We start from the raw sequence: 57,671 nt of genomic DNA on the forward strand, positions 1-57,671 counted from the left end.
GAGGCCCCCAGGGTAATTGGCAAAGAGTTTTCTGATTTCGGGTTGAGAGGTTGGAGAAAAGTTTCGTGTGGGTTCATCCAGAAGGAGAAAGTTTGGTTTTCGCAGCACTAAATTCAAAAGAAGGAGTTTACCTTGTTGACCACCAGATAAAGAGTGAATCTTGTGGTGCATCTCTGGATAACTGAAATTGAGACTGGCTAGGAAGGATTGAATTTTCTGTATTTCCTCTTTATTTCCAGTTTGGCTGAGAAATTCTACTGGGGATAGATCCAATTGCAGTGTTTCTTGGTAATTTTGTGGCATAAATCCAAGTGAAATCTCACTTTTGCCACTTAGTAGTTGCTGCAACTTGGCTAACAGAGTCGATTTGCCAACACCATTTGGTCCGATGATACCGATTTTATCTTGACCCCAAACAGTTAGTTGTAACTCCTGAGCCAAAACATGCTCGCCAATGGACAAACTTTCCTTTTCCAGTCGAAGTAAGACTTTAGAAGCTGCTAATGGCTCTATATCTGAAAAGAAAAGTTGGATTTGTTCCTCTTCAAGTGGCTTTTGGGTCATGGACTGAGCTGCTTTTTCGTAGCGTTTTTCTTGAGAAAGAACATTTTTCATCTTTTTAGCCAGTAGTCGTCCGGCAGTACTGTCTTTGGTAGCTCGAAGTGCAGTTTCTACCTTTTGCTTGACTCGGCGATGCTTTTCCATGGTTTTATCATAGGATCGTTGGTCGTTGTCAGCTTGCTGGCTTTGTCTGGCAAAGTTAGCCTTTCTCTGTTCACTATAGCGATTATAGTCTAAGTGCTCGACTAGGGTTTCAGCTTCCTTTCGATGCTTGACCAGTCGCAAGTGGATAATGGTGTCTGCAGTTTGAGAGAGGAAGTCTTCATCATGAGAAATGAAAATAACGGTCTGCCTGATCTTCTGAATCTGAATTTTTAGCCAATCAACTGTCTCAAGATCTAGATCATTTGAAGGTTCATCTAAAAATAGAATCTCAAAGGGTTTGGATAATTCATGGATGAGCTGAATTTTCAAAGCTTCGCCACCCGATAGGCTACCAATCTCTTGATCACTAGCAAAACGACTGCTATCAAATTGCAATTCCTCAGCCAAACGATAGAGAATACTGAAGTCCAAATCAGCAGACTCTAAAAAGAAGTAGTCCTGTAGAGATTTTTTCTTCAGTTTTTCAGGGAGATGTTGGGGAATGTAAGACAGGAACTGAAGGTCAGACTGAATGTCGCCCCTGATAGTGAAATCCTCTAATCTTTCTCCCATTAAAGTTTTAAGTAAAGTTGATTTGCCATTTCCTTCTTCCCCAATAATAGCAACCTTTTCCCCATCTTGGATAGTAATGTTTAAATCGGAAATAAGGTCTCGTAGGTCTTTATTTTGTGTTATAGTTAGATGATTAATTTTTATCATATCATTGCCCTTTCTAAATTTGGATAATACATAACAAAAGCTCTACTTTACCTAGTAGAGCCAATTGTCTATGTCAAAAAATCCTCTTTTAAAAGGGCTGCAAAAAGCAGCAGAAAAAAGAGCACACAAAAAGAGACAGAAACAAGATCTACTAAATAAAGGTTCTTTATTTGATAGACTTAATTGTTCATGTCTCCCTTACCTCCGAAAATTATTATGTTTATTTTATACCTTTTGGAACACTTTGTCAAAAGAAATGAGAAATTCAAATCTTTCTAGAAACCAAAAACGGGTCCATAGAGAGTCAAAACGTGTTTGACTTGATCGTAGTGGAATTTGTCATAGTTTCGCCAAGCTGTGCGAGCTTCTTCATTGAGTTTAAGGGTGCCAAGTCCAATCAAAAGACTAGTCCGTTGGTAAAAAGTTTCCAGTTCAATTAAGATAGCGTTGTCTACTTTCTCAGCTTTTTTAAGCGCTCTGAGAATTTCGTCTATATTTTGCTGTAAGCGTAGATCATCAGGTAATCCTTGTTTACAGTTTTGTATAGTTTGATTTAATTCTGAAACGAGTTGATAGGCTTCAGCTAAAAGAACTTTGTCTTCCATATGAGCGTCCTCCTTTGCTCATGTATTGATGTCTATAGTATAGCACTAAAAGCAAAATATGTCCTAATAAATATATCAAAAATCAATCATATAAAACAAAAAGGATTTAGCTCTATCAATAACAGAACTAAACCCTTAGAAGCAATAGATTTTTAAGGTTTTGAACTTCGATTGTTAATCAGCAATCAGTTTTTCTAATTTCCAGATGCTGAACCAAAATGAAATGGTAAGGAGTATTAGGAAAATAAGGAAAGTGCCATCGACCAAACTTTTATTCATGCCACACAATCCTTTCGCTAGATAGGGAGCTAAGGGGTATAAGATACACTGTATATGTGACTGTTTCCTTTTTAATGACGGTTAACCATACTGCAGAGCTGGCTGCAGTAAACTCCTTTCTACTTTATCATTCCTGTCTTTTTTATAGTCTTTTGAATATAGGAATTCAATTATTTATAGCTAAAAGTAGAGTTAGGAAGTTCATATTCCAACTAGTTCTCCGAATCATTTTTAAATTTTCTATCTGCCAATTTTGTTTCCATTATAGAAGAACATCGACATTTGGAATGGAAAACTCTGACTTTTAAATTCAAAGTTTGGAAGGCTTACTTCTAGCATTTTCATGGTATAATCAAGATAGTAAATCTTTATGGAGGAAGTATGAAATTAAATATTCAAGAAATTCGTAAGCAGCCTGAAGGTTTGCACTTTGAGCAAACTTTAGACTTAGCAGCTGACTTGCGTGCCCGTAATCAAGAAATTTTAGATGTAAAAGATATTGTCGCTATTGGAAAAGTTCAGTACGAAGACCTTATGTTTTTCCTAGATTATCAGTTGTCTTATACAATCGTTCTAGCCTCTAGCCGTAGCATGGAACCGGTAGAATTGAAAGAGTCTTATCTAGTGACAGAAGTCTTTATGGAAGGTGCTACTAATCAACTGGATCAAGAAGTGCTAGATGATGACTTGGTTTTACCGATTGAAAATGGGGAAATCGACCTGGCTGAAAGTGTTTCAGATAATATCTTGCTCAACATTCCAATCAAGGTCTTAACAGCTGAAGAAGAAGCTGGCCAGGGCTTTGTTTCTGGAAATGACTGGCAAATCATGTCCGAGGAAGAGTACCAAGCCCAACAAGCAGTCAAGAAAGAAGAAAATAGTCCTTTTGCAGGTTTGCAAGGACTGTTTGACGGAGACGAATAGATGGTTTTATCCAAGAAACGTGCCCGTCATGTCATTGAGGAAATCATTGCTCTTTTTCCAGATGCAAAACCAAGTCTAGATTTTCGTAATCATTTTGAACTTCTGGTTGCTGTTATGCTGTCAGCTCAGACGACAGATGCGGCAGTCAACAAGGCTACACCAGGACTTTTTGCGGCCTTTCAAACCCCACAAGCCATGGCAGAAGCAAGTGAGAGTGAGATTGCTAAACATATTTCTCGTCTAGGTCTCTATCGCAATAAGGCTAAGTTTCTTAAGAAATGTGCCCAGCAGTTATTAGACGATTTTGACGGCCAAGTCCCTCAGACTAGGGAAGAATTAGAGAGTTTGGCAGGAGTTGGCCGAAAAACCGCTAACGTAGTTTTGAGCGTAGGATTCGGTATTCCAGCCTTTGCAGTAGATACTCACGTAGAGCGAATCTGTAAACACCACGATATTGTAAAAAAATCAGCTACACCACTTGAGGTCGAAAAACGTGTCATGGATGTTTTGCCACCAGAAGAATGGCTAGCAGCTCATCAGGCTATGATTTACTTTGGTCGTGCTATCTGTCATCCGAAAAATCCAGAATGCGATCACTATCCACAGTTATACGATTTTAGTTCGTTATAAAATTGATTTCTTGTGTTTTTTCTTGCATCGATTACTACTTTGTGATATAGTAGTAGCAATCAAATATTCCTTTAATCCTGTCCCGTGAGGCAGGCAAGGAGCTCGATTAAGTAGAAGGGTAAGTCTATACTGTTTACAGTAAGGCTCGCTTAGTTATACATTCTCAAGTCTCCTTGAAAAAGGAGACTTTTCTTTTTGGAGGTTTGTCATGAAGACAAAAGAAGTTGTAGACGAATTAACCGTCAAGCGAGCGATTACTCGGATTACCTACGAGATTATCGAGCGAAATAAAGATTTAAACAAGATTGTATTGGCTGGGATAAAAACACGAGGTGTCTTCATTGCTCACCGTATCCAAGAGCGTTTGGAACAATTAGAAAATATCTCTGTCCCTGTTGTAGAATTAGATACCAAACCTTTCCGCGACGATGTCAAAAGCGGTGAAGATACTTCTATAATCTCTGTTGATGTGACAGAACGTGAGGTCATCTTGGTGGACGATGTGCTTTACACAGGTCGGACCATCCGAGCAGCTATTGATAACATCGTTACCCATGGCCGTCCTTCTCGTGTGAGTTTAGCTGTTTTAGTTGACCGTGGACATAGAGAATTGCCAATTCGTCCAGACTATGTTGGTAAAAACATCCCAACCAGTCGTTCAGAAGAAATCATCGTAGAGATGACTGAACTTGATGGACAAGATCGTGTTCTTATTACTGAAGAAGCCTAGATAGCAAAAAGGAGTTAGCTATGTCAGAAAATCAACAAGCCATTCAACACGTAGTTTCTATGGAAGACCTTACTGTAGATCAAGTCATGAAATTGATTAAACGAGGAATTGAGTTTAAAAATGGAGCAAAAGCGTCTTACGTGGACCAACACATTGTCTCTAATCTCTTCTTTGAGAGTTCGACTCGTACCCACAAATCTTTTGAAGTAGCAGAGATTAAACTGGGACTTCACCTACTGGACTTCGATGTGAAGACAAGTTCAGTCAACAAGGGTGAAACACTCTACGATACAATTTTAACCTTGTCAGCCTTGGGAGTAGATGCCTGTGTCATCCGACACCCAGAGGTGGATTACTACAGAGAGTTGATCGATAGTCCGACGATTACGACTTCGATTATCAATGGTGGGGATGGTTCGGGCCAACACCCAAGCCAAAGCTTGCTTGATTTGATGACCATTTATGAAGAATTTGGACACTTCGAAGGACTCAAGGTTGCCATTGCTGGTGACCTTGACCATTCGCGTGTGGCTAAATCCAATATGCAAATCTTAAAACGCTTAGGAGCAGAACTATACTTTGCTGGGCCTGAGGAATGGAGAAGTCAAGAGTTTGCAGACTATGGACAGTTTGTAAGCATTGATGAAATCATTGACCAAGTTGATGTGATGATGTTTCTCCGTGTTCAGCATGAGCGTCATGAAAGTGGAACAGTCTTTTCAAAAGAGGGTTATCATGCTCAGCATGGTTTGACTCAAGAACGTTATGATCGCTTGAAAGATAAAGCTATTCTGATGCATCCTGCTCCTGTAAATCGCGATGTTGAAATTGCTGATCACTTGGTCGAAGCACCAAAATCACGTATTGTTCAACAAATGACCAATGGTGTCTTTGTCAGAATGGCAATTTTAGAATCTGTATTGACTTACAGAAACGCAAAATAAGACACAAAACGTTAAAAGATGCCTGAGAGCATCCACGAGAGGTGAATTTATGACTAAACGACTTCTAGTTTTAGAAGATGGAACAATTTTTGAAGGAAAAGCCTTTGGGGCTGACATCGATGTAACTGGTGAAATTGTCTTTAATACCGGGATGACTGGTTATCAAGAATCCATTACGGATCAGTCTTACAATGGGCAAATCCTAACCTTTACCTATCCCTTGGTTGGAAATTATGGGATTAACCGTGATGACTACGAGTCTATCAGTCCAACCTGTAAAGGTGTAGTGGTATTTGAAGAAGCTCGTAGAGCCAGCAACTGGCGCAACCAGATGACACTGGATGAATTTTTGAAGTCTAAGAAAATCCCTGGTATTTCAGGTATTGATACACGTGCTTTGACAAAAATCATTCGCAAACATGGGACTATGAGAGCGACTCTAACACATGTGGGAGATAGTATCGATCACATCACAGATCAGCTTCAAGCAACTGTTCTACCAATTGATAATATCAAACAGGTTTCTACAAAAACTGCATATCCAGCTCCAGGAGTAGGTTTAAGTGTAGTACTCGTTGACTTTGGTCTTAAGCATTCAATCTTAAGAGAGTTGTCTAAGAGAGATTGTAATGTAACGGTCGTTCCTTATACTACAACAGCAGAGGAAATCCTTCACTTAAATCCAGACGGAGTTATGTTGTCAAATGGTCCGGGAAATCCAGAAGATGTACCAGAAGCACTCGATATGATTCGTGGTATTCTCGGGAAAATTCCAATCTTTGGTATTTGTATGGGGCACCAGCTCTTTGCGATGGCAAATGGTGCCAAGACCTATAAGATGAAATTTGGTCACCGTGGGTTTAACCACGCTGTACGCGAAATTGCAACAGGGCGCGTGGACTTCACGAGTCAAAACCATGGATATGCAGTGAGTCGTGAAGATTTTCCAGACCATTTGATGATTACTCATGAAGAAATCAATGACAAGTCAGTTGAAGGTGTACGTCACAGATACCAACCAGGTTTCTCTGTGCAATTCCACCCAGATGCTGCACCAGGTCCGCACGATGCAAGTTATCTATTTGACGAGTTCATCGAGATGATGGAAGCCTTTAAACAAACAAATTAAAGACGAGTGAGAAATCGTCGGAGAATTTATTTAATGTCGCCCTGTGAGGCGACGAATAGAAAGGCAGGTCGTTTCTTTTAGTCGCTATTAGGCGAACTAAAAACTCCCTGCACTAGATTTTTTATCGAAAAAAATCGTTTCGCTAAAAAATCGTCGGAGAATTTATTTAATGTCGCCCTGTGAGGCGACGAATAGAAAGGCAGGTCGTTTCTTTTAGTCGCAATCAGGCGAACTAAAAACTCCCTGCACTAGTTTTTTTACCGAAAAAAATCGTTTCGCTAAAAAATCGTCGGAGAATTTATTTAATGTCGCTCAGTGAGGCGACGAATAGAAAGGAGAAGGGTGGTCCGTATTTGCTGAACTGAATACGGGCTACGGACGGTACTAAAAAGATAGTTATTCCTAGAACTGACAGTTCTTCGTCATAACTCCTATTTTAGCTTTGTCCGCTTGACGCCCTTAATATCTTATAAATGCCTAAACGTACTGATATTCAAAAAATTATGGTGATTGGTTCTGGTCCGATTATTATTGGTCAGGCTGCTGAGTTTGACTATGCTGGGACTCAGGCTTGCTTGTCTTTGAAAGAGGAAGGTTATGAGGTTGTCTTGGTGAACTCAAACCCTGCGACTATCATGACTGATAAGGAAATTGCAGACAAGGTTTACATTGAGCCAATCACACTTGAGTTTGTAACTCGTATTCTCCGTAAAGAACGTCCAGATGCCTTGCTTCCAACTCTTGGTGGGCAAACAGGGCTTAACATGGCCATGGAATTGTCTAAAAATGGAATTCTTGATGAATTGGGAGTAGAACTTCTCGGCACTAAATTGTCTGCCATCGACCAAGCGGAGGACCGCGATCTTTTTAAACAATTGATGGAAGAGCTGAACCAACCAATTCCAGAATCTGAAATTGTTAATACAGTGGAAGAAGCCGTAGCTTTCGCAGCAACAATTGGTTACCCAGTGATCGTCCGTCCAGCCTTCACACTTGGTGGTACAGGTGGTGGTATGTGTGCCAACGAGGAGGAATTACGTGAAATTGCCGAAAATGGTTTGAAGTTGTCACCTGTTACTCAATGTTTGATTGAGCGTTCCATTGCAGGTTTCAAGGAAATCGAGTACGAAGTGATGCGTGACTCAGCTGACAATGCTCTTGTTGTATGTAACATGGAAAACTTTGACCCAGTCGGGATTCATACAGGGGATTCCATCGTATTTGCCCCAGCGCAAACTATGTCAGATTATGAAAACCAAATGCTTCGTGACGCCAGCTTGAGCATTATCCGCGCTCTCAAGATTGAAGGAGGATGTAACGTTCAGTTGGCTCTCGATCCTCACAGCTTTAAGTACTATGTTATCGAAGTAAATCCTCGTGTATCGCGTTCGTCAGCCCTTGCTTCTAAGGCGACAGGTTACCCAATCGCTAAATTGGCTGCTAAGATTGCAGTCGGTTTGACCTTGGATGAGGTCATTAACCCAGTTACAGGTTCAACTTATGCCATGTTTGAACCAGCCCTAGACTATGTGGTCGCCAAAATTCCACGTTTCCCATTTGATAAGTTTGAAAAGGGTGAGCGCCGTCTTGGTACTCAGATGAAGGCGACTGGAGAAGTAATGGCTATTGGTCGTAACATTGAGGAATCTCTCCTTAAAGCTTGTCGCTCTCTAGAAATTGGTGTCCACCACAATGAAATGCCTGAACTTGCAGAAGTCTCAGATGATGCCTTGATTGAAAAAGTTGTCAAGGCCCAAGATGACCGTCTCTTCTATGTATCAGAAGCTATTCGTCGTGGTTATACACCAGAAGAGATTGCAGATTTGACTAAGATTGATATTTTCTATCTTGATAAACTTTTGCATATCTTTGAAATTGAGCAAGAATTGGGCGCACATCCACAAGATGTAGCAGTCCTAAAAACAGCAAAACTTAATGGTTTCTCAGATCGTAAAATTGCTGAACTCTGGAACACTACAGCTGACCAAGTTCGCCAACTTCGTTTAGAAAACAAGATTGTTCCAGTTTATAAGATGGTTGATACTTGTGCGGCAGAGTTTGAATCAGAAACTCCATATTTCTATTCAACTTATGGTTGGGAAAACGAATCCATCAAGTCTGAAAAGGAATCTGTACTGGTCCTAGGTTCTGGTCCAATCCGTATTGGTCAAGGGGTTGAGTTTGACTACGCAACAGTTCACTCTGTTAAGGCGATTCAAGCTGCTGGCTACGAAGCCATCATCATGAACTCAAACCCAGAGACCGTTTCAACCGACTTCTCTGTATCGGATAAACTTTACTTTGAGCCATTGACATTTGAAGATGTCATGAATGTTATCGACTTAGAGCAACCAAAAGGTGTTATCGTTCAATTTGGTGGACAAACAGCTATTAACCTTGCAGAGCCATTGGCTAAGGCAGGTGTGACTATCCTTGGTACGCAGGTTGCTGACCTAGACCGTGCCGAAGACCGTGACCTCTTCGAACAAGCCCTCAAAGACTTGGATATTCCACAGCCTCCTGGACAGACTGCAACAAACGAAGAAGAAGCAGTACTTGCAGCTCGTAAGATTGGTTTCCCAGTCCTTGTTCGTCCTTCATATGTCTTGGGTGGACGTGCTATGGAGATCGTTGAGAATGAAGATGATCTTCGTTCTTACATGCGTACTGCGGTTAAGGCAAGTCCAGACCATCCAGTTCTTGTCGACTCTTATATCGTTGGACAAGAATGTGAAGTAGATGCTATCTCAGATGGACAAAATGTCCTCATCCCTGGTATCATGGAGCATATCGAACGTGCTGGTGTCCACTCAGGTGACTCCATGGCTGTTTATCCTCCACAAACCTTGTCTCAAAAGGTTCAAGAAACCATCGCAGACTATACTAAACGTCTTGCAATTGGCCTCAACTGTCTTGGTATGATGAACATTCAGTTTGTCATCAAGGATGAGAAAGTCTACGTTATTGAGGTCAATCCACGTGCCAGCCGTACTGTTCCATTCCTATCAAAAGTAACCAATATCCCGATGGCTCAGGTTGCAACTAAGTTGATTCTTGGTCAAAGTCTTGAAGACCTTGGTTACCAAGATGGACTTTACCCAGAAAGCAGTCGTGTTCATATTAAAGCGCCAGTCTTCTCCTTTACCAAGCTCGCGAAAGTAGACAGCTTGCTCGGTCCTGAAATGAAGTCAACAGGGGAAGTTATGGGTTCTGATACGACTTTAGAAAAAGCTCTCTACAAGGCCTTTGAAGCTTCTTATCTTCACTTGCCAACCTTTGGGAATGTTGTCTTTACTATCGCTGACGATGCCAAGGAAGAAGCTTTGGATTTGGCTCGTCGTTTCCAAAATATTGGCTACGGAATCCTTGCGACTCAAGGAACAGCAGCTTTCTTTGCAAGTCATGGCTTGAAGGCTCAACTCGTTGGTAAGATCGGTGATGATGAACACGATATCCCAAGCTATGTTCGTAAAGGGAAAATACAAGCCATTATCAACACAGTTGGTACTAAGCGAACTGCTGATGAAGATGGTGAACAAATCCGCCGTTCAGCTATCGAACATGGTGTACCACTCTTTACAGCCCTTGATACAGCGGATGCTATGCTTAAGGTACTTGAAAGCCGTAGCTTCGTTACAGAAGCGATTTAGTTTCTTGGTAAATGCTCTAATACTCTTCGAAAATCAAATTCAAACTGCGTCAACGTCGCCTTGCCGTACTCAAGTACAGCCTGCGGCTAGTTTCCTAGTTTGCTCTTTGATTTTCATTGAGTATAAGTAGCTTTTTATCCAGCGTCAAAAGACGCTGGTTTTTACTCTTTTATAGAGAGAGCGAGTTAGAAAAAATAGATACAGTTCATCATTAAATGTCAAAGTTTGCCAATAGATTTATCATTAACGTTAAGTGAGTAGACTTATTCTGACTTTCCCTAAAATTTTGTTGAATTTTATGATATAATAGGGGAAAATTGAGAAAATGAGCAAGTATTTTCATAAGTCCTTTCAAAAAGTCTCTTAACTTTTGGATATAAATTTGTAATCTCGGATTCTCAATATTAGAATAGTAGGAAAAGACAAGATTAGAAAGAGGTAAGTATCTATGTCTTCTCATAAAAAAGTTTCACTCTCTGAGATTAATCAGTCTATTGATACTCCAAATAATAATCATTTCTGGCAAAATTTAAAGGCCTTCTTGGGTCCGGGTGCCCTCGTGGCAGTTGGTTATATGGATCCGGGGAACTGGATTACAAGTGTTGTCGGTGGGGCTTCCTATAAATATAGTCTTTTGTTTGTTATCTTGATTTCATCGCTTATTGCTATGCAACTTCAGCAGATGGCTGGAAAACTTGGAATTGTAACCCAGATGGACCTAGCTCAGGCAACGGCCCATCATTCACCTAAATGGCTTCGTTATAGTCTATGGGTGATTTTGGAGTTGGCCTTGATGGCGACAGATTTGGCAGAAGTTCTAGGTTCAGCTATTGCCCTAAATCTTCTCTTTAAGATTCCGATTATGATAGCCATCCTCTTGACGGTTCTGGATGTCTTTCTCTTGCTGCTCCTGATGAAGTTTGGCTTTAAGAAGATAGAAGCTATCGTTACCACGCTCATTTTAACCATTCTAGCAATCTTTACTTACTTAGTAGCTTTGTCACATCCAAGCTTCCAAGGAATCGTTGAAGGTTATCTGCCAAATGCAACCTTATTTGAAAGTCCTATGCCTGGGCATGAAAGTCAATTAACCTTGGCGTTGGGTATCGTGGGTGCGACTGTTATGCCCCATAACCTCTATTTGCATTCTTCCTTGTCTCAGACTCGGAAAATCAATCATAAGGACAAGAATGATGTTCGAAAAGCCGTGCGCTTTATGACCTGGGATTCTAATCTCCAGTTATCCTTGGCCTTTGTGGTTAACTCCCTTCTTTTGATCTTAGGGGCGGCTCTCTTTTTCGGACATGCATCTGAAATTTCTGCCTTCTCTCAAATGTATAATGCCTTGCAGGATTCAACCATTGCGGGAGCTATAGCTAGCTCAACCTTATCAACCTTGTTTGCCTTGGCCCTATTAGCCAGTGGTCAGAATTCAACTATTACAGGTACCTTGACAGGACAAATCGTTATGGAAGGTTTCTTACATATGCGATTGCCCCAGTGGTTCATTCGTTTGGCGACTCGTCTCTTTGCCTTACTACCTGTCATGATAGTAGCAGTTTTGTTTGGTCATCAGGAAAAAACCTTGGATCAGTTATTGGTCTATTCACAGGTCTTTCTTTCTATCGCTCTTCCATTTTCAATCTTCCCCTTGATTTATCTTACTTCAAAAAAATCACTGATGGGAGAATTTACCAATGCCAAATGGAATACCATCCTTGGTTATATCGTTTCCATTATCTTGACCATCCTCAATGTGAAATTGCTATTTGATATTTTTTAAGAGCATCTGAGATTAAGTGCTAGAAAACTATCGTTTCAATCATCAAAATTGACGAAATGAAGAAGTTCCAATTATCTATTTATTAACTGTAGCTGGCGATGTTTATTCGATGATGAGGGAGAATCAGATTGATTCTCTCTTTTGTTATATTCAAATCTATGAATATGCTAGTCTTAAAATTCTAAAGTATCTAAAAATAGAGATTTAATTTTTAATGCTAGAGATTTCCCAAATAGATACTTTCCAAAAATATGTATTTAAATTAAATTATTGTAAAAATATTTTGAAGTCATATTTAATTAATATATGTATCGAAATGAGAAATTTAGAAGTTTGATAATTTAGTTTAACTATTAAACCAAATGAATAGGATATACTATGATGAATAAAATTTTATTTTTTATTCTATTAAATCCGTACTATCATTGGTAATCCGCTTAAATAACTCACTATTATATTTTGTATTAATTTCGTAAGGGTTCATATGAGATTTTTGTTCGTTTACTTAACTTAATAAAGATACTATATATTACACTTAGATGTTCTTTTCTATAAACAATCTATAATTTGATGGGGAGAAATTAAGTGACGCAAGAATGATTATAAACATTTATAAATTGACCAATTTCATCAGTATACTTTTCTATATTATACTATTTATTTTTGATAAAAAATATTTTCTGTAGTAAAATAAGGATAATCATTGAAGGGAGATATTTATGGTTAATGAGAATAAAATTAGATTAGTTGCTATGTTAGAAGAGAGATTCAACATTTTTTCCGATGAAGTTTTGAATAATGTTTCATTCGATTGCGACTTTAAAATTATTAATTTTTTACCAGATATTAAGGTAAAAAAAGTTATAGAAGATAGTGTCCACAAGCAAGACGAAAATGGGAAATATTGTTTTGAAATAGAGAAAAAAGATGTTTTTCAAATTCCATATACAAAAAATATAAAGGATTTATCTGTAATAGTTGGTGAAAATGGGTCAGGGAAAACGACACTAATGAATCGAATATTTAATCAAAGATTTAATAGGAGCATAGAGAATAGTCGAGTTCACCTTATTTTTGAGCAAAAAGATAATTTTTGGCTATATCCTAAATCCCTTCCTGAAACATTATCAATTCAAGCAGATAACAAATATCCTTTAATTATTAAATTTTCAAATGCAACTGAATTTCTAACTAGTTTTTCTTCAGGTGTTTTAAATAAGGTTGATGCATCTTCTTTCAGAAATATTTTTACATATGGAAAGTTGACCGAAGAAGTTAAAAATGAAAAAATAGCTGATTTGCAAGAAATGTTAAATCAGTTAAAATTTATTAATGAATTCAAGGAAAAAATTAAAAGATTTGTAGATTATACTCAAAAAGGAGTTGAAGCAGATATTGAAGGAAGTTATTTACCTTGTGATAGTAAACAATTAGTTTATATGGACGAGGTTGAACTTCTCAAGCGGAGCGATAGAGAAAAAGTATCTATAAATAAAAAAGTAATAGATTATTTTTCAGTATTGATAAATTGTATGCTTGATATTGATTATAATGGACGATTTTAAAAAAATTATGAAAGACTTTTAGATTTCCATTTATCATTTTGGGAAAGAACTTCTGACTACGAAATGAATTATCAATCGGTTCAAGTTAAATTTAGCAACTTTAATCTAAATTCATCTATAACTGATATAAGATTACGAAATATTATATTTGGAAAAGAGAATAGTAACGAATTCATTATATGTTGGTTAAAAATCTGGCATACTATGTTTATTTTTCATCTATACATCACTTATTTAAAAACTTTGGGAGAAGAAGAGGAGATTAATAATAGATATTTTGATAAGATTCATACAGTTCTTGAATATTTTAGAGAACTAAAAAATACTATTTCGCCGATAATTAAACAGTATGGATTGTTTCGAGAATATATGAATATCGACGATGTCATTTTTTACTCCTATTCATATTTTACTAATAAAGTAAACATTAATAATGTGAAAAAATGGGAGAGTATTTGGAGGAGAAATAGTAAAATTTGTATTAATGTAGCTAGAGAAATAAGGTATACATTTTATTTTGATTTGCTTGATTCTTCAGATTTAATGAAATATAAATTAGTACAGAATAGGGTATGGCGAGATTTAACTAATTTTGGAAGACTGGATAAGTATACAAAAAATTTACAGGAAATTGTAACTATCTTATATAACTTGCCAGAGATTACAACAAATTTTGATTATTTGTCTTCATTTGTCAATTGTGTTTCCGAAATTAAAATTTCTGAAGTTCTTCAATGTGTCAAATTGAGATGGATAGGGTTGAGTTCAGGTGAGTTAGGGTTACTAAAATCTTTTACCAATCTGTATTCAGCAAAGATAGCTCTGCAAAAAAAGATGTTGCCAGATGTGGATAAAGATAACTATTTACTTCTTTTAGATGAAGTTGATCTTGGGCTACATCCAGAATGGCAACGTAAATGGATTAGTAGAGCTTTGCCAATAATCGACAAAATATTCGATGATAAGCACGTGCAAATAATTATTACTTCTCATTCGCCAATCTTTTTGTCAGATATTTATAGAGAAAATATACTATTTCTTTCAAAGGACAATGAAGAGTTCAAAGAAAAGTCATTTGAAAAAACTTTTGGTCAAAATATATATACTCTTTTTAAGAATTCATTTTTTCTACAAGATGTAATGGGAGAATATGCCTATAATACAATTAAAGATACGATAGAATTTTTAACTTTTAAAATTAATCAAACCGATGGGAATCGCAATCTTAACAGTTTATTTAATAGCCTGGATGAAACTAAGAGAGAGAAGATGGCTAAGAAGATTATAGATTCTGTAGGTGAACCAATCATTGCAAACCAACTTAAAGAATTATTTTATAGAGCATTCCCAAATAAAAATGATGAGAGCATTGAAATCCGAAATCGAATTGCTCAACTTCAAAAAAAACTCGAACAACTTGAGGGGGAACGTTCTCAATGATGCATTTGAAATTACCAAATTATCCACAAGAATTTGTTGATGCCTATGTCAAATTTATGATCAGTAAATACATAGATAGTGTTGTATCGAGGTATTTTGTAAGAATCATAAAAAATAATTTTAGAGAAGATTTAGAGGCTACTTTTGGTTATTGCGGTCCCACTTTGATAAAAAGTTTAATTAGAGAATATTGTTCTCAAGAAGATTATTTCAATGATATTAATAGCTTTCCTAATCAGCAAGGTACTGAGTTTAAGAAGTTTGTATCTGGGAAAATTGGAACTAAAAATAAATTTATTATGCAAAAAATACGAGATTCTCATTTTAATGATTACAAGAGAGAGCCATGGTATAATAATTTAATTACAAAGTTTGAACAATTAATGAATAGAAGAAGTCAGAAGATTAAAAATTTGGTTGAGGAAATAGAAAGTAGACAATTTTTCTCGTTTGCTGAGTATTTTAAAACATTAATTTTATTAGAACCTCAACGTATGGAAACATATGTTACCAATGCCTCTAGAATTGGTAGTAAAAATGATTTTAAAAAGATAAAAGATCTGTATAATTTATCTGAGGAAATCACTATAATGGGGAACTTTGAAAAAATAAACAGTTTTATGATTCAAAATTTTATCGATTCGGATAGTAGAGGATTACTAGTTTGTCCCTATTGCAATCGTAATTATATCAATACTCGGGATAGATTGCTTGGCGCAGAGATGGATCATTTCTATAACAAAGATAATTACCCGATGTTTTCGATTTCATTATATAATTTCATACCAAGTTGTAGTATCTGTAATCGTATTAAGAGTACTCAAAAATTAAAAATCAATCCTTATCTTAGAGATAATACAAATAAAGTAAAATTTGATTTAACAAGAATAGAAAATCCAAACAATCCAAACGATTATATAGATTATCAGATTGAAATCAAACGAGACCTTGATGGTAACCTACATACTTTAGAAGAAACCGAAGATTTGAAAAATGATTTAATTAATATTTTAAAGCTAGATGAAGCTTATAAAGTCCATAATATTGAAGTCAGAGAGATGATAAATAGAGAAAGAGAATACAATGAAAAATATCGAGAAGATTTAAAAAATATGTTTTCAGGAGAAGGAATTGAGATTGATAAAAAAATTGATGCTCTTATTTATGGAGATATAATATTCACATCTGAAGATGATCTTATTAATAAATCATTAGGAAAATTTAAAAAGGACGCTTATGAAAAAATAAAAGGATGGAGAGGAACAAACTAAGTTACAAAAATTAGATTATTTTAATAACTAATTTGAACTAAGATAAACTATTACTCAGTTACTTGTTAATTACAACTGTTAACATGAGATTAATAATTTGATTTCTGAAATCAGGAAAAAGCTTAATTTGAAGAGAAAATCTAATAATTTTTCATAATAAAACGCATAGTATCAAGTGTTCACAAACATTGATACTATGCGTTTTTTAATGCAGAGATTTACTGGATTATTTCCTTGTGGTGAGTTTTAGTCAAGTATCTTTTTCAATCCTAATCTTAAATAAAAAATCTATTATAAAAAGCTGCATGAAGATGCAGCTACACTATAGCAACGGAAGACATGGGATTCGAACCCACGCACGCTTTCACACGCCTACCGCGTTTCCAACACGGCCTCTTAAGCCTCTTGAGTAATCTTCCAATACTTACTAAAATAGTTTATCATAAAGGGAATTATCTTGCAAATAAAATTCAAACAATTGGCAAAATGATAGAAAATGAAAGAAAGTGACAAAAAGTGCTTGACTTTGTTATTTTTTGTGGTAGAATGATTACTGTAATCGTTAACAGGAGGTGAGTAAGTGCTAAAAACCGAGAGAAAAAAATTGATTTTAGAGGAGCTGGGCAAACATAAAGTTGTTTCTCTAGAGAAATTAGTAGGTTTGTTAGACACGTCAGAATCAACGGTTAGACGAGATTTAGATGAATTGGAATCGGAAAATAAACTTCGCCGAGTTCATGGAGGAGCAGAGTTGCCTCATTCCTTGCAAGAAGAAGAAACTATTCAAGAAAAATCTGTCAAAAACCTTCAAGAGAAAAAATTGATTGCGCAAAAGGCAGCTTCACTTATCAAAGAAAAAGATGTTATCTTTGTGGATGCAGGAAGTACAACAGCCTTTCTCATTAAGGAATTGGAGCGAAAAGACATTACTGTTGTAACCAACTCCATTCACCATGCGGTTCAATTAGTGGATAAGCAAATTCCAACTGTGATTATCGGTGGTGGCGTTAAGATGACAACGGATGCCAGCATCGGTGGTGTCGCGCTTAATCAGATTAACCAGCTTCACTTTGACCGTGCCTTTATCGGAATGAACGGTGTGGATGAAGGTTATTATACAACTCCAGATATGGAGGAGGGTGCTGTTAAGCGTGCTATTTTAGAAAATGCCAAACAAACCTATATTTTGGCGGATTCATCCAAGATAGGTCAGTCTTGTTTCGCTAAGGTAGCGCCTATAAAACGAGCAATTGTTATTACAAGCAAGGGTCACGAACTCTTGCCAGCTATCAAAGGAAAAACGGAGGTTATCGAAGTATGATTTATACAGTCACGCTAAATCCATCTATTGACTACATTGTCCGTCTGGATAAAGTGGAAGTTGGTAGTGTTAATCGTATGGATAGTGATGATAAGTTTGCTGGTGGTAAGGGAATCAATGTTAGCCGTGTCTTGAAACGCTTGGATATTCCAAATACAGCGACAGGCTTTATCGGAGGTTTTACTGGTAAATTTATCACAGATACTTTAGCTGAAGAACAAATTGAAACCCGATTTGTTCAAGTAGCAGAAGATACGCGTATCAACGTCAAGATTAAAGCAGACCAAGAAACTGAAATCAACGGAACTGGTCCTACAGTTGAACCTGAGCAATTGGAAGAGCTAAAAGCTATTCTTTCAAGTCTAACAGCAGAAGATACAGTGGTATTTGCTGGTTCAAGCGCTAAAAACTTAGGCAATGTCATCTATAAGGATTTGATTGCCTTGACTCGTCAAACGGGTGCTCAAGTGGTCTGTGACTTTGAAGGTCAGACCTTGATTGATAGTTTGGATTATCAACCACTTTTGGTCAAACCAAACAATCATGAACTTGGAGCTATCTTTGGAGTGAAACTCGAAAGCTTAGATGAGATTGAAAAATACGCTCGAGAGTTGCTGGCTAAAGGTGCTCAAAACGTTATCATCTCTATGGCTGGTGACGGTGCCCTTCTCGTAACATCAGAGGGAGCCTACTTTGCTAAACCGATCAAGGGAACAGTGAAAAACTCAGTTGGTGCTGGTGACTCTATGGTTGCTGGATTTACAGGTGAGTTTGTCAAATCAAAAGACGCAGTAGAAGCCTTCAAATGGGGTGTGGCTTGTGGAACAGCAACTACCTTCTCTGATGACTTGGCAACTGCAGCATTTATTAAAGAAACTTATGAAAAAGTTGAGGTAGAAAAAAGATGAAAATTCAGGATTTACTGAGAAAAGATGTTATGTTGCTCGATTTACAAGCAACTGAAAAAACAGCAGCTATCGAAGAAATGATTCATAGCTTGGTAGAACACGGATACGTGACAGATTTTGAAACTTTTAAAGAAGGAATCTTGGCGCGTGAAGCTTTGACTTCTACAGGTTTGGGTGATGGTATCGCTATGCCACACAGCAAAAATGCTGCTGTAAAGGAAGCAACAGTTCTCTTCGCTAAGTCAAACAAGGGTGTTGACTACGAAAGTTTAGATGGACAACCAACTGACCTCTTCTTTATGATTGCTGCTCCAGAAGGTGCCAATGATACTCACTTGGCTGCCTTGGCAGAATTGTCTCAATACTTGATGAAAGACGGCTTTGCTGACAAACTTCGTCAAGCGACATCAGCTGATCAAGTCATCGAACTCTTTGATCAAGCTTCAGAAAAAGCTGAGGAACCAGCTCAGGCTTCTGCTAATGAATCTGGTGACTTTATCGTTGCTGTAACTGCATGTACAACAGGTATCGCCCACACTTACATGGCTCAAGAAGCCCTTCAAAAAGTGGCTGCTGAAATGGGTGTTGGTATCAAGGTTGAAACAAATGGTGCCAGCGGTGTTGGTAACCAATTGACAGCAGAAGATATCCGTAAGGCTAAAGCTGTTATTATCGCTGCAGATAAGGCTGTTGAGATGGATCGTTTTGATGGTAAACCATTGGTAAATCGTCCAGTTGCAGATGGTATTCGTAAGACAGAAGAGTTGATCAACTTGGCTCTTTCTGGAAATGCTGAAGTTTATCATGCTGCTAACGGAGCAAAAGCTTCAACAGCGTCTAACGAAAAACAAAGTATCGGTGGTGCTTTCTACAAACACTTGATGAGTGGTGTATCTCAAATGTTGCCATTCGTTATCGGTGGTGGTATCATGATTGCTCTTGCCTTCTTGATTGATGGTGCTATGGGTGTGCCAAACGATAGCCTCGGAAATCTTGGTTCTTACCATGAGCTCGCTTCTATGTTCATGAAAATTGGTGGTGCAGCCTTTGGTTTGATGCTTCCAGTATTTGCAGGATATGTTGCTTACTCAATCGCTGAAAAACCAGGTTTGGTAGCAGGTTTCGTTGCTGGAGCTATTGCCAAAGAAGGTTTTGCCTTTGGTAAAATCCCTTACGCTCAAGGTGGTGAAGCAACTTCAGCCCTTGCAGGTGTATCATCAGGTTTCCTAGGAGCCCTTGTTGGTGGATTTATCGCTGGTGCCTTGGTACTCTTAGTTAAGAAATACGTGAAGGTTCCACGTTCACTTGAAGGTGCTAAATCAATCCTTCTCTTGCCACTTCTTGGAACAGTCTTGACAGGATTTGTCATGCTTGCTGTTAACATCCCAATGGCAGCTATTAACACTGCTATGAACGACTTCCTTGGCGGTCTTGGAGGTGGATCAGCTGTCCTCCTTGGTATCGTTCTTGGAGGTATGATGGCTGTCGATATGGGTGGACCTGTCAATAAAGCAGCTTATGTATTTGGTACTGGTACTCTTGCAGCAACAGTGTCAACAGGTGGTTCAGTAGCCATGGCAGCAGTTATGGCTGGAGGAATGGTTCCACCACTTGCAATCTTTGTCGCAACTCTTCTCTTTAAAGATAAATTCACAAAAGAAGAACGCAACTCAGGTTTGACTAACATCGTTATGGGCTTGTCATTCATCACTGAAGGAGCGATTCCATTTGGTGCGGCTGATCCAGCTCGTGCTATCCCAAGCTTTATCCTTGGTTCAGCAGTGGCAGGTGGACTTGTTGGTCTTGCAGGTATCAAACTTATGGCACCTCACGGAGGAATCTTCGTTATCGCCCTTACAACAAATGCCCTTCTTTACCTTGTCTTTGTCTTGATTGGAGCACTTGTTAGTGGTGTAGTTTATGGTTACCTTCGTAAACCTTTAGAAAAATAATTACAAATACATTCAAATGACTGAACACGAAAGTGGGCAGTCATTTTTTGATAATGGAGTTAGAGAGACCGGTCTCTAAAGTGATATAATAGAGGTAAATCGTAGAGAATTTAATACTCAATGAAAATCAAAGAGCAAACTAGGAAGCTAGCCGCAAGCTGTACTTGAGTACGGTAAGGCGACGCTGACGTGGTTTGAAGAGATTTTCGAAGAGTATAAATGACAGAATGCTAAAGTTCTACAAATACCTTTGAGGAGATAAGTGTCATGAATGATTCTAGAAAAGAAGAAATCGACAAACTAGAGAAGTCTAAGATTTATTGCAAAAATCTTACAAAAGAAGAGTTGCAGAAGGTCTATTCCAGCTTGGTGAAAGAGAATTTTCCTGATTCTAAACGAATTCATTTTATAGCTGATTTAGGTAGGAGCCCAGAAATTGCCTTTCATTTTGAGCTCATTTGCAACGATTGGGAGGAAGGAACGGACCTGAATTTTGAAGCGAGTTTTGACCAGCATGGGCAGGCGGGAATAGACTATCTGTTGGAACTTCTCGATCAAAAGAAAGCAGAGAATCAACGCGTTTTGATTGTATATCTTCTAGCGAAAATCCTTTCCAAAGTAAGACATAGAGATTTTTATGCATCTTATTGCAAGCAAGTACTTCCTGTTCTAATCTCTCTTTTATCTAGTTCAGAAGCTTCGAATCGTAGAAAGCTAATCATTGCCCTAGGTTGGATTGGTTCAATAAGTGAGATAGAAATCTTAGGGCAACATCTCTTGACTGACCAAGATGCACTTTGTCGTGCCTGGTCTGCCAGTAGTTTGATGCAATTATCTTTTCATCAAGTTGAAAAAGAAGTCTTGATAGAGAAAACAAAGGATTTGTTTGGTGAAGCTATTGCAGAAGAAAAGGACTTTCGGGCTTGTGCTCTGATGATAGAAGCAGCTCAAGTTTTATTTGGGAAAAAATGGATTCCTACATCTGCTGTAGAGAAGTTGGAAATTGAAAAGATTGAGAAGGCAAGAAAATCAGCATTTAGATTTTTGAATAAGTAGTGAGACAAGGTTGTTGAAAAATCATATAGAATAGAAAATTCAGAAATATCAACGCAAGATGATTGTGTCTAGTAGATGCAGTCATTTTTTGATTTCTCTAGATGTTTCTGAAATATGGTATAATAGAAACATGGCAAACAAAAATACAAGTAAAACAAGACGGAGACCGTCAAAAGCTGAATTAGAAAGAAAGCAAGCTATCCAACGGATGTTAATTTCCTTAGTCATAGCTTTTTGCTTAATGTTCGCTGCTCTGAGATTAGGAGCAGTGGGTCTCACCCTCTATAATCTCATTCGTCTATTAGTAGGAAGTCTGGCCTATCTGGTCATTTTTGTCGTTCTAGTCTATCTTTTTCTCTTCAAATGGATTCGGAAGCAAGAAGGTCTGATCTCAGGTTTTCTTTGCATTTTTTCAGGCTTATTGCTGATTTTTGAAGCTTATCTTGTATGGAAATATGGCTTAGAGCAGTCTGTCTTTAAGGGAACTTTAGCCCAAGTTTTGACAGATTTGACAGGCTTTCGTGTGACTAGCTTTGCTGGAGGAGGGCTGCTAGGTGTTGCTCTCTACATTCCAGTAGCTTTTCTCTTTTCAAATATTGGTACTTACTTTATCGGAGCCATCTTAATCTTGATTGGTGCTCTTCTAGTCAGTCCCTGGTCTGTCTATGACGTTGCTGATTTTCTTGGAGCACGTTTTTCGCTTTGGATGGAGCGACGCGAGCTGAAGAAACAAGAACGCTTCATCAAACGGGAAGAGGAAAAAGCGCGTAAGGAAGCAGAGGAGCAGGAAAAACTAGAAAAAGAACAAGCAGAGCAAACCTTGTTGGACATACCTCCTGTTGATATGGAAACTGGCGAGATTTTAGAAGCTCCCCCTGTTCACTTTGATGATTTACCACCCCTTCCAGAGGAAGAATGGATAGAACCTGAAATTATTCTCCCGCAAGCAGACTATGAAGTTCCTAGCGAAGTTGATATTCCAGAGGAAGCTGAGTTCTTAGATGATGAGGATGTTGAGGTAGATTTTTCTGCTAAAAAAGCCTTGGAATACAAACTTCCAAGCTTGCAACTCTTTGCACCCGATAAACCAAAAGATCAGTCAAAAGAAAAGAAAATCGTTCGAGAAAATATCAAAATTTTGGAAGAAACCTTTGCGAGTTTCGGTATCAAGGTAACGGTTGAACGTGCTGAAATCGGTCCATCAGTTACCAAGTACGAAGTCAAGCCAGCAGTTGGTGTTCGTGTCAATCGCATTTCCAATCTAGCAGATGACTTGGCTCTGGCCTTGGCTGCGAAAGATGTCCGTATCGAAGCTCCAATTCCAGGGAAATCCTTGGTCGGGATTGAAGTGCCTAACTCTGAAATTGCAACCGTATCTTTCCGGGAACTCTGGGAACAATCGCAAACTAAACCTGAAAATCTCCTAGAAATTCCTCTTGGGAAAGCAGTTAACGGAACAGCTCGTAGTTTCGACCTTGCTAAAATGCCTCACTTACTTGTGGCTGGATCGACAGGTTCTGGTAAATCTGTTGCAGTCAATGGTATTATTGCAAGTATTCTCATGAAGGCTCGACCAGATCAAGTCAAGTTTATGATGGTGGATCCGAAGATGGTTGAGTTGTCAGTCTATAATGATATTCCTCACCTCTTGATTCCAGTTGTGACGAACCCTCGTAAGGCCAGCAAGGCCCTTCAAAAAGTCGTAGATGAGATGGAAAACCGTTATGAACTCTTTGCTAAAATTGGGGTTCGTAATATTGCTGGTTTCAATGCTAAGGTGGAGGAATTCAACGCTCAATCTGAGTACAAACAAGTACCTCTTCCTTTAATTGTCGTGATTGTGGACGAGTTAGCTGACCTTATGATGGTGGCCAGCAAAGAAGTAGAAGATGCCATTATCCGACTCGGACAAAAGGCGCGTGCAGCTGGTATTCACATGATTCTTGCAACCCAACGTCCTTCAGTGGATGTTATTTCTGGTCTGATTAAGGCCAATGTACCGTCTCGTGTAGCCTTTGCTGTTTCTTCAGGAACGGATTCACGTACGATTTTGGATGAAAATGGTGCGGAAAAATTGCTTGGTCGAGGGGATATGCTCTTCAAACCAATCGATGAAAATCACCCTGTACGCTTGCAAGGTTCCTTTATCTCTGATGATGATGTGGAACGTATTGTTAGCTTTATCAAGGCTCAAGCAGATGCTGATTATGATGAAAGCTTTGATCCCGGAGAGGTTTCTGAGACAGAAGGTGAGTCTGGTACAGGAGATGAAGGTGGAGATCCGCTATTTGAAGAAGCTAAGGCTCTGGTCATTGAAACTCAAAAAGCGAGCGCATCCATGATTCAACGCCGTCTATCGGTTGGTTTTAACCGAGCAACTCGCTTGATGGAAGAATTAGAGATGGCTGGGGTTATTGGTCCAGCAGAAGGAACGAAGCCACGAAAGGTTTTACAACAATAAAAAACGTAAAAATAGTATAAAAATGCATGGAAACTTTATTGAAAAGTTAGTCAAAAATGGTCTAACTTTTACGATGAAGTTTCCTTTTTTATAGCGATTTCTTTAGAAATAAGGCTATCTGAAAATCGTTTCAGACTTGACTAATAATTGGATTTTACTTTTACTAGTTTTACCTATTAAACTATTGATTTTTTAAACTGTTTTTGATATATTAAATTGGTATAGAAAAAATTATATGTTTATCCAGTAGTGTTTAAAAATTGAGGAGGATATTTTTTTAAAATAAAATGCAAACGCTTACTTGGTAAACTGAAAGGAACAAAAAAATCGATGGATAAAGGATTATTTGAAAAACGTTGCAAATATAGTATTCGGAAATTTTCATTAGGGGTTGCTTCTGTTATGATTGGTGCAGCTTTCTTTGGAACTAGCACTGTTCTCGCAGATTCTGCACAAACAGGTTCAACAGCGACTATGCCAGCTGATTTGGCGGCAGCTCTTGCCAATGCTAAAGAGGATGATGGGCATGACTTTGAAGCACCAAAACCAGGTGAAGATCAAGGCTCTCCTGAAGTAACTGAAGGACCAAAGACTGAAGAAGAATTGCTGGCAAAAGAAAAAGAAACTGCTACAAGCTCAGCAACTTCAGATACTCTTCCTGAAGAACTACGTGGAAAACTTGATAAGGCTGAAGAAAATGGCCGCACTGCCTCAAAAGAAGAACTAGAAAAAGAAGATAAAAGTTTAGTCCCAGAAGATGTTGCTAAAACAAAAAATGGAGAATTAAACTACGGCGCGACTGTCGAAATTAAAAGCCCTGCTGGTCTCGGTAGTGGTATCGTTATCGGGGAAAATCTCGTTTTGTCTGTTTCTCATAACTTTATCAAAGATGTTCCAGATGGCAATAATCGTAAGGTAGCTGATAATGTTGAAAGTGATGAAGATGTTTACACAATTTCTTATCAAGGGGCACCAGACGTCAAATTCAGTAAAAATGATGTGAAACACTGGGATCGTGAAGGATTCCTCAAAGGATATAAAAATGACCTGGCAATCGTTAAGCTTCGTACACCTCTTGCAAATGCGCCTGTTGAAGTGACTGATAAGCCTGCGACAACTAAGGTAGGAGATAAGGTCCATGTATTTGGATATCCAAAAGGAGAGCTTGATCCGATTCTGAATACAACTGTTGAGGATATTAATAATCACGGAGAAGGTGTTCGTGGAATTAGCTATCAAGGAAGTGAACCAGGTGCCAGTGGTGGTGGCATTTTCGATGAAAATGGGAAATTGATTGGTATTCACCAAAATGGTGTATCTGGTAAACGTAGTGGTGGTATACTCTTCTCACCTGCTCAGCTAGAATGGATTCAAAACTACATCAAGGGTATTGAAACAACGAAACCAGCTGGTCTAGATGCTCTCGATAAACAAGTTGAGGACAAGGAAGAAAAACCAAAAGAGGATAAACCTAAGGAAGATAAGCCAAAAGAAGAAACACCAGCAGAAAATAAACCAGCAGAAAATAAACCTGCTGACAACAAGCCAGCTGAGAATAAACCGACTGAATCAAAAGAAGTCACTCCAGAATGGAAAACGGTTGAAAATAAAGACCAACAGGGAACAGTAACAATCCGTGAAGAAAATGGAGTTCGTTACAACCAACTAGCTTCAACTGCTCAAAATGACAATGGTAAGAAACCAGCCTTGTTTGAAAAAGATGGTTTGACAGTCGATGCTAATGGAAATGCCACAGTTGATTTGACCTTTAAAGAAGAATCTGAAACAGGTAAATCTCGCTTTGGTGTCTTTATGAAATTTAAAGATACCGATAATAACGTTTTTGTAGGGTACGACCAAGGTGGATGGTTCTGGGAATACAAGTCAAATGGAAGTGGACTTTGGTACCAAGGTGGACGTGTTGCAGCTCCAGTAAATGGTTCTGTCAACCACTTGACCATCAGCCTCAAATCAGATGGACAACTTAACGCAACAAACAATGATGTCAAACTTTTTGACACACTTACCTTACCATCTGCTGTAAATGACAAGCTCAAAGATGAGAAGAAAATCGTTCTTAAAGCTGGAAGCTATAGCAGTGAGAGAACCATTGTAAATGTTAAAACAGATGACCAAGAAGGCGTGAAAAACGACCAAGAGGCTGCTGAAAAAGAAAAAGGTGATACAGTAGACGATAGCAATGTCAAGTACGACACTATCGAATCTACAGTATTGAAAGCAGTCATCGACCAAGCCTTCCCACGTATTAAAGAGTACGTCCTCAATGGCAACAAGCTTCCAGGTCAAGTGCAACCGATTAATCAAGTTGTGATTAACAAGCACGCTGTGACTCCTGAAGTTACCTATAAGAAGGTCAATGCAACGACTGCCGAGTATGAAATGAAACTCCGTGATGAGGAAAACCTCATCAATGCAGATATGACAGTTCGTTTGCAAGTGGTGGACAACCAACTTCACTTTGATGTGACTAAGATTGTCAACCATAACCAAGTGACACCAGGACAAAAGATTGATGACGAACGTAAATTACTTTCTTCCATCAGCTTCCTAGGAAATGCATTGGTATCTGTTTCTAGCGACCAAGCAGGAGCTAAGTTTGATGGGGCAACCATGTCAAACAATACTCACGTCAGTGGTGATGACCATATCGAAGTAACAAATCCAATGAAAGAATTAGCCAAAGGCTATATGTACGGATTTGTTTCAACAGACAAGCTTGCGGCAGGTGTATGGAGTAACTCACAAAATAGCTACGGTGGCGGTTCTTACGACTGGACACGTTTGACAGCTTATAAGAATACGATTGGCAATGCCAACTACGTGGAAATTCATAGCTCTGAATGGCAATGGGAAAAAGCCCACAACGGAGTTGTCTTCCCAGCATACACTCAAGAACTTCCAAGTGCAAAAGTTGTCATCACTGAAGATGCCAATGCTGACCATAAGGTTGACTGGCAAGATGGTGCGATTGCTTACCGTAGTATCATGAACAACCCTCAAGGTTGGGAAAAAGTTAAAGACATTACAGCTTACCGTATCGCTATGAACTTTGGTTCACAAGCGCAGAACCCATTCCTCATGACCTTGGATGGTATCAAGAAGATCAACCTCAACACCGATGGTCTTGGTCAAGGTGTACTTCTTAAGGGATACGGAAGTGAAGGACATGACTCTGGACACTTGAACTATGCAGACATCGGTAAACGTATCGGTGGTGTTGAAGACTTTAAGACTCTTATTGAGAAAGCTAAGAAATATGGTGCTCACCTCGGTATCCACGTAAATGCTTCAGAAACCTATCCAGAGTCTAAATACTTTAATGAAGATATTCTTCGTAAAAATGCAGATGGTAGTTACAGCTACGGTTGGAACTGGCTTGATCAAGGTATCAATATTGATGCTGGTTATGACCTCGCTCATGGGCGTTTAGCGCGTTGGGAAGAGTTGAAGAAAGAGTTGGGTGAAGGTCTAGACTTCATCTATGTCGACGTTTGGGGTAACGGTCAATCAGGTGACAACGGTGCCTGGGCAACTCACGTTATTGCTAAAGAAATTAACAAACAAGGTTGGCGATTTGCTATTGAGTGGGGCCATGGTGGTGAATATGATTCTACTTTCCAACACTGGGCAGCTGACTTGACCTATGGTGGCTATACAAATAAAGGTATTAACAGTGCCATCACTCGCTTTATCCGTAACCACCAAAAAGATTCTTGGGTTGGGGACTACAGAAGTTATGGTGGTGCAGCTGACTACCCACTTTTAGGCGGCTATAGCATGAAGGACTTCGAAGGATGGCAAGGACGTAGTGATTATAACGGTTATGTAACAAACTTGTTCGCTCATGACGTTATGACTAAGTACTTCCAACACTTCACAGTCAGCAAATGGGAAGATGGTAAACCAGTAACCATGACTGACAATGGTAGTACCTATAAATGGACTCCAGAAATGAAAGTCGAATTGGTTGATGCTGCAAATAACAAGGTTGTGGTAACTCGTAAATCCAATGATGTCAACAGCCCACAATATCGTGAACGAATTGTTACACTTAACGATCGTGTCATTCAAGATGGTTCAGCCTACTTGACACCTTGGAACTGGGATGCAAATGGTAATAAGCTTGAAAGTGACAAGGAAAAAATGTACTACTTCAATACTGAAGCAGGTGCAACAACTTGGACACTTCCTAGCGACTGGGCAAATGGTAAGGTTTACCTTTATAAACTAACTGACCAAGGTAAGACTGAGGAAAAAGAAGTTGCCGTGAAAGACGGTAAGATTACCCTTGATCTTACTGCAAATCAGCCATATGTTCTCTATCGTTCTAAACAAACAAATCCAGAAATGTCATGGAGTGAAGGAATGCACATCTATGACCAAGGATTTAACAGTGAATCTTTGGATCATTGGAAGATTTCAGGAGATGCTTCTAAGGCTGAAATCGTGAAGTCTCAAGGTGCAAACCAAATGCTCCGCATCCAAGGCAATAAAGAAAAAGTTAGTCTCACTCAAAAATTGACTGGCTTGAAGCCAAATACTAAATACGCAGTCTATGTCGGTGTAGACAACCGTAGTAATGCTAAAGCAAGTATTACCGTTAATACTGGTGAAAAAGAAGTAACCAACTACACTAATAAGTCACTTGCTCTCAACTATGTAAAAGCCTATGCTCACAATACTCGTCGAAGCAATGCAACAGTTGATAACACAAGTTACTTCCAAAATATGTATGCTTTCTTCACAACAGGTTCAGATGTATCAAACGTAACCTTGACCTTGAGTCGTGAAGCAGGCGATGAAGCAACTTACTTTGATGAAATTCGTACCTTTGAGAATGAATCAAATATGTACGGTGACGGTCACGATACTGCAACAGGCGTCTTCAAACAAGACTTTGAAAATGTCGGTCAAGGTATCTTCCCATTTGTCATCGGTGGTATCGAAGGCGTTGAAGATAACCGTACTCACTTGTCTGAAAAACATGGACCATACACACAACGTGATTGGAACGGCAAGAAAGTTGATGACGTTATCGAAGGAAATTGGTCACTCAAGACAAATGGTCTCGTAAGTCGTCGTAACTTGGTTTACCAAACAATTCCACAAAACTTCCGCTTTGAAGCAGGCAAGACCTACCGTATTACATTTGACTATGAAGCTGGATCTGACAGTACTTACGCCTTTGTAGTCGGTAAGGGAGAATTCCAATCTGGACAAGCAAGTAATTTGGAAATGCATGAATTGGCAAATACTTGGACAGATTCTAAGAAAGCGAAACGTGCAACCTTCCTCGTGACAGGTGCAGAAACTGGCGATACATGGGTAGGTATCTACTCTACAGGCAATGCAAGCAACACTCGCGGAGACTCTGGTGGTAATGCTAACTTCCGTGGCTACAATGACTTCATCATGGACAGACTTCAAATCGAAGAAATTGTCTTGACTGGTAAGATGATAACAGAAAATGCTGTCAAGAACTATCTTCCAACTGTTGCGATGACCAACTACACCAAAGAAACAATGGATGCTTTGAAAGAAGCAGTCTTCAACCTCAGCCAAGCAGACGATGATATCAGTGTAGAAGAAGCTAAGTCTGAAATTGCTAAGGTCAATGCTCTTAAAGACGCTTTAGTGATGAAGAAAACAGCTCTTGTAGCAGATGACTTTGCAAGTCTTACAGCTCCTGCTCAGGCTGGTGAAGGTCTTGAAAATGCCTTTGATAGCAACGTGTCAAGTCTATGGCATACATCATGGAGCGGAGGAGATGTTGGTAAACCTGCAACTATGGTCTTGAAGGAACCAACTGAAATTACTGGCTTCCGTTACGTTCCACGTGGTTCAGGATCAAATGGTAACTTGAGAGATGTTACTCTTGTGGTTACTGATGAAACAGGTAAGGAACATACCTTCAATGCAACCAATTGGGCTAACAATAATAAACCAAAAGATATTGACTTTGGTAAGACTATCAAGGCTAAAAAGATTGTTCTAACTGGAACAAGAACCTACGGTGATACTGAAAACCAATATCAATCAGCTGCAGAATTGATCTTTGCTCGTCCACAAGTTGCTGAAACTGGTCTTGATACTGCAGCCTATGAAGCAGCCTTGGCAAAAGCTCAAAAATTGACTGATAAGAGTAATCAAGAGGAAGTAGCAAGTGTTGTTGCCAGCATGAAATTTGCAACAGATAATCATCTCTTAACAAATAGAATGCTTGAATTCTTTGCAGATTATCTCGACCAATTGAAAGACCAAACACCTACTCCAACTCCAGATCCAGAACCAACTCCAGAACCTAAACCTGAAACTCCAACTTCAAGCAAGGGTGATGAAGCAGCACCAGTTGTTGACCTTCCAGAATTCACAGGTGGTGTAAATGGTGTTGAAGCCGCAATCCATGAAGTACCAGAGTACAATGAAGTTGAGGGAACAGCAGGAAATGAAGTAGCTATCCACGAAGTTCCAGAATTTACTGGAGGTGTGAATGGAGCTGAAGCCGCTGTCCATGAAGTACCAGAGTACACAGGTGCGATTGGAACAGCAGGTGATCAAGCCGCACCTACTGTAGAAAAACCAACTGAAGGTGTTCGTGTCTTGTCAGATAAGACTACAGGAGTTGTAGTTGCAGGACTAGCAAGAGATTTGGCTACAGATCTTAATCTTAAAGTTCAAAAAGTAACAGACCAAAGTCTACAAGGTGTGAAATTTGATGCTTATGCTCTTCATTTAGTTGATAAAGATAAGCATGAGGTTCAAGCGAAGGGTGTAGTGCTTGTTCGACTTCCAGTTTCTAGTGAAGTAGCTGGAGTATACTACACTGCATCAGGTGAGGCAGTAAGCTTTACAAATGGTCAAGGTACAGTTGAGTTTACAACTAGTCAGCTAGGACATTTTGCAGTAGTTTATAAACAAGTTTCTAAACCACAAACGCCATCAGTAGGAGAACCTGGTCATAAACCACAAACTCCATTAACTGAGGAACCTGGAAGTCAAGTACAGACTCCATCAACAGAGAAACTGGATCATAAACCACAAAATGCAGCAGTACAAAAACTTGATCAGAAATCAGATGATACTGCTAAACCAGAAATGAAGGAAGTAGCAGCTAAACAAGAAGCGAAGGATAAACTTCCAGAAACTGGTACTAGCAAGTCAGAGCATCTCTTCTTCCTTGCCAGCCTCAGTCTAGCAATGTCTGCTCTATTTCTTGCAAAGAGAAAAGAAGATTAAAAAATAAAAAGTTTTCAATAAAAGAGAGCTTAAAACTCCACAATCATTGTAGTGGAGAAAAAGAAAACCCAGAGAGGACCCTCTAGGTCCTCTCTTTTTTTAAAGGGGAATGAGAGCGCTTACTCTTGAAGGCGTATGAAAGGAAATAGGAAAAAATGGGAAAACATTTTTTTGAGAAACGGTGTCATTACAGTATACGTAAATTTACAATCGGCGCAGCTTCTGTTATGATTGGTGCTAGCATTTTTGGTGCTGGTGCAGTTCAGGCTGCTGAAACAGAAGGACCTGCAGAGACAGAAGGTACGGTAACACAAGCTCAGCCTCTGGATAAACTGCCAGCAGATATAGCAGCAGCTATTGAAAAAGCAGAAGCAAGTGCTGGAACTGTAGATGAACAACCTGCAGGGTCAGAAACTGGGGCAACTGCAGCTGAAACAACTACTCCAAAACCAACTGAAACTCCTGCTCCTAAGGAAGAAGTAGCTTCAAAACCAGCTACAAATCCAAAAGAGGAAGCAGCTTCTGAGGCGAAACCAGCTGCAACTCCTGCGACTAAAGATGTAGTAGATACACCAGATGTCAATCATTTAGAAAAAGCTTCTGCTACAGCATCAAACCATGAAGCCAACACACAATACACAGCAGAAAAGGCGATAGACGGAAAACCTGACACTCGCTGGGCTACTGACCAAAACGTTGAGAAACCAACAATCGAATTTACACTTGAAAAGACAACAGTGATTAAGCATGTTGAGATTGATTGGGACCGCCGCGTTCGTGGTGAACAAAATGATCCAAATATCAAATCATGGAACCTCTATTACGCCGGCCAGGATGAGGTGAATGGTTCAGGAGTTAAAGAATGGAAGTTGGCTTATCAAAGAACAGGGAATCCTCTTCTTGATGAAAAAATTGACTTGAAAGAAGCTATCCAAGCCAAGTACCTTAAACTTGAAATCACGGATTATCAAGCTGGTACAATGAACTGGAAAAATGTTGGGATTCAAGAAATTCGTGCCTACTCAAACATTCCAGACGCTAGCAAACCAACAGATATTCGCCAAGTGACAGAATTAGCTGTTGCTGAAGATGGGAAATCACTTGTTTTACCTAAATTACCAGGCCAAGTCAGCTTGATTGGTAGCAACAAACAGGGTGTTGTTGACCTAAATAACAAAATCTATAAACCCTTAACAGATCAAACTGTTAAGGTCATGGTCCAACAAGTCAAGGATACTCATACTTTCACAAAAGAATTTGAAGTCCTTATTAAAGGATTACATGCAGATGAAGGTGTTGGCACTAAACCAGCAGTTGCTCCAGCAGTTCAACAATGGTATGGTACTGAAGGTAAAACTTCAATTACAGCTGATACCGTCATTTCAGTCGGAGATTCTGGATTTGGCCAAGAAGCTAAATTCTATCAGACTGACCTTGAAAGTCGTGGGTTAGAAATCGCTACAGGTGATCAAACAGCTCAAAAACGGATCGAATTTAAAAAGGTTGAAGACAAGGGCTATGGCAAGGAAGGCTATGGTATCACTGTTAAAGATGGAGTTATCACCGTAGAAGCTGCGACCAATGCAGGAGCATTTTATGCTACACGTACCCTTCTTCAAATGGGTGAAAATGATTTGCAAAACGGAGAAATCCGTGACTTCCCAAGCTTTAGCCATCGTGGATTTATGCTAGACACAGGTCGTAAGTTTATCCCTTACGACACTCTTGTAGATATTATGCTCAATATGGCCTACTACAAGATGAACGACTTGCAGTTGCACTTGAATGACAACTATATCTTCTTAAAAGATCATTTAGCAGGGAAAAATCTTACTCCACAAGAGGAACTGGATTATGTTCTTAAAAATGCTAAGACAGGCTTCCGTGTAGAAACTGATGTTGTCGGTGAAAATGGTGAAAAATTAACATCTGACGAGCATTACACTAAGGAAGAAATGCAAGAAATCATCAAGTTGGCCAAAGCTTTACATATCAATCTTGTTCCTGAAATTGACACACCAGGTCACGCCCTTTCATTTGTTAAAGTTAGACCTGACCTTATGTATAAGGGACGACTAAGCACTAACAAGCATAATGTAGAGCGCGTGGCTATGCTAGATTTGGATAACAAGTACGAAGAGACACTTGCTTTTGTCAAATCAGTCTATGATAAATTGTTAGATGGAGAAGACGCACCTCTCCATGGCGTATCTACAGTTCATATCGGTACAGATGAATATTATGGAAATCCAGAAAGCTATCGTCGCTATGTCAATGATATGATCCAGTACATCAAAGGCAAAGGCTTAACACCACGTATTTGGGGTTCCCTCAGTGCCAAACAAGGAACTACGCCGGTCGATTGGAAAGATGTAGAAGTCGATATTTGGAGCATTGGATGGCAACGTCCAGCTGCCGCAATTGCTCAAGGTGCTAAGATTATCAATATCACAGATATTCCAACCTATAGTGTTCCAAGTGGTAGCAATAGTCAAGGTGGATATGGAGATTATGCAAACTATGAAACTCAATACAATCGCTGGACACCAAATGATTTCTCAACAGGTGGAGGACCACGCCTAGAAGCCTCTAATCCAAATATCCTTGGTGGTGGTCATGCGGTCTGGAATGATAACATTGACCTCCATGAAACTGGACTCACTTCTTACGATATCTTTAAACGCTTCTTCAAGAGTATGCAATCAACTGCAGAACGCACTTGGGGTTCAGACCGTGCAGCCAAGACCTATGCAGAACGTGTTCAACCAGCAAGTGTTTATGCACCACAATCTAACCCAGATAAGACCGTAGCTGAAGAAGACTTGTTCAAGATCAATCCTGATACTGTCAAAGATTATCTTGCTAAGAAAGTACAGAAGACTGAAGCAGGTTTGAATTTCGAAAAAGATAGCACTATCGAAGGCCTAGTTGGTGATGCTGGACCAAGTCATGTCTTGAAATTGGATGTGACAGTGACTGGTGATGGCGAGCAAACCTTCTCAACAAGTGGAAACAATCAACTCTATCTTGCGGACAAAGATGGCTACCTTGCCTATACTTTTGAACAATTTCATATTCAATTTAACAAGAAACTTGAAAAGAACAAACGTTATCAAATTTCTGTTGTAACCAAACCTCAAGTGACTGAAGTTTATGTGGACGGTGAAAAGGTTGAACGAATTGCAAATCCAGCTAATCCACGTTTGGCCCATAATAGCTTGGTACTTCCACTTGAAACAATCGGTGGCTTTAAAGGAATCTTGCATAGTGCTGAGTTGTCAAATGAAGCATTTGTAAACCCACGTTTGATTCCAAATGACCATTTTACAGTTTCTGCAACAAGTCAAGAATTACCAGGAACCAATGCAGAAGGTCCAGTCGAAAAAGCCTTTGACAATGATCCAAATACTTTCTGGCATTCAAAATGGTCTGGTCATCAGGCTCCATTTACAGTGGCAATGAACTTGAAAGCAGCTGAAACAGTGAATGGCTTGACTTATCTTCCACGTCCAGGTGGAGGCAACGGTGTTGTGACATCTTATGAAATCTATGCTCAAAAAGATGGTCAAATGGTTAAAGTTGCTTCAGGAACTTGGGAAAACAATGCCAAAGAGAAAACAGTTAACTTTGATGCCATTGAAACCGATAAGGTAGAATTTAAAGTTCTAGCTGGTGCTGCAGGATTTGGTAGTGCTGCAGAAATTCAACTTCTTAAACCAGTTTCTTCTAACAAGATGGAAGAGCCAGTTAGTCCAGAGAAACCTGTGACACCAGAAAAACCTGAAACTCCAGAAAAACCTAAAGTTGAGGAAATGGGCGATGGTACAACTGAACTTGCTGATAGCTTTGTAGCTACGAAACCTACAAGTGACGAAGCAGTTGCCGCAGCAGCTCAAAGTCAGGATTATCTCAAGAAAGAGTACAAGGTCTTCCCAACACCACAAAAAGTAACTTATGATGAAGGTGTTACGAAACTCCATAAACAAGTCAATCTTGTCATGGGCGATCAATTAGATATCTATACTCGTAACCGCTTGAAGAGTGTCCTACAAGATCATCAAATCTCTTACACAAGTAGTCAAACAGCAGTGGCAGGTGCTACCAACATCTACCTTGGTGTTCATGGCCAAAATTCACAGGCTGAAAAAGAAGTATCTGGTATTTCTCAAGGACTCTTTGATAAGATTGATGCCTATGCCTTGTCTATCAAGAATAATACAATCTCTATCGTCGGTAAGGATACAGATGCTGTCTTCTACGGTTTGACAACTCTCAAACACATGCTTAATGAAAGTGAAGCTCCAGTCTTGCGTAACGTAACAGTTGAAGACTTTGCTGAAATTAAGAACCGTGGCTTTATCGAAGGATACTATGGTAACCCTTGGAGCAATGCTGATCGTGCTGAGTTGATGCGTTATGGTGGTGACTTGAAGTTGACCCAATACTTCTTTGCACCAAAAGACGATCCATATCACAACAAGAAATGGCGTGAACTTTATCCAGAAGAAAAATTAGCTGAAATCCGTGAATTGGCACGTGTCGGAAACCAAAACAAGACTCGTTATGTTTGGACCATCCACCCATTCATGAACAACCGTATCCGTTTTGGCAACGATGCTGATTACCAAAAAGACCTTGAAACTATTAAGGCTAAATTCACTCAATTGATGGATGTCGGTGTCCGTGAGTTCGGTATTTTGGCCGATGATGCTCCAAGTCCAGTTGGTGGCTACAATAGCTACAACCGCTTGATGAAGGACATGACAGACTGGTTGACTGAAAAACAAGCAACTTATGTTGGTCTTCGTAAGGAAATGATCTTCGTTCCAGGTCAATATTGGGGTAATGGACGTGAAGATGAGTTGAAATCACTCAACGAAAACCTTCCAACTTCAACTTCTATGACCCTTACTGGTGGTAAGATTTGGGGTGAAGTATCAGAAAACTTCCTTTCTAACCTTAAGAACAACCTGACTGCAGGTGGTAAGACCTACCGTCCAGTTTCCCTATGGATTAACTGGCCATGTACAGATAACTCTAAACAACACTTGATTTTGGGTGGCGGTGAGAAATTCCTTCATCCGAATGTAGACCCAAGTCTTCTTTCAGGTATCATGTTGAATCCAATGCAACAATCTGAGCCATCGAAGATTGCCCTCTTCTCAGCAGCCCAATATGCATGGAAACAATGGAAATCAGAAGAAGAAGCTAAGAGAGTGAATGACATCGCCTTCAACTTTGTTGAAAACGGTAAGTTTACAGATAGCGAAGCATCTCTTGCCTTCCGTGAGCTTGGTAAACATATGATCAACCAAAACATGGATGGTCGTGTTGTGAAATTGGAAGAGTCTGTTGAACTTGCACCGAAATTAGATGCCTTTATGTCTAAGTTGAAAGCTGGTCAAGATGTCGGTGCAGAGCGTGAAGGCTTGCGTGCAGAATTTGCAAAACTTAAAGCAGCAGCTCAACTTTATAAAGCATCTGGTGATGAAAAGATGCGTGCTCAAATCCACTACTGGTTGGATAATACCATCGACCAAATGGATGCTTTGAGTGCTCTCCTTGATGGTACAGAAGCTATCGAAAAGAACGATTCTGCAAAACTTTGGGATAGCTACTATAAGGGATTAAAACTTTATGAACAGTCTCAAACTTATACCTTCCACTATGTAGACCATGATGAAAGAGCTGAGTTGGGTGTTCAACATATCCGTCCATTCTTGCTTGGACTTCGTGAAATCCTTGCAACAGAAGTTCAAAAAGCCTTGCATCCAGACCAAGTGATTAGTACCTTTATCACGAACCGTACTGGTGTCGAAGGTGGACTTGCTGAAGTGACTGACGGAGATTTGGGAACACATGCTTTGATCAAATCACCAAACAGCATTCAAACTGGTGACTACATTGGTTTGAAATTTAATAAGGCTGTTCCAGTTCAAAACTTGGCCTTTGCAATGGGAACTCAAGCAAATCCTCGTGATACCTTCAACAACGCTAAGGTTGAATACCTCAATGAAAATGATGAGTGGGTAACCCTTTCAGAACCAAGCTACACTGGTAATGAACCACTGCTTAAGTTTGAAAACCTCAACATCAACGCCAAAGCTGTTCGTATGATTGCGACTTCAGATCGTGGAAATACTTGGTTTGCTGTACGAGAAATTGCTGTTAACCGCCCTGTAGAAGTTACTCGTGCTAAACAGTCAGCCACTGTGACTATCAGTCCAAATCTTATGTACAAGTACAACACAACAGTTGGTCAGATTACAGACGGACGTGATAATACTGAAGCCATGCTTGCAAATGCTGATAGAACAGACACAACTCCAGTCAATGGTTGGGTACAACTTGACTTGGGTGAAGTCAAACCTGTGACTAAGGTTCGTTTGGTTCAAGGATCAGGAGATAAGTTGGCAGAAGGTGTTCTTGAATATTCTGCAGATGGTAACTCATGGCAAGAATTGGATCGCTTGACTGGTGAACAAACGAAAGAAATTGAAACTCCAATTTCAGCTCGCTACGTTCGTGTTCGCAATACTAAGAACATCAACCTATGGTGGCGTATCGCTGACTTCTCAGTTGAGACACGTGCAGGCAATAGCGAATTGACTGATACAAACGTTGAAAGCTTGAAGTCAACTCCAGTTTATGACAGCCTTGGCCGTTATGACCTGCAAATTCCAAGCGGAACTAAGCTTCCAGCTAATAGCTACTTGGGTATGAAGCTTGATCGTCTACACCAAGCTGAAAGCATTCAAGCACTTGGTACAGAAAATCCATCTCTCAACTTGGAATACTCTCCAAATGCCCAAGAATGGTATCCAGCTAATCAAGTGACTGATAAGTCCTTGGTACGTTATGTTCGTCTGGTTAATAAGACTGACCAAGAACAAGCAGTGACAGCAACTTCTCTACTTGTTCAGACAAAAGAAGTTCAGCCAACCACACTTGATTCTACATCAATGGGAATCCACCCAACATACGGTAGAAACGACGTTCGTAAGATCAAGAACTTGGATCAATTGTTTGACGGTGTCTACAATAACTTTGTAGAGTTCTCAGACTATGCTCGTAAAGACGGTCATATTACCTTGAAACTTGGTAGCGAACGTGATATTAAGAAGATTAGAGCTTACATCCAAGACGGCACTCAAAACTATCTCCGTGATGGTAAGATTCAAGTCAGTCAAGATGGCAAGACTTGGACAGATGTTGTGACAGTTGGTGACGGTGTTGCTAATGAAACACGTGATGACTCCTTGACAGATGGCTGGACACATGATTCTAAGATGCCAGGAAATCGCTATATCGAGGGTGAACTTTCAAGCCCAGTTAAAGCCAACTATCTCCGTGTTCTATTTACAGCAGACTATGATGCTCGTTTTGTAGGCTTCACTGAGTTGGTGATCAATGATGGCGAATTCGTGAAACCAATCAATGACCCAACTGTAGAAGGAAACAGCGGTGAAAGCCAAGGCAACCTTTACACTAATCTTGTAGATGGTAAAGTCTTGACAAGCTACAAGGCTGAGAAAGAACAAGGTGAGCTTGTTTACCACTTGTCAGAACCAACAGATGCTAACCATATCCGACTTGTTTCAAGTATTCCTCAAGGAGTTACTGCACGTGTGTTTGCTCGCACTTTGAAAGCAGATAGAGACGGAGCTTGGACAGATCTAGGAGCAATTACCTCAAGCTTCCAAACATTTGCAGTGAGAGAAAAAGCGCCATTGTTAGATGTCAAAGTTGTTTGGGAAGGTGGCAAACCTGAGTTTTACGAAATGACGACCTTCCACCAAGAGCTTCCAGAAGAACCAGAGAAACCAGCTTTAACTACAAGCAAGGGTGATGAGCCAGCACCAGTAGTAGAAGTCCCAGAATTTACTGGTGGCGTAAATGGTGTTGAAGCAGCTGTTCATGAAGTTCCAGAATATACTGAAGCTATTGGCACAGCAGGTGAAGAAGCAGCACCAGTAGTAGAAGTCCCAGAATTCACAGGCGGCGTGAATGGTGTCGAAGCGGCTATCCATGAAGTTCCAGAGTATACTGAAGCTACGGCAGAAGCAGACAAGCTTCCAGCACCAGTAGTAGAAGTCCCAGAATTCACAGGTGGTGTAAATGGCACTGAAGCAGCTGTCCACGAAGTCCCAGAATATACTGGTGGGGTGAATGGTGTCGAAGCAGCTGTCCATGAAGTCCCAGAGTTCACTGGTCACGTAAATGGATCAGAAGGAACTACTCACGAAGTTCCAGAATTTACTGGAAGTGTGAATGGTTCAGCCCCAACTACACGTGAAACTCCAGCATACACAGATGAGCAGTCTCTTGTAGCTCTTGCTATGTCACAAGATAAGACCTACCAAGCACCTGCAAGTCATCCATACAAGCTCCCAGAAACAGGTACTAAAGAAAATGCTGGCCTTGCAGCCGTTGGTGTTGTAGGTGCACTTCTTGGTCTCTTTGCTATGGGAAAGAAAAAAGACGACGAATAAGATGATGTAAAAGCATCTAATACTCAATGAAAATCAAAGAGCAAACTAGGAAACTAGCCGCAGGCTGTACTTGAGTACGGCAAGGCGACGTTGACGCGGTTTGAATTTGATTTTCGAAGAGTATAAGTCATAGAGATTGGATCAAGAGACTAATCTCGAATATAAAAAGCGGACAAAACTAGTTTTCTGATAAACAGAATCTGGTCTTGTTCGCTTTTTCTTAAAGTGAGGAAGCTGATGGTCACTGAAGTTCCTTGGATAAAACATTTCGAACTCCTAATGAAGTCCTTAAGTCACAAGCCAATTTCTACCATTTAGGATGTTTTGATGACAATTTAAGAAAGAGCAATCTTTTCCTAGAAATAAATGCTAAACTATGGTTGTTCCTAAACATGATTTAGTAGATCGGTGGTTTGGTTCAAACCTAAAAGAATAGAGCTGATCTTACAAGTTAATCTGAAGAGTATTATTGGATTGGATTTAGAGATAGCTAGTAGAAAAAAGTAAATCTGAAATTTGATGTTCTCTTGTGAGCAAGACTAAGAAGTTATTCTATTCATTTATTTGTAGAAAGCTTTTGGGAGTATCTATGAAATTTAATAAATGTGCCTATCCCTTAGCGTAAGCCTGTTTGGGTTTGTATTTATTCGCTAATGGAGGTAGTTTAATCAATTTAGATATTAGGGTTATCCTTGTGTTATTATCCCTGATCAAGGGAGTAAGAATCTATAAAGAGGAAAGAAAACACAGATGAGCATCGTTAGTAAGTGGAGATGCTGGAGTTTAGGAAAGAAGAGGTAGTGGTTTGCAAAAGTTGAAAAATAGTTTAAAATTTGTAGGAATGATCTTACTGATTATAAATGTAAATACATTTCCCATGAGAATGTTGGCTCTCGAAGATTCTAGTTCTATGTCCTTAAAGTGGACGATTAGTATTGGGTATTTGGTACTGGCTACTTTCTTGCTAGTTGCTGTTTGGCGACAATACAAAAAGAAAATTCCGAATCAGCAGAAGGTTTTCAAGTTCACCTGGAAGGATTTTGGAATAGCCCTTTTATTTTATGTGGCTACTCGACTAGTAGCGATTGTAGGTACTCTCCTGATCCAAGTAGTTACTGGAAATCCAACATCCGCTAACGATGCTGCCTTGCTGGCTACAAGCGAGCAGGTTACTCGTGTTTTTCCTCTATTTTTCATCGCCTTTCATTTTGCAATTGGTATATTTGCTCCAATCATGGAAGAATTAGTATTTAGAGGATTCTTCAGCCACTATTTTTTTAAAGAAGATCAAAAGTGGTTGAAATTGCTAATAAGTTCTGCGATTTTTGGCTATCTGCATATGTTTTATCCGATAGAGTTTGTAACTTATTTTTTACTGGGAGTGATATTTTACTTAGCCTATGCTCGTAGAGGGAATATCCTTGATTCCATAGCTGTTCATTTGCTAAATAACGGAGTGCTGGTACTGGTATCTATTTTAAACTATCTATTTTAAACTATCTATTTTTAGTTTTTGGCTAATACTCTTCGAAAATCAAATTCAAACCGCGTCAGCGTCGCCTTGCCGTATATTTGTTACTGACTTCGTCAGTTCTATTCACAACCTCAAAACAGTATTTTGAGCAACCTGCGGCTAGCTTCCTAGTTTGCTCTTTGATTTTCATTGAGTATAAAATATATTCAAAAAATGATTGGTTTAAAGGCTGATCATTTTTCTGTTGCAAAGATCAACTTTTGCTGATAAATGCTGAAGATAGCAATAAAAAACCAGCGATTCAATCACTGGCTGTTAGATCGTTCTTTTAGGAAGCTCCATTAGTAGTAGATGTTTTTGTATCTGTTGTTTGAGTGCTAGATGAAGGAACAGTCGGTTGTTCTTGTTTACTGCTAGTATCTTCTTTCTTACTTTCTGCACTGCTACTAGATTGAGTTGTTGTTTCTTCTTGTGTGTTTTCTTTTGTAGAAGTATTGTCCTTGTTTGGAGTAGTATTCTCTTGAGGGGATTCCTTTTGAATCTCTTTTATGACTGTTGTCTGGGTTGTCGTAGTTTCTTTTTTAGAGTTATTGTTATTATTATTATTATTCATAGCATTCATGATGGTGATACTTGCAGTAATCAGCCCCAGAATACTACCGATAGTAGCTATCGTTTTTTGAAAAACAGTAAATCCTTTTTTAATGTGTTCTGTTTTGGGTTTTGATGTTCTACGATAATTAGACATAATATCTCTCCTTTACTAAAATTCATTATACCGAAAATCTTTAAAAAAAACTTAAATGAACCTGAATTGCCTTTCTTGTCGCCTGAACTGTTTCGTGATACAATAGAAGGAGTGATTTTAGAAAGCGTGAGAAACCATGATTTACTTTGATAATTCGGCAACGACTAAGCCTTATCCAGAAGCACTTGAAACCTATATGCAAGTGTCTGCAAAAATTATTGGAAATCCTTCAAGTCTCCATCGTTTGGGAGACCAATCTACCAGAATTTTAGAAGCTTCCCGTCAGCAGATTGCAGAATTGATTGGCAAGAAAAGCGAGGAAATCTTCTTTACCTCTGGTGGTACTGAAGGTGATAACTGGGTTATCAAAGGTGTAGCTTTTGAAAAAGCGCAATTTGGTAAACACATTATTGTGTCAGCTATTGAGCACCCAGCAGTCAAGGAGTCAGCTCTTTGGCTCAAGACTCAAGGTTTTGAAGTGGATTTTGCACCAGTTGATGAAAAAGGATTTGTAGATGTAACTGCTTTAGAAAATCTACTTCGTCCTAATACGACTCTTGTTTCTGTTATGGCTGTCAACAATGAAATTGGCTCCATCCAGCCCATCCAAGATATTTCAGAACTTTTAGCGGATAAACCAACCATTTCTTTCCATGTAGATGCTGTTCAGGCCTTGGCCAAGATTCCGACAGAAAAGTATTTGACAGACCGAGTAGATTTTGCAACCTTCTCTAGTCATAAGTTCCATGGAGTTCGTGGTGTTGGCTTTGTTTATATCAAGTCTGGAAAGAAAATTACACCGCTTTTAACTGGTGGTGGCCAAGAGCGCGACTATCGTTCAACAACTGAGAATGTAGCAGGGATTGCTGCGACTGCCAAGGCCCTACGTTTGGCTATGGAGAGATTGGACTTATTTGCTAGCAAAACAAGTCAGATGAAAGAGGTCATCCGTCAGGCTCTTCTTGACTATCCAGATATTTTTGTCTTTTCGGGTGAGGAAGACTTTGCCCCTCATATTCTGACCTTTGGGATTAAGGGAGTTCGTGGGGAAGTCATTGTTCATGCCTTTGAAGACTATGATATTTTCATTTCTACAACATCAGCTTGCTCGTCCAAGGCTGGGAAACCTGCTGGGACTCTGATTGCTATGGGCATTGAAAAAGATAAAGCCCAGTCAGCAGTTCGTCTCAGTCTAGATCTAGAAAATGATATGAGTCAGGTAGAGCAGTTCTTGACCAAGTTGAAATTAATCTACAATCAAACTAAAAAAGTAAGATAGGAGCATTCATGCAGTATTCAGAAATTATGATTCGCTACGGAGAGCTTTCAACCAAGGGTAAAAACCGTATGCGTTTCATCAATAAACTACGTAATAATATCTCAGATGTCTTGTCCATCTATCCTCAAGTTAAAGTGACAGCAGACCGCGATCGTGCCCATGCTTATCTGAATGGGGCAGATTATGAACCAGTGGCAGAATCTCTCAAGCAAGTTTTCGGGATTCAAAACTTTTCTCCAGTATATAAGGTTGAAAAATCCGTAGAAGTTCTTAAGTCTGCCGTGCAAGAAATTATGAAGGACATCTACAAGGAAGGGATGACCTTTAAAATCTCAAGTAAGCGCAGCGACCATAACTTTGAGTTAGACAGTCGTGAACTCAACCAGACACTTGGTGGAGCAGTATTTGAAGCCATTCCAAATGTGCAAGCACAAATGAAAAATCCTGACATTAATCTGCAAGTGGAGATTCGTGAAGAAGCAGCCTACCTTTCATATGAAACCATTCGTGGTGCAGGTGGTTTGCCTGTCGGAACTTCTGGCAAAGGCATGCTCATGTTGTCAGGAGGGATTGACTCTCCTGTAGCAGGCTATCTTGCTCTAAAACGTGGTGTAGATATTGAGGCTGTTCACTTTGCTAGCCCTCCATACACAAGTCCAGGTGCCCTCAAGAAAGCGCAAGATTTGACCCGTAAATTGACTAAATTTGGTGGCAATATCCAGTTTATCGAAGTACCTTTCACTGAAATCCAAGAAGAGATTAAGGCTAAAGCTCCAGAAGCTTATCTCATGACTTTGACTCGCCGCTTTATGATGCGGATTACAGACCGTATCCGTGAAGTGAGAAATGGTTTGGTCATTATCAATGGTGAAAGTCTTGGTCAGGTGGCTAGTCAAACCTTAGAAAGTATGCAGGCTATCAATGCCGTGACCAATACACCAATTATCCGTCCAGTTGTGACCATGGATAAGTTGGAAATTATTGATATTGCTCAGGAAATTGACACCTTTGAAATTTCTATCCAACCTTTTGAAGACTGTTGTACAATTTTTGCGCCTGATCGTCCGAAAACAAATCCAAAGATTAAGAATGCGGAACAGTATGAAACACGTATGGACGTCGAAGGATTGGTTGAGCGAGCAGTAGCAGGAATCATGATTACTGAAATTACGCCTCAAGCTGAGAAGGATGCAGTTGATGAGCTAATTGACGATCTCCTCTAATTAGAAAATCCAGAAGAATAGAGAAAATAAGTAGAAAAAGTTAGTTTTTTGTTCTAAATTTAGACGGAAACTGACTTTTTTTCTATTTTTGTGCTATAATAAGATAAAATTTTGAATATAGAGAGTTTTCTGACAATGAATCAATCATATTTTTACCTGAAAATGCGAGAGCATAAATTAGTGGTTCCTTACACAGGTAAGGAGCGCCGGGTACGTGTTCTCCTCCCCAAAAACTATGATAAAGACACGGATAGAAGCTACCCAGTTGTGTATTTTCACGATGGACAAAACGTCTTTTATAGCAAGGAATCTTACGTTGGACATTCCTGGAAGATTATCCCAGCTATCAAGCGAAATCCAGATATCAGCCGTATGATTGTTGTGGCTATTGACAATGATGGACTTGGACGGATGAATGAGTATGCGGCATGGAAATTCCAAGAGTCCAACATTCCTGGCCAACAATTTGGTGGTAAGGGAGTCGAGTACGCTGAGTTTGTCATGGAAGTGGTCAAACCCTTTATCGACGAAAACTATCGGACAAAGTCTGATCGCAAGCATACTGCTATGGTTGGATCTTCTCTGGGTGGAAATATTACCCAGTTTATTGGCTTGGAGTATCAGGATCAGATTGGATGTTTGGGAGTTTTCTCATCAGCTAACTGGCTTCACCAAGATGCCTTTGATCGCTATATCGAGCGAAAAAAACTATTGCCTGACCAGCGTGTCTTTATCTATGTTGGTACGGAAGAAGCAGACGAAACAGACAAGACCCTCATGGCTGGCAATATTAAGCAGGCCTATATCGACTCTTCCCTTCGCTATTATCATGATTTGATAGCAGGAGGAGTTCAGTTGGAAAATCTCTCTCTCAAGGTTCAGGCTGGAGCCATTCACCATGAAGTGCCATGGTCAGAAAATCTCCCAGCTTGCCTACGCTTTTTTGCAGAAAATTGGTAATTAGTATAAAGGAGACAGGATATGAATATTGAACATCTTAGCCACTGGAGTGGTCATCTTAACCGTGAAATGTATGTTAATCGTTACGGACACGCAGGTATTCCAGTGGTTGTCTTTGCTTCCTCAGGTGGTAGCCACAATGAATACTATGATTTTGGCATGATTGATGCATGTGCATCCTTTATCGAGGAAGGTCGAGTGCAATTCTTTACTCTTTCAAGTGTCGATAGTGAAAGTTGGCTAGCAACATGGAAAAATGGTCATGACCAAGCTGAAATGCACCGTACCTATGAACGATATGTGATTGAAGAAGCCATTCCTTTTATCAAGCACAAGACAGGCTGGTTCGACGGCATGATGACGACAGGCTGCTCTATGGGAGCTTACCATGCACTCAACTTCTTCCTGCAGCATCCAGATGTCTTTACCAAGGTTATCGCCCTCAGTGGTGTCTATGATGCGCGTTTCTTTGTAGGTGACTACTACAATGATGATGCTATCTATCAAAATTCACCAGTAGACTATATCTGGAATCAAAATGATGGTTGGTTTATTGACCGTTACCGTCAGGCTGAGATTGTGATTTGTACTGGCTTAGGTGCTTGGGAGCATGATGGCCTGCCTTCTTACTACAAGTTAAAAGAAGCCTTTGACCAAAAACAAATTCCTGCCTGGTTTGCAGAATGGGGACATGATGTCGCCCATGATTGGGATTGGTGGCGCAAACAAATGCCATATTTCCTCGGTCACATGAGTCTATAAAAGGAGTCGCTTATGAATTATCTTGTAATTTCACCCTATTACCCACAAAATTTCCAACAGTTTAGTATTGAACTAGCCAATAAAGGAATCACCGTTCTAGGGATTGGGCAAGAACCCTATGAACAACTAGATGAGCCATTGCGCAATAGCTTGACTGAGTATTTCCGTGTTGATAATCTTGAAAATATTGATGAAGTTAAACGTGCAGTTGCCTTTCTCTTTTATAAGCATGGTCCAATTGACCGCATCGAATCTCATAATGAATACTGGCTAGAGTTGGATGCTGCTCTTCGTGAACAATTTAATGTCTTTGGTGCCAAACCAGACGACCTCAAAAAGACCAAGTTCAAGTCTGAAATGAAGAAACTCTTCAAAAAAGCTGGAGTTCCAGTGGTTCCAGGTGCTGTCATTGAAACAGATGCAGATGTTGACAAAGCTGTGAAAGAAATTGGCCTTCCGATGATTGCCAAACCTGACAATGGAGTGGGAGCGGCAGCAACCTTCAAGCTTGAAACAGAAGAGGATATCCATCATTTCAAGGCAGAGTGGGATCATTCAACCGTTTATTTCTTTGAAAAATTTGTTACTTCTAGTGAAATCTGTACCTTCGATGGTTTGGTAGATAGAGATGGAAATATCGTCTTTTCTACGACCTTTGACTATGCCCATACACCGCTTGATCTTATGATTTACAAGATGGACAATTCTTATTATGTTCTTAAAGATATGGATCCAAAATTGCGCAAGTATGGTGAGGCAATCGTTAAAGAATTTGGCATGAAAGAACGTTTCTTCCATATCGAGTTCTTCCGTGAAGGTGATGATTATATTGCCATTGAGTATAATAACCGTCCAGCGGGTGGATTCACCATTGATGTTTATAACTATGCCCATTCTTTTGATTTGTACAAGGGCTATGCAGCGATCGTTGCGGGTGAACCATTCCCTGCTTCACAATTCGAGCCCCTGTACTGCTTGGCAACATCTCGTCGCGCCAATGCCAACTATGTTTATTCAGAAGAAGACTTGCTCGCCAAATACGGTCAGCAATTTAAGGTTAAGAAAATCATGCCTGCAGCCTTTGCTGAATTGCAAGGAGACTTTCTCTATATGCTAACGACACCAAGTCGTGAGGAAATGGATCAGATGATTAAGGACTTTGGTCAGCGTCAAGAATAATCAAAATTTTGACTTAACAAACTAGGTTTGTTAGGTCTTTTTTTAAGAACTAAAATAAAAGCGTTTTCCTACAGTATTCTTTTAGAAAATCTGTTGCTAAAAGGCTTAAAAATTGATAGAATAGGGATTGTCTAAAAAATATTAAGGAGAATCTATCAATGGATTTCGCATGGGCAGTCAAATATGCCACTGAATTTTTGGGAACAGCCATCTTGATCATCTTGGGAAATGGTGCAGTTGCCAACGTTGAACTTAAAGGTACGAAAGGTCACCAAAGTGGCTGGCTCGTTATCGCTGTTGGTTACGGTATGGGGGTTATGATCCCTGCCTTGATGTTTGGTAATGTTTCTGGTAACCACATCAACCCAGCCTTCACTCTTGGTCTAGCAGTTAGCGGACTTTTCCCTTGGGCACAAGTAGTACCATACATCGTTGCACAAGTCTTGGGAGCAATCTTCGGACAAGCCTTGGTTGTTGCAACTCACCGTCCTTACTACTTGCAAACTGAAAAAGCAAACAATATCTTGGGAACATTCTCAACAATTTCAAGTATTGACCAAGGTACAAAAGAATCACGCTTTGCAGCAACAGTTAACGGTTTTATCAACGAGTTTGTTGGTTCATTCGTTCTCTTCTTTGCAGCACTTGGTATGACAAAGAACTTCTTTGGAGCTGAAGTCCTCCAATACATGAAACAAATGGCAACTCAAGCTGGTCAAAATGTTGACTTCTCTGATTTGGCAATTAAAGCTCAAGTAGCGCCTCATACAGCATCAGGACTTGCTGTTGGTCACTTGGCACTTGGTTTCCTAGTAATGGCTTTGGTTACTTCACTTGGAGGACCTACAGGACCTGGTTTGAACCCAGCTCGTGACTTTGGACCACGTCTCCTTCATGCCTTCCTTCCAAAATCAATCCTTGGTCAACACAAGGGTGATTCAAAATGGTGGTATGCTTGGGTACCAGTAGTTGCACCGATTGCAGCTGGTATTGCAGCAGTAGCACTTTTCAAATTACTTTACCTATAATCACTCAAAACTGGGAAACCCCAGTTTTTTCTTGTATACAAAAGTCGAGTTTTTAGATAGAGATTCTTATACTCAATGAAAATCAAAGAGCAAACTAGGAAGCGAGCCGCAGGCTGCTCAAAGCATTGCTTTGAGGTTGTAGATAAGACTGACGAAGTCAGTCACATATATAATCTAAGACGAAGCTGACGTGGTTTGAAGAGATTTTTGAAGAGTATTAAATCGTCAGATTTTTTTCATTTTAATACTAAAGGTGAAAATGTGGCGAAAATATGGTAGAATAGAGTATTAAGTAATCGTTGAAAAAGGAAGATTATGCGTAAAGAAATTGCACCCGAATTATATAATTACAATAAATTCCCTGGTCCCGAATTTCAACTGACTGGAAACAGAGTGGAAGCTGAAGATTTTGTTTTTACTCTAGTTGAAAATAGCAAGGATGCTTTTGATGCAACAGCTTTTACTCAACGCTTTTCAGAAGTACTAACCAAGTTTGATTATATTGTTGGAGACTGGAGTAATGAGCAGTTACGCTTACGGGGATTTTATAAGAATGAACGAGCTGAAGAATCTTTAGAAAAAATCAGTCGTTTGCAAGACTACCTACTAGAGTATTGTAGCTATGGATGTGCCTATTTTGTTCTAGAAAATGAAGCTCCTAAACGAGCACCATTTGACCAAAAGATGCGCAAAAAAGAGGAAGAAAAGGACTCTCGCAAAGGGAAAAAGACTTCTCAAAGTAAGAAAAAAAATCATACGGATAAGAGAAATAGACGCCGTTCAAAAGACCAAAAATCTCAGAAAGAAGACAAGGTGCAACGTCATTTTGTCATCCGTAAGAAGGACTAGAAAGTAAGGAGAAAAGATGAAACCGTCGATTTATAGTTTAACACGTCAAGGAATGCAAGAGTGGGTCTTGGAGCAAGGAGAAAAGAAATTCCGTGCTGATCAAATCTGGGAATGGCTTTACCGTAAACGTGTCCAGTCATTTGAAGAAATGACCAACTTGTCTAAGGATTTGATTGCCAAACTCAATGATCAATTTGTGGTAAATCCTTTGAAACAACGCATCGTGCAAGAGTCAGCCGATGGTACTGTCAAGTACCTCTTTGAGTTGCCAGATGGTATGCTGATTGAGACTGTACTGATGCGCCAACACTACGGTTTGTCAGTCTGTGTAACCACTCAGGTAGGCTGCAATATCGGTTGTACCTTCTGTGCATCAGGCTTGATCAAGAAACAACGTGACCTCAATAACGGTGAAATCGTTGCGCAGATTATGTTAGTCCAAAAATATTTTGATGAACGTGGACAAGATGAACGTGTTAGTCATATCGTTGTTATGGGTATTGGAGAACCTTTTGATAACTACAATAATGTCTTGAACTTTATCCGTACCATCAATGACGATAAGGGAATGGCTATCGGTGCTCGCCATATCACCGTATCAACTTCAGGTTTGGCTCACAAGATTCGTGATTTTGCCAATGAAGGTGTTCAGGTTAACCTTGCTGTTTCTCTTCATGCACCAAACAATGAACTTCGTTCAAGCATCATGAAGATTAACCGTGCCTTTCCAATTGAAAAACTCTTTGCAGCTATCGAGTATTATATTGAAACAACTAACCGTCGCGTAACTTTTGAATATATCATGCTAAATGAAGTGAACGATGGAGTTGAACAAGCACTTGAGTTGGCTGAATTGCTTAAGAATATCAAGAAATTGTCTTATGTCAACTTGATTCCTTACAACCCAGTTAGTGAACATGATCAATATAGTCGTAGTCCTAAAGAACGTGTCATGGCTTTCTATGATACACTCAAGAAAAAAGGTGTCAACTGTGTCGTTCGCCAGGAACATGGTACAGATATCGATGCGGCTTGTGGACAATTGCGTTCAAATACCATGAAGCGTGATCGCCAAAAAGCAGTAGCTGAAGTAAATCCATAAGATGAGTCGAAAAACATTACTAAGCTTGGGAGTGCTTTTATACAGTCTTTGTATCGTCTGTTTTTGTTTTACTCCCCAGCCTCAACTTCCTACAGGAGTGGAAACTCCAGGTATTCAAACTTTTGGACGCCTGGTTTTTCTTTTGACGCCTTTTAACTCCCTCTGGAAACTGGGTGAAGTAACAAGTCTTTTTCAGTTATTTTGGATTTTTTTGCAGAATGCCTTAAATATCCTCTTGCTTTTCCCACTGATTTTCCAGCTTCTCTTTCTCATGCCTAGTCTAAGAAATACTAAGAAAGTGATATTGGTCAGCTTTTTATTGAGCTTGGGAATTGAATGCACGCAACTAGTTTTAGACTTTTTCTTGGACTTTAATCGGGTCTTTGAGATTGATGATTTGTGGACCAATACCTTGGGTGGCTACCTGGCTTGGCTTCTCTATAAACTACTACATAAAAACAAGATAAGGAATTAAAATGAGTATCTTAGAAGTTAAAAATTTGAGTCACGGTTTTGGTGACCGTGCGATTTTTGAAGATGTATCTTTCCGCCTCCTTAAAGGTGAACATATCGGCTTAGTTGGTGCCAATGGTGAAGGAAAATCAACCTTCATGAGCATCGTAACTGGTAAAATGTTACCTGATGAAGGTAAGGTGGAATGGTCTAAATATGTGACAGCTGGTTATCTGGACCAGCACGCTGTGCTCAAAGAAGGACAAACTGTGCGTGACGTCCTCCGAACAGCTTTTGACGAATTATTCAAAGCAGAAGCACGTATCAATGAACTCTACATGGAAATGGCAGAAGAGGGAGCTGATATTGATGCATTGATGGAAGAAGTTGGAGAACTTCAGGACCGTTTGGAAAGTCGTGATTTCTATACCTTGGATGCCAAGATTGATGAAGTAGCGCGTGCCCTTGGTGTCATGGACTTTGGAATGGATACGGATGTAACAGCCTTGTCAGGTGGACAAAGAACCAAGGTACTTTTGGCAAAACTCCTTCTTGAAAAACCAGATATCTTGCTTCTGGATGAGCCAACCAACTATCTCGATGCTGAACATATCGACTGGCTCAAGCGCTACCTCCAGAACTATGAGAATGCCTTTGTTCTTATTTCACACGATATTCCTTTCCTCAACGACGTTATCAATATCGTCTATCATGTAGAAAATCAACAGTTGATTCGCTACTCTGGAGATTACTACCAGTTCCAAGAAGTCTATGCCATGAAGAAATCGCAATTGGAAGCAGCCTATGAACGTCAACAGAAAGAAATTGCGGATCTCAAGGATTTTGTGGCTCGAAACAAGGCGCGTGTTGCAACACGAAACATGGCCATGTCCCGCCAGAAGAAATTGGATAAGATGGATATCATCGAACTTCAAAGTGAGAAACCAAAGCCATCCTTTGAATTCAAAACAGCTCGTACACCTGGTCGCTTTATCTTCCAAGCTAAGGACTTGCAGATTGGCTACGATCGTCCCCTTACCAAACCCTTAAATCTTACCTTTGAACGCAATCAAAAGGTTGCCATTATCGGTGCCAACGGTATCGGGAAAACAACTCTCTTGAAGAGTCTTTTGGGGATTATTCCACCTATTGCTGGGGAAGTTGAGCGTGGTGACTACCTAGAACTTGGCTACTTTGAACAAGAAGTGGAAGGTGGCAATCGTCAGACACCACTGGAAGCAGTCTGGAATGCCTTTCCGGCACTCAATCAAGCCGAAGTTCGTGCAGCCCTTGCTCGTTGTGGTCTGACGACTAAACATATCGAGAGTCAAATCCAAGTATTGTCAGGTGGAGAGCAAGCTAAGGTTCGTTTCTGTCTCTTGATGAACCGAGAGAATAATGTCCTTGTTCTTGACGAACCTACCAATCACTTGGATGTGGATGCCAAGGATGAACTCAAACGTGCTCTGAAAGAATACAAGGGGTCTATCCTCATGGTGTGTCACGAACCAGACTTCTACGAAGGCTGGATGGACCAAATCTGGGACTTCAATGAGTTGACATAAAAAGAGAATCCCGCAAAACTAGAATAGGAAAAAGCCAAGTCTGGGTGACTTGGCTTTTTGGCTAGTAATTCAAATAGGTTTCAAGATCAGATTTTTGGATTTCTTTCCCGTAGTGACAAATCGGGCAAGAAACAAAATAAGTTTTTCCGTAAGGAAAGAGCGGAATCCAGTAGAGGGTAAACTTACGTCCAGTTTCTGAAATTTCCCAAGTGTCGGTATTGTTACAGTGACCACACTCGATAGTGGTTTGAGTATGTCCTAAGATCTTTTGGTAACCTTTTGAACCCCAGAATAAAATCATTTTCACATCTCCTTATTTTAGGGTCATCCTATTTTTTACTGAAATCGTAGTCCTTAACAATTTCAATGCTGTCAATAGTGATAGCAGTAGTTGGTTTGTCTTTTTCGTCTTTTTCAGCCTTGGCAATCTTGTCAACAACATCCATACCGTCGATGACTTGACCAAAGACAGGGTGTTTACCGTCTAGACTAGGATTTCCACCTTCTTTGTAGGCTTCGATAATTTTCTTTGGATAGCTACTTGTAGGGAGTTTGGCAGAAATATCTGTCGTATTTTGGTTGATGAAGAACTGGCTACCATTTGAATTTGGTTGACCAGTATTGGCCATAGAGAGAGAACCACGAATGTTATAGAGGTAAGGAGAGATTTCGCTCTTGAAACCAGTTCCCTGGTCTTTAGTCTTGTCCTTATCATGCCAGATGGATTCCCCACCAGTACCATCCCCTTTTGGATCACCAGTCTGGACCATGAAGCCATCGATCACTCGGTGGAAGGTAACGCCATTATAGTAGCCTTCTTTTGCGTGAGTTAGGAAATTTTCAACCGCAAGTGGAGCTAGCTTTGGAAAGAGTTTGATGCGGATATCTCCTTGACTGGTGTGGAGAATGACTTCAGCTTCGTCTTCAGCAACTTCCTTAGAGAGTTGTGGGAAGTTAGCATTTTCATTTGTCAAGGCGTCTTTGAGATCCTTGGCAGATTGGGCAGCTGCTTTGGAACTTTCTTCGGCAGCTAAGCTAGAATCTACATAGTCATCCCCTCGGAGACTACGTTGGATACTGCTACATCCAGCAAGGGCAAAAGTTGAGATTAATAGAAGTGTTGCTATTTTTTTCATGGTAATCCTTTCAAAAATCATTTCTACCATTGTACCCTAATTGAAAGTGGATTTCAAATATTCAATTGTGATCATTCCGATAGTACATACAATTTTATGGCCTTACTTACCCCATTTTGATCATTAGAATCTGTTACTTTATTTGCACAGACTTTAACATCTGTAGGAGCGTTTCCCATTGCAACACCAAGTCCAGCAGTCTCAATCATTGGAATATCGTTATAATTATCTCCAATACTCATAATTTCAGTGAATGATAGTTGATAATAGTTGGCTAATTCTAACAAAGCTTGTTTTTTTGAGACTTGATTATGTGTGACTTCAAGATAGTTATCCTTCGAAAGGTAAAAGTCAGTTTGAGGGAAATCCATGGTTGCTAATGTCTCTTTAAGTTTCTGGATAGTAGCTGCGTTATCTATTAGTAAAAGTTTATGAATAAGATTCTTTTCTTCCTGAAGAAGATCTCCTAGTGAAGTAACTTTTGGGTTCTCTCCAGTAATCTGGGCTTCAATTTCTACCCATTTATCTAAAGTATTTACGTACCAATCTTTTCCAGAATAAACATTAATTGAAACTGTCGGAAATTCTTTTGTTAAAAAATCATGTAGTAAGAGTAATTCCTTTTTATTAATAGAATGCTGACTCAGAATTTTATCTCCTGTACTAATGAGAGCACCGTTATAACTTGCAATTGGAAAACTTGTAATCCCCAGTGCTTTCGAAATTGGAGCTATACCAAGAGGAGATCGAGCAGAAGCTAGAACAAAAGGGATATCACTTTGTTTTAAAAGCGGCATCAGTTCTATCAAATGAGAATCTAATTGGTGATTTTTATCCAAAATAGTGCCGTCAATATCACTCATAATTAATTTAATTCTTGACATATTTTGCTCCTTTTTAAAATAGAATAGTTGTTTTGCCATCTAAAGATTGTTGAATTTCCAGGTCGGGTTCTTTGTCTGTAATCCAATAATCAAAATCTATAAGTTCGGAAAGAATATAATGAGAGTGTTTGTTTATCTTGCTGGTTTCAGCTAACAAGACGCGAATTTTACTGGTTTTAAATGCTCTTTTTTTCATTAGAACATCTTCTTGATCTTCAAAACTAACTTGTCCGTCTGAAAGACTAGCTGCACCAAAAAATGCTAAGTCAAATTTAATTCTATTCAAAGATTCGGATTCTTCTAATGAGTAATAGAAACGATTCTTTTTATGAAATCGTCCACCGATAATGTGAAAATCGACATTTTCATTTTCTCCTAAGACCAGTGCATTATCCAATGAATGGCTGAAAATAGTAACTTTTTTATCTGTTATTTTTGCTAACTCAAGTACAGTTGTTGAAACATCATAGAAAATTAATTGTGAATCAGAAATGAGTTGGGTAGCTAAATGAGCAATTTTCTCTTTTTCTTTAGAAGATTGTTCTGCTCGACCTTTATAACCAAGAATCCGTTGCTTTTGAATTGGCAATAAACCTCCATGAGTTCTTTTTGCTCGTTTCTCCTTTGCAAGAATGGAAAAATCTCTCCGGATGGTATCCTTGGATACTTGGAAATAGTCAACCATTTCTCTTGCCGATAGACTTCCTCTCTCTTCTAAAAGTTTTATGATTTCTTCTAATCGTTGTTCTTGGTACATAGGAATTCCCCCTTTTAATACTAATATACCTCTTTTGTAAGCGATTGTCAATAAATGTAATGATTTATAAGTGTTTTAAATGATTTACAAAAAAATCAACCTGACTTGGTTGATTAAAGATTCTTCTTTGGATGGCGGTCAATGATTGCCTGATGGTCCTTGAGAGCCTGTTCTCCTTTTGGAGTTAGTTTATAACCGCGAATCGAAAAGAGACTAGCTAATTCCTCTTCTGAAAAATGGTCATGAAGGGCTTGATTCAAGTCAGAAGCCTTCATCTTGGAAAGTCCAGTAACTCCCTTCTTCTTCAGGATATTCTTTTTCATGGTACTATTTAGATGGTCAAGCGAGTCAAAAGCAGTTTCGACAAGAGCATAGCCTTTTTCAACAAGCGTTTCTAAATGTTTTGGAGCATCGATGCCATAAGTATACTCAAAATATTTTGGAAACCAAGTTTCTGTAGTAAAGGTACCAAACTGAATTCGCCAGAGGAGGATAATATCTCCTGCCAGGAGCTTGTCTTCTAGTAATTCCATATTTCGTTTTGGGACAGGCTTGGGATTTAGTAGCCAAGTCTCGATATCACGATTTGGAGAGATGTAAGGTTTGACTTGATGGTCTTTGTAAATCTTCTCTAGACTAGTATTCATAAAGTTTCTCTTTCTAATGTATCCCTATTAGCCTAACAAATTTCTAAAAAAATTTAAAAATTTTAAAGTCTGTCAAGTTTTTTTCTTGACACCTATCAGAAATCTGCTATAATAGAACATGTGCTAAATAGCTAAGCTATTTCACCGAACTAAAAAAATAAAAGAAAAGAGATATTAAAAATGGCAGTAAAAATCCGTTTGACTCGTATGGGTTCTAAGAAAAAACCTTTTTACCGTATTAACGTAGCAGATTCACGTTCACCACGTGACGGACGTTTCATCGAAACAGTTGGAACTTACAACCCACTTGTTGCTGAAAACCAAGTAACTTTGAAAGAAGACCGCGTTCTTGCATGGTTGGCTGATGGAGCTCAACCTTCAGATACAGTACGCAACATCCTTTCAAAAGAAGGCGTATTGAAGAAATTCCACGATTCTAAATTCTCTAAATAATTCTAAAGTAGGTTGACAGATGGATACGATTGAAAATCTCATTATTGCGATTGTGAAACCCTTGATTTCACAACCAGATGCCTTAACTATCAAGATTGAAGATACACCAGAGTTTTTGGAATATCATTTGGATCTTGATCAAAGTGATGTGGGTCGTGTAATCGGTCGTAAGGGTCGCACTATTTCTGCGATAAGAACGATTGTCTACTCTGTCCCAACTGAAGACAAAAAAGTAAGAATCGTTATTGACGAAAAATAAGAAGGGCGGGACGGATGTCTCGCTTTTTTGCAAGGAGCAGAATATGAAGGATTTAACGTTTAGACAATTACAAGACTACTTACTCGAACATTACCAGCAGTCTCGGACTGAGGAAGGTCTTTTTATCAAATTGGTAGAAGAAGTTGGTGAAGTAGCTGAAGTTTTAAATGGACGCTCTGGTCGAAAAGAGGGTGTTCAAGACTCGAACGAGGAACTTGCTAAAGAACTTGCTGATATCATTCACTACACCATTGCAATTGCAGCCATCAACGACATTGATCTAACCAAGACCATTTTTGAAAAAGACAAAAAGGCAGCTATCAAATATCAGCATGAACGAGATTTGGAAGGATTTTTAGAAGCCGAAGATCAGAACTAGCTTTTTCCTCCAACTTGTGAAAATCCCTGGAACGTGATAAAATAAAGGATAAGGATTTTTAATAAATCATTGTTATAGAATGAGTGGATTTCTTTATGAAGAGGTTTGAAGTAACTACAAAAATTGGCGGTCTCTCTGTTACTTATAAAAAGCAAAAGAAAGTGCTTGTTTGTTTAAATGGCGCAGGTTTGCTACCAAGTTATGAAAATTTTTCACTTATACTTGAAAAACTTCCTCCTACAATTGGTTATTTGACAATTGATTTTCCGAACACAGGTAGGAGTCCGATTCATGACCAAGCTGGAAAAAATCTGGATAATCTTGCAGATGCAGTTTATGAAGTACTTGAAGAATTGGCGATTTCTGAATATATACTTTGTGCACATAGTTTGAGTGGAATTTTAGCTTGCAAATTGCTCAACAAACCAATTAAGTGTCAGGCTTTAGTAGCGCTTGAACCGACCACTAAAAAAGTAATGTTTGCTGATTTTTCAGAAAATTCTTATCCAGAAATGGAAGAGCAAATGAGACTGATTGAAGAATTTGGTCCTGAACTTTATTTTAAGAACTTAACTCAATCCACATTTAACCCTGAAACTAACAAAGAAATCTGGAAATTAATGCAAGAAAAAGGATTAGAGTTGGAAAATCAAGATCCAGAATTTCAGATATCTGGAGAAATTACTGAGGAAGATTTTGAGAATTTGTCGAT

Annotated in this window: 40 protein-coding genes and 1 tRNA gene (2 of these 41 cut by a window edge); 32 read left to right on the forward strand and 9 right to left on the reverse strand. The window is 39.3% G+C overall.

All coding sequences use genetic code 11. From position 1 onward, the window contains the following. Together PCY08_RS05565 and PCY08_RS05570 are read right to left on the reverse strand one after the other, a co-directional pair. Positions 1 to 1,425 carry the 5' portion of an ATP-binding cassette domain-containing protein gene (locus tag PCY08_RS05565; protein ID WP_301559713.1) on the reverse strand. It extends 102 nt beyond the left edge of the window, so the window shows 1,425 of its 1,527 coding nt (coding positions 1-1,425); its start codon is at positions 1,423 to 1,425; the stop codon falls past the left edge of the window. A 275-nt stretch (positions 1,426 to 1,700) separates the two neighbouring features. Beyond that, entirely contained in the window at positions 1,701 to 2,030 is a 330-nt protein-coding gene (locus tag PCY08_RS05570; RefSeq protein WP_301559714.1) for a helicase BlpT, read from the reverse strand. Positions 2,031 to 2,690: 660 nt separating this feature from the next. Here PCY08_RS05570 and PCY08_RS05575 point away from each other — a divergent pair. The 10 genes from PCY08_RS05575 (at position 2,691) to PCY08_RS05620 (ending at position 16,375) form a co-directional block, all read left to right on the forward strand. Next, a complete protein-coding gene (locus PCY08_RS05575; protein WP_301559715.1) occupies positions 2,691 to 3,233 on the forward strand; it encodes a DUF177 domain-containing protein in 543 nt (180 codons plus the stop codon). After that, positions 3,234 to 3,863, forward strand: coding sequence for an endonuclease III (gene nth / locus PCY08_RS05580; RefSeq protein WP_223139931.1), 630 nt, complete (start codon positions 3,234 to 3,236; stop codon positions 3,861 to 3,863). It abuts the gene before it with no gap. 208 nt (positions 3,864 to 4,071) lie between these two features. Beyond that, positions 4,072 to 4,593 (forward strand): bifunctional pyr operon transcriptional regulator/uracil phosphoribosyltransferase PyrR, encoded by a 522-nt coding sequence (gene pyrR / locus PCY08_RS05585; RefSeq protein WP_045763808.1) that lies wholly within the window; start codon positions 4,072 to 4,074, stop codon positions 4,591 to 4,593. Positions 4,594 to 4,613: 20 nt separating this feature from the next. Then, positions 4,614 to 5,537 (forward strand): aspartate carbamoyltransferase catalytic subunit, encoded by a 924-nt coding sequence (locus PCY08_RS05590; protein WP_301559716.1) that lies wholly within the window; start codon positions 4,614 to 4,616, stop codon positions 5,535 to 5,537. A gap of 49 nt (positions 5,538 to 5,586) precedes the next feature. Continuing rightward, positions 5,587 to 6,666, forward strand: a complete 1,080-nt coding sequence (locus PCY08_RS05595) for a carbamoyl phosphate synthase small subunit (protein WP_045763806.1) — start codon at positions 5,587 to 5,589, stop codon at positions 6,664 to 6,666. A 473-nt stretch (positions 6,667 to 7,139) separates the two neighbouring features. After that, entirely contained in the window at positions 7,140 to 10,316 is a 3,177-nt protein-coding gene (gene carB, locus PCY08_RS05600; RefSeq protein ID WP_301559717.1) for a carbamoyl-phosphate synthase large subunit, read from the forward strand. A 448-nt stretch (positions 10,317 to 10,764) separates the two neighbouring features. Next, positions 10,765 to 12,099, forward strand: coding sequence for an Nramp family divalent metal transporter (locus tag PCY08_RS05605; protein WP_301559718.1), 1,335 nt, complete (start codon positions 10,765 to 10,767; stop codon positions 12,097 to 12,099). Between the two features lie 719 nt (positions 12,100 to 12,818). Further along, entirely contained in the window at positions 12,819 to 13,664 is an 846-nt protein-coding gene (locus PCY08_RS05610; RefSeq protein ID WP_301559719.1) for a hypothetical protein, read from the forward strand. A 204-nt stretch (positions 13,665 to 13,868) separates the two neighbouring features. Further along, positions 13,869 to 15,104, forward strand: a complete 1,236-nt coding sequence (locus tag PCY08_RS05615) for an AAA family ATPase (protein WP_301559720.1) — start codon at positions 13,869 to 13,871, stop codon at positions 15,102 to 15,104. After that, entirely contained in the window at positions 15,101 to 16,375 is a 1,275-nt protein-coding gene (locus PCY08_RS05620; protein WP_301559721.1) for a hypothetical protein, read from the forward strand. Before PCY08_RS05615 ends, PCY08_RS05620 begins: the two co-directional genes overlap by 4 nt. A gap of 331 nt (positions 16,376 to 16,706) precedes the next feature. On the opposite strand, the gene PCY08_RS05625 is transcribed toward PCY08_RS05620, so the two are convergent. Next, a tRNA-Ser gene (locus PCY08_RS05625) sits at positions 16,707 to 16,794 on the reverse strand. A gap of 161 nt (positions 16,795 to 16,955) precedes the next feature. Between PCY08_RS05625 and PCY08_RS05630 the strand changes: the two genes are divergently transcribed. The 8 genes from PCY08_RS05630 to PCY08_RS05665 all read left to right on the forward strand — a co-directional run bounded on the left by PCY08_RS05630 (position 16,956) and on the right by PCY08_RS05665 (position 41,317). After that, the gene (locus tag PCY08_RS05630; protein ID WP_301559722.1) at positions 16,956 to 17,696 is read left to right on the forward strand and encodes a DeoR/GlpR family DNA-binding transcription regulator; all 741 of its coding nucleotides are present in this window, start codon (positions 16,956 to 16,958) and stop codon (positions 17,694 to 17,696) included. Further along, entirely contained in the window at positions 17,693 to 18,604 is a 912-nt protein-coding gene (gene pfkB, locus PCY08_RS05635; protein ID WP_301559723.1) for a 1-phosphofructokinase, read from the forward strand. Before PCY08_RS05630 ends, pfkB begins: the two co-directional genes overlap by 4 nt. Further along, positions 18,601 to 20,556 (forward strand): fructose-specific PTS transporter subunit EIIC, encoded by a 1,956-nt coding sequence (locus PCY08_RS05640; protein ID WP_301559724.1) that lies wholly within the window; start codon positions 18,601 to 18,603, stop codon positions 20,554 to 20,556. The genes pfkB and PCY08_RS05640 overlap by 4 nt, the downstream gene beginning before the upstream one ends. Before the next feature lie 267 nt (positions 20,557 to 20,823). Further along, on the forward strand, positions 20,824 to 21,612 hold the full coding sequence (locus PCY08_RS05645) for a HEAT repeat domain-containing protein (RefSeq protein WP_301559725.1): 789 nt from the start codon (positions 20,824 to 20,826) through the stop codon (positions 21,610 to 21,612). Positions 21,613 to 21,742: 130 nt separating this feature from the next. Then, positions 21,743 to 24,073 carry a DNA translocase FtsK gene (locus PCY08_RS05650; protein WP_075228255.1) on the forward strand — a complete coding sequence of 777 codons (2,331 nt, stop codon included), beginning with the start codon at positions 21,743 to 21,745 and terminating at the stop codon, positions 24,071 to 24,073. 330 nt (positions 24,074 to 24,403) lie between these two features. Beyond that, positions 24,404 to 31,330, forward strand: coding sequence for a SpGH101 family endo-alpha-N-acetylgalactosaminidase (locus PCY08_RS05655; protein ID WP_301559726.1), 6,927 nt, complete (start codon positions 24,404 to 24,406; stop codon positions 31,328 to 31,330). Positions 31,331 to 31,485: 155 nt separating this feature from the next. Further along, a complete protein-coding gene (locus tag PCY08_RS05660) occupies positions 31,486 to 39,822 on the forward strand; it encodes an SIALI-17 repeat-containing surface protein (protein ID WP_301559727.1) in 8,337 nt (2,778 codons plus the stop codon). Between the two features lie 805 nt (positions 39,823 to 40,627). Then, entirely contained in the window at positions 40,628 to 41,317 is a 690-nt protein-coding gene (locus tag PCY08_RS05665) for a CPBP family intramembrane glutamic endopeptidase (RefSeq protein ID WP_301559728.1), read from the forward strand. 307 nt (positions 41,318 to 41,624) lie between these two features. Here the strand turns inward: PCY08_RS05665 and PCY08_RS05670 are convergent, their stop codons facing one another. Next, positions 41,625 to 42,044, reverse strand: a complete 420-nt coding sequence (locus tag PCY08_RS05670; protein ID WP_000073911.1) for a DUF6556 family protein — start codon at positions 42,042 to 42,044, stop codon at positions 41,625 to 41,627. 136 nt (positions 42,045 to 42,180) lie between these two features. Here PCY08_RS05670 and PCY08_RS05675 point away from each other — a divergent pair, with 136 nt between their 5' ends. From PCY08_RS05675 to abc-f, 10 genes are all read left to right on the forward strand, one after another. Then, positions 42,181 to 43,323, forward strand: coding sequence for a cysteine desulfurase family protein (locus PCY08_RS05675; RefSeq protein WP_301559729.1), 1,143 nt, complete (start codon positions 42,181 to 42,183; stop codon positions 43,321 to 43,323). A gap of 8 nt (positions 43,324 to 43,331) precedes the next feature. Further along, complete coding sequence (gene thiI, locus PCY08_RS05680) at positions 43,332 to 44,546, forward strand: tRNA uracil 4-sulfurtransferase ThiI (RefSeq protein ID WP_006150037.1); 1,215 nt, start codon at positions 43,332 to 43,334, stop codon at positions 44,544 to 44,546. Positions 44,547 to 44,681: 135 nt separating this feature from the next. Then, positions 44,682 to 45,506 carry an alpha/beta hydrolase gene (locus tag PCY08_RS05685; protein WP_301559730.1) on the forward strand — a complete coding sequence of 275 codons (825 nt, stop codon included), beginning with the start codon at positions 44,682 to 44,684 and terminating at the stop codon, positions 45,504 to 45,506. A 21-nt stretch (positions 45,507 to 45,527) separates the two neighbouring features. After that, positions 45,528 to 46,268, forward strand: a complete 741-nt coding sequence (locus PCY08_RS05690; protein WP_049509801.1) for an alpha/beta hydrolase-fold protein — start codon at positions 45,528 to 45,530, stop codon at positions 46,266 to 46,268. 12 nt (positions 46,269 to 46,280) lie between these two features. Further along, entirely contained in the window at positions 46,281 to 47,447 is a 1,167-nt protein-coding gene (locus PCY08_RS05695) for an acetyl-CoA carboxylase biotin carboxylase subunit family protein (RefSeq protein ID WP_301559731.1), read from the forward strand. A 158-nt stretch (positions 47,448 to 47,605) separates the two neighbouring features. Beyond that, entirely contained in the window at positions 47,606 to 48,475 is an 870-nt protein-coding gene (gene gla / locus PCY08_RS05700) for an aquaglyceroporin Gla (RefSeq protein ID WP_049503004.1), read from the forward strand. 315 nt (positions 48,476 to 48,790) lie between these two features. Further along, a complete protein-coding gene (locus tag PCY08_RS05705) occupies positions 48,791 to 49,324 on the forward strand; it encodes a YutD family protein (RefSeq protein WP_301559732.1) in 534 nt (177 codons plus the stop codon). A 16-nt stretch (positions 49,325 to 49,340) separates the two neighbouring features. Next, positions 49,341 to 50,426 carry a 23S rRNA (adenine(2503)-C(2))-methyltransferase RlmN gene (gene rlmN / locus PCY08_RS05710; RefSeq protein WP_049503002.1) on the forward strand — a complete coding sequence of 362 codons (1,086 nt, stop codon included), beginning with the start codon at positions 49,341 to 49,343 and terminating at the stop codon, positions 50,424 to 50,426. Position 50,427: 1 nt separating this feature from the next. Then, positions 50,428 to 50,901, forward strand: coding sequence for a VanZ family protein (locus tag PCY08_RS05715; protein ID WP_301559733.1), 474 nt, complete (start codon positions 50,428 to 50,430; stop codon positions 50,899 to 50,901). 1 nt (position 50,902) lies between these two features. Beyond that, positions 50,903 to 52,444, forward strand: coding sequence for a ribosomal protection-like ABC-F family protein (abc-f, locus tag PCY08_RS05720; RefSeq protein WP_301559734.1), 1,542 nt, complete (start codon positions 50,903 to 50,905; stop codon positions 52,442 to 52,444). Positions 52,445 to 52,505: 61 nt separating this feature from the next. Here abc-f and PCY08_RS05725 read toward each other — a convergent pair whose 3' ends face one another. From PCY08_RS05725 to PCY08_RS05745, 5 genes are all read right to left on the reverse strand, one after another. Next, entirely contained in the window at positions 52,506 to 52,745 is a 240-nt protein-coding gene (locus PCY08_RS05725) for a zinc-ribbon domain-containing protein (RefSeq protein WP_301559735.1), read from the reverse strand. Between the two features lie 28 nt (positions 52,746 to 52,773). Further along, positions 52,774 to 53,580 carry a peptidylprolyl isomerase gene (locus PCY08_RS05730; protein ID WP_000717397.1) on the reverse strand — a complete coding sequence of 269 codons (807 nt, stop codon included), beginning with the start codon at positions 53,578 to 53,580 and terminating at the stop codon, positions 52,774 to 52,776. A gap of 71 nt (positions 53,581 to 53,651) precedes the next feature. Beyond that, on the reverse strand, positions 53,652 to 54,464 hold the full coding sequence (locus PCY08_RS05735; RefSeq protein WP_301559736.1) for an HAD family hydrolase: 813 nt from the start codon (positions 54,462 to 54,464) through the stop codon (positions 53,652 to 53,654). Between the two features lie 13 nt (positions 54,465 to 54,477). Beyond that, complete coding sequence (locus PCY08_RS05740; protein WP_301559737.1) at positions 54,478 to 55,221, reverse strand: DeoR/GlpR family DNA-binding transcription regulator; 744 nt, start codon at positions 55,219 to 55,221, stop codon at positions 54,478 to 54,480. A gap of 113 nt (positions 55,222 to 55,334) precedes the next feature. Further along, positions 55,335 to 55,868, reverse strand: a complete 534-nt coding sequence (locus tag PCY08_RS05745) for a hypothetical protein (RefSeq protein ID WP_301559738.1) — start codon at positions 55,866 to 55,868, stop codon at positions 55,335 to 55,337. A gap of 180 nt (positions 55,869 to 56,048) precedes the next feature. On the opposite strand from PCY08_RS05745, the gene rpsP reads away from it, so the two are divergent. The 4 genes from rpsP to PCY08_RS05765 form a co-directional block, all read left to right on the forward strand. Continuing rightward, complete coding sequence (gene rpsP / locus PCY08_RS05750) at positions 56,049 to 56,321, forward strand: 30S ribosomal protein S16 (protein ID WP_000268760.1); 273 nt, start codon at positions 56,049 to 56,051, stop codon at positions 56,319 to 56,321. Positions 56,322 to 56,340: 19 nt separating this feature from the next. After that, on the forward strand, positions 56,341 to 56,580 hold the full coding sequence (gene kphA / locus PCY08_RS05755; protein ID WP_000379617.1) for an RNA-binding protein KphA: 240 nt from the start codon (positions 56,341 to 56,343) through the stop codon (positions 56,578 to 56,580). Positions 56,581 to 56,623: 43 nt separating this feature from the next. Continuing rightward, the gene (locus PCY08_RS05760) at positions 56,624 to 56,959 is read left to right on the forward strand and encodes a MazG nucleotide pyrophosphohydrolase domain-containing protein (protein ID WP_045763782.1); all 336 of its coding nucleotides are present in this window, start codon (positions 56,624 to 56,626) and stop codon (positions 56,957 to 56,959) included. 95 nt (positions 56,960 to 57,054) lie between these two features. Continuing rightward, on the forward strand, positions 57,055 to 57,671 hold the 5' portion of the coding sequence (locus tag PCY08_RS05765) for an alpha/beta hydrolase (protein ID WP_045763781.1). Its footprint extends 166 nt past the window's final position; the window shows 617 of its 783 coding nt (coding positions 1-617); it begins with the start codon at positions 57,055 to 57,057; the stop codon falls past the right edge of the window.

The sequence above is a fragment of the Streptococcus sp. SO4 genome, assembly GCF_030440055.1.
Classification (GTDB): Bacteria; Bacillota; Bacilli; order Lactobacillales; family Streptococcaceae; genus Streptococcus; species Streptococcus nidrosiense.

Bases quoted from the DNA above. Each gene is read 5' to 3' on its own strand.
- PCY08_RS05570 (WP_301559714.1), bottom strand. From the start codon at position 2,030: ATGGAAGACAAAGTTCTTTTAGCTGAAGCCTATCAACTCGTTTCAGAA.
- PCY08_RS05575 (WP_301559715.1), top strand. From the start codon at position 2,691: ATGAAATTAAATATTCAAGAAATTCGTAAGCAGCCTGAAGGTTTGCAC.
- nth (WP_223139931.1), top strand. From the start codon at position 3,234: ATGGTTTTATCCAAGAAACGTGCCCGTCATGTCATTGAGGAAATCATT.
- pyrR (WP_045763808.1), top strand. From the start codon at position 4,072: ATGAAGACAAAAGAAGTTGTAGACGAATTAACCGTCAAGCGAGCGATT.
- PCY08_RS05590 (WP_301559716.1), top strand. From the start codon at position 4,614: ATGTCAGAAAATCAACAAGCCATTCAACACGTAGTTTCTATGGAAGAC.
- PCY08_RS05595 (WP_045763806.1), top strand. From the start codon at position 5,587: ATGACTAAACGACTTCTAGTTTTAGAAGATGGAACAATTTTTGAAGGA.
- carB (WP_301559717.1), top strand. From the start codon at position 7,140: ATGCCTAAACGTACTGATATTCAAAAAATTATGGTGATTGGTTCTGGT.
- PCY08_RS05605 (WP_301559718.1), top strand. From the start codon at position 10,765: ATGTCTTCTCATAAAAAAGTTTCACTCTCTGAGATTAATCAGTCTATT.
- PCY08_RS05610 (WP_301559719.1), top strand. From the start codon at position 12,819: ATGGTTAATGAGAATAAAATTAGATTAGTTGCTATGTTAGAAGAGAGA.
- PCY08_RS05615 (WP_301559720.1), top strand. From the start codon at position 13,869: ATGTTTATTTTTCATCTATACATCACTTATTTAAAAACTTTGGGAGAA.
- PCY08_RS05620 (WP_301559721.1), top strand. From the start codon at position 15,101: ATGATGCATTTGAAATTACCAAATTATCCACAAGAATTTGTTGATGCC.
- pfkB (WP_301559723.1), top strand. From the start codon at position 17,693: ATGATTTATACAGTCACGCTAAATCCATCTATTGACTACATTGTCCGT.
- PCY08_RS05640 (WP_301559724.1), top strand. From the start codon at position 18,601: ATGAAAATTCAGGATTTACTGAGAAAAGATGTTATGTTGCTCGATTTA.
- PCY08_RS05645 (WP_301559725.1), top strand. From the start codon at position 20,824: ATGAATGATTCTAGAAAAGAAGAAATCGACAAACTAGAGAAGTCTAAG.
- PCY08_RS05650 (WP_075228255.1), top strand. From the start codon at position 21,743: ATGGCAAACAAAAATACAAGTAAAACAAGACGGAGACCGTCAAAAGCT.
- PCY08_RS05655 (WP_301559726.1), top strand. From the start codon at position 24,404: ATGGATAAAGGATTATTTGAAAAACGTTGCAAATATAGTATTCGGAAA.
- PCY08_RS05660 (WP_301559727.1), top strand. From the start codon at position 31,486: ATGGGAAAACATTTTTTTGAGAAACGGTGTCATTACAGTATACGTAAA.
- PCY08_RS05670 (WP_000073911.1), bottom strand. From the start codon at position 42,044: ATGTCTAATTATCGTAGAACATCAAAACCCAAAACAGAACACATTAAA.
- PCY08_RS05675 (WP_301559729.1), top strand. From the start codon at position 42,181: ATGATTTACTTTGATAATTCGGCAACGACTAAGCCTTATCCAGAAGCA.
- thiI (WP_006150037.1), top strand. From the start codon at position 43,332: ATGCAGTATTCAGAAATTATGATTCGCTACGGAGAGCTTTCAACCAAG.
- PCY08_RS05685 (WP_301559730.1), top strand. From the start codon at position 44,682: ATGAATCAATCATATTTTTACCTGAAAATGCGAGAGCATAAATTAGTG.
- PCY08_RS05690 (WP_049509801.1), top strand. From the start codon at position 45,528: ATGAATATTGAACATCTTAGCCACTGGAGTGGTCATCTTAACCGTGAA.
- PCY08_RS05695 (WP_301559731.1), top strand. From the start codon at position 46,281: ATGAATTATCTTGTAATTTCACCCTATTACCCACAAAATTTCCAACAG.
- gla (WP_049503004.1), top strand. From the start codon at position 47,606: ATGGATTTCGCATGGGCAGTCAAATATGCCACTGAATTTTTGGGAACA.
- PCY08_RS05705 (WP_301559732.1), top strand. From the start codon at position 48,791: ATGCGTAAAGAAATTGCACCCGAATTATATAATTACAATAAATTCCCT.
- rlmN (WP_049503002.1), top strand. From the start codon at position 49,341: ATGAAACCGTCGATTTATAGTTTAACACGTCAAGGAATGCAAGAGTGG.
- PCY08_RS05715 (WP_301559733.1), top strand. From the start codon at position 50,428: ATGAGTCGAAAAACATTACTAAGCTTGGGAGTGCTTTTATACAGTCTT.
- abc-f (WP_301559734.1), top strand. From the start codon at position 50,903: ATGAGTATCTTAGAAGTTAAAAATTTGAGTCACGGTTTTGGTGACCGT.
- PCY08_RS05725 (WP_301559735.1), bottom strand. From the start codon at position 52,745: ATGATTTTATTCTGGGGTTCAAAAGGTTACCAAAAGATCTTAGGACAT.
- PCY08_RS05730 (WP_000717397.1), bottom strand. From the start codon at position 53,580: ATGAAAAAAATAGCAACACTTCTATTAATCTCAACTTTTGCCCTTGCT.
- PCY08_RS05735 (WP_301559736.1), bottom strand. From the start codon at position 54,464: ATGTCAAGAATTAAATTAATTATGAGTGATATTGACGGCACTATTTTG.
- PCY08_RS05740 (WP_301559737.1), bottom strand. From the start codon at position 55,221: ATGTACCAAGAACAACGATTAGAAGAAATCATAAAACTTTTAGAAGAG.
- PCY08_RS05745 (WP_301559738.1), bottom strand. From the start codon at position 55,868: ATGAATACTAGTCTAGAGAAGATTTACAAAGACCATCAAGTCAAACCT.
- rpsP (WP_000268760.1), top strand. From the start codon at position 56,049: ATGGCAGTAAAAATCCGTTTGACTCGTATGGGTTCTAAGAAAAAACCT.
- kphA (WP_000379617.1), top strand. From the start codon at position 56,341: ATGGATACGATTGAAAATCTCATTATTGCGATTGTGAAACCCTTGATT.
- PCY08_RS05760 (WP_045763782.1), top strand. From the start codon at position 56,624: ATGAAGGATTTAACGTTTAGACAATTACAAGACTACTTACTCGAACAT.